A 57,552-nucleotide genomic window follows, 5' to 3' on the forward strand; every position below is an offset into this window, starting at 1 on the left:
GACGCGCTCCGCGCTCAGCTCCTCCGCACGCGCAGGGTCGCGCAGCGCGGCCTCCAGGAGGAGCGGGTCCACGCTCGTGAGCTCGGCCAGTGCTCGGGCGAGCCCTTCGGGAGAGATGGCGTGCGCAACGCCCTCGTCCGAGCGACCTGCGCTCTCCGTCACCCACCACGCGACGTGCTTTCCCTCGACGGTCAGCACGTCGTGGCGCCGCCAGGTCGACGGCGCATCGGGCGCGAGCGCTCGGACCCGCGGATCGAGCTCGACCGCCTCGCCCGGCTCGTCGGGGACGACGTCGGTATCGCCCTCGAACGGGAGGTCCAGCAGCTCGGCGAGCGCCTCGGCGACGTCGACCGGGGCGGGGACGACGGGGCCGAGCTGGGCCCAGCGCGCCGAGGCGGCGACCGCGAGGTCGTCAGCGCTCTCCACGGTGACGCCCGCCGGGCCGAGCGCAGGGAGCCGGGGCGGTGCGACCGGCCGCGGATCGTCCGCGCGGGCGAGCGCGGCCAGGCCGGCCCAGACGGCGCGCGCGACGTCGGCGGACACCGTCCGGCGTCCGCCCGCCTGCGAATCGGGTAACCGCTCCAGGACGGCCGGCCAGTCATGTCCGGGCAGGTCAGCCAGGTTGTGCAGCCCACCGAGCGCGGCCAGGACGTCGTCGTCGAGCCCGGTGGTCGCGGGCGGGGCGAGCGGCAGCAGGGGCGTGTCGCCGAGCGCGAACGGCGCACCGACCCGGCGGCGCAGGAACCACGCCGTGTACGACACAGCCTGCCGACCGGGGGCGTCCGGGGAACGCACGGGGGTCAGGAGCGCGCGGCGCAGGCCGGGATCGCCCGACACCCGGCCGAGCGCCGCGGCGAGCGGACCAGGTCCGGCGTCCGTCGGGTCACGCAGCGCGTCGAGGTCCGAGACCGCCTCGACGTCCCCGATCCACGCGCCCGGACCGAGCTCGTCCGCGAGGTGCTGGAGGTACTCGTCCCAGTCGGAGAGCCATCCGGCGGGGTCGTCCGGCCCGTAGTCGGTGTCGTCACCGTCGGCGGTCACGACGTCGGCGACCCGGTACACGACCAGCTCGGCGCGCGCGCCGGCGGCGGCGAGGGCGGCCCTCCCCCAGCGTTCGACGACGTCGTCCCGCACCAGCGCGAGGTCCATGTGCTCGGCCGCCCACGTACCGGGCAGAGCCGTCTCCCGCAGCGGCACCACGTCGCCGTCCGCCACGACCGGGAGCTCGCCCAGCCAGAACGGGAGGTCGGCCGAGCCTGTCTCGGCCGCCAGCCGGACCAGCTCGAGCACCGCCACGACCACCTCGGCGGACGTCGGGTCGTCGAGCGCGCTGGGGTCCCACCCGCCCGGATCCGAACCTGTGTCGGACGCACCCGCCGGGGAAGCCGCCGCCAGAACCGCCCCGAGGTGCTCGGCGTCGCCGTCGTCCAGCACGTCCTCCGCGGCCGCGAGCGCCGTCGACCGGACCGCCGGGTCCGCGAGGAGCCCCTGCGGGGTGGTGGAGGCGGCGCCGGCCCGTTCGAGCAGCGGATGCGCCACGTCCGGATGCACCACACGGACGCCGAGGGCACGGGCGATCCCGGCGAGGTGCGGCGCGTCGAGCAGCACGGTGCCACGGGCGCCGCGGGTCACGCGGCCGTCGGCGAGCGGGAGCGGCGCCCCGGCGACCGCTTCGAGCACCGGGGGCTCGCCGGCGTGCGGGGCGATGGCGTCAAGGGCCGCGCGGATCACACCGGGTTCGGGCGGCAGGGTCTCGACCAGGTCCGCGAGGCCGACGGACTCGGCACCCAGCGAGCGAGCGAGCGTCTGGTAGCGCACCGGCACCGTGACCAGGGCCGCGGAGGTACCGGCGGCGAGCGCGGAGGCAAGCGCGGGGTCCTCACCGAGCGGTCCGGCGAGGAAGGCCGCACCCCTCGGCGCGACGCGCAGCGGGGTATCGGGCGTGCCGTCGGCGCCCGCCGCCTCGGTGCGTCCCTGAGCGGGCGCGCTCAGCCGGAGGAGCGGGGTGTCGCGCAGGGCCACGTCGGCCGAGGCGCGGATCGCGGCGTCGACGTCGCCCGCGGGCAGCCCGGTCGGCACGAGGCCGAGGACCTCGCGCTCGGCGCCGAGCTCGCCCAGGAACGCGGCGTAGGCGCGGCCGGCCTCGGCGGCCACCCGGTCCGACGTCGGGCCCGGGAGCACACCTCGCCGTCCCGGGTCGACAGGGAACGACGCGATGAGCAGGGCCGGGAACGTGAGCCGGACGTCGGTGGGGGTCGGCGCGTGCAGCGCCGCGCTCTCTGCCGCGCGCCCGCCACCGGCGGGCAGCGCCCAGAGCACCGACCAGTCAGGGCGACGTGCCTCGGACGGCAGGCTGTCGTCGGGTCCGAGTGCACCGGACGCGCGGTGCACGCGCCACCGCGAACCGACGTCGCGCAGCACGCGCCGGCTTGGCAACGGTGTCGCACTGTGCGGTTCAGAACCCGGCTGACCTGCGAAGTCGTCCTCGATGACCACTTCGTCGAGCGCGGGAAGGGCGAGCAGGAGCGCGTCGTCGAGCGCCGCGAGCTGAGCGCGGACGGCGGCCACGGCGTCGGCGTCGCGCAGCACGAGCTCGACCACGGTGTCCGGCTCGTCCGGCGTCGTCCCGGGTGCGGGGAACGGGAGCCGCAGCGCGGGCAGCGCGGCGCCGCGGGACCGAGCCTCGTCCCGGATCGCGGCCATGCGGGCAACCTTGGGAGCGAGATCGGCACCTTGCTCGACGTCCGGCGCGAGGTCGGCAGTCTGTATCGAGATCGGTCCAGCGCTGGACCGATCTCGATGCGAACTGCCGACCTCGTCATGGGTGTCCAGCGATGGGCCGACCTCGAGCCCCAGCTCCGCGCGCGTACCCGCGAGCGAGAAGCGCACGCCTCCGGTGCGCGACCGGACGACCACTTCGTCCGACACGGACCGGACCGCGGCGAACCCGACGCCGAACCGCCCCACCGCGCGCATCGCCTGGCCGGAGCCCTCACCGGCGTCGGCCGGGACCTTGGCGGAGGCGCGGAGGGACGCGAGCGACGCGACGCCGGCGGCGTCGAGCGGGGTGCCGGTGTTGGCCGCGACGAGCCGCCAGCCAGCGCCGCCGTCACCCGGCCCACCTGCGCCGGACACGTCCGCCTCCAGCCGGAACGTCAGCCGGCCGGGGACCCCGGCGCGCGCGGCGGCGTCGGCGGCGTTCTGCGCGAGCTCGACCACCACCCGGTCGCGGTAGTAGCCGCGGGCGTGGTCCTCCTCCGAGTTCGCGTCCTCGCGGAAGCGCGTGGGCGACGCACGCCACGCCTCGGTCACCGCGCGCCGCAGCGCACCGGTGCCGAAGGGGTCGCGGGTCACGCGGAGGGTTGGTCCTCGGCGGGGGTGGTCTCGACAGGCTCGACCCGCGAGACGGCCTCGACCTCGTGCTCGTCGATCAACGGCGCGGGCGCGGGCCAGTCGGTCGGGTGCTCCTCGACGTCGGTCTCCGAGTGCGCGCCGCAGCCGTGGTCGAGGGAGACGACCTTGCCGTCGTCGGGCGACCACTCGTTGGCGCACACCCCGAAGAGCTGCCCCATCGAACCGGACAGGGGGATGAGGAACGCGCAGGTCATGCACTCGGCGGCGGCCGCGACGGCGCCCGCGGTGGTGGGGCCGCGCGTGCCGCGGTACCAGCGCTCGGCGGCCTCGGCCCGGCCCTGCGGGGACAGCACGCGGGTGCGGGCGAGCGCCAGCTCGTCGATCGCCACCTCGTCCACCTCGGGATCACCCGTCGGGGTGTACCCGGGCTCGAGCCGCGGGTCGTCGGCGCGGAACGGCAGCACGTCACCCGGGCCGACGTCGCCCGGGCGCAGCCGCTCGGACCACGGTAGCCAGGCCGGGGCGAGGATGGCCTCGTCGCCGGGCAGCAGCTCGACCTCGCTGATCGTGGCGGCCCGGCCGCGCGGCACGCGCGTCACGGTGACCGTCCAGTGCCAGCCGCGGTACCCCCGCATGGTCGCGTTGAAGCGGTGGGAGACCACCCGCTCGTCCTCGAAGAAGGTGCCGAGGTGCTCCCCGACGTCCTCCGGTCGCTCGGCGACCTCCTGTGCGGCGGCGCGTGCGAGCTCCGCGGCACCGTTCAGCACGGCGTCTCGGCTAGAGCGTGCGGCGATCCGCCTGGTGAATGTTCGTATGGCGGGCGCGATGGTCGTGACCATGTTCCTCGGGACCTCGTGTGGGTTCAGGCGTCGAAGTCGTCTGCGACCTTGCGCAGCATCTTGGCGAGCAGCTCCGGGTTCTTCGGATAACGCCCCTTGCGCAGATCATTCGCCACGCGGTCCAGCATCTGCGTGAGATCGCCGACGAGCACAGCCATGTCGTCGGCGGGCTTCCGCTTCGCCTTTGCGACCGACGGCGCGGAGTCCAGCACCTTGACTGCGAGCGCCTGGGGACCGCGGCGGCCGTCGGCCACCCCGAAGTCCACCCGTGCGCCCGGCTTGGGGACGACGCCGTCGGGCAGCGCGGAGGCGTGCAGAAATACCTCGCCTCCGTCCTCGTTGGCGATGAAACCGAAGCCTTTGTCGGTGTCGAACCACTTGACCTTGCCGGTGGGCACTGCGACCTTCTTCTGTGCTTGTCGGTACTGCTCGATGAAACTGCTCGGACCGGCCCTGGCTGCTGCGAGCTGAGCGCGCCACCTGGACCGGAAGTACCAGGTTACCGGGCGGAACCGTGCCGCGTCGCATGCATTGCGCACTCTTCGCCCGCGCGACCCGCCCGGGGCCCGGTCCAGGAAGGCCGTTTGCCGGGTTTCAGGCCTGGATGCCCAGGTCGGCGGCGAGGCGTAGCGCCACCTCGTCCAGCCAGGCCTCGGGGTCCGCGATCGAGCCCACCTGGTGCCCGAACAGCTCGAACGAGATCACCCCGAACAGCTCGGTCCATGCCATGACGGCGCGGCGGACGGTCTCCGGCAGCTCACCGTCCGCCGGGCCGGCACTCTCGACGAGACCGTGCCGCACGACGAAGGCGAGCGCCGGCGCGACGGTCCCCGGCTCCGCCGCGGCGCCCGGGCCGGTGGCGGGCACCACCGGCGGGCGCGCCCCGGCCGTGTAGGCGTCCCCCACTATGCGGATGAGCACGCGGACCACCCGTGTCGCCGGGTCGACGGTGTCCCGCGGTGCGGCGTAGCCGGGCACCGGTGTGCCGTAGAGCAGCCCGAACTCTCCCGGGTGCGTGACGCACCAGGTCCGGACGGCGCGGAAGGTGGCGAGCCAGCGCGCGGTGACGTCCGACCGGTCGGCGACGGAGGCGTCCGCGGCCTCGGCGGCGGTGCCGAGCTCGTCGTACGCCTCGATGAGAAGTGCGGTGAGCAGCGCGTCGCGGCTCGGGAAGTACCGGTAGACGGCCGAGGAGACCATCTCGACGTCGCGGGCGACGGCGCGCAACGACAACCCGGCGGCACCGTCGGTGGTCAGCCGTGTGCGGGCCGAGTCGAGGATCTCGCGGGTGATGGTCTCGCGGGCGAGGGCACGTGCGGTTCGGGCCGGGCTCATGCGCTCCAGGGTGCCACTGATGGATCACCGCACACAAACGCGAGCACTGCTCTTGCCAAGGCGCACCCGCTCGTGCCACGCTTACGGCACGGAACGAGAGCACCGCTCTCAGAATGGAGCAATGATCATGGTTGACCGCCACCTCATCGTCGGAGCAGGCCCCATCGGCACCCACGTCGCGGCCCTGCTGGCCGAGCGCGGCTCCCGCGTCGCCGTCGCGAGCCGTTCGGGCCGCAGCACCGGGATCGACGGCGTCGAGCACCTCGCCCTCGACGCCTCGGACGCCGACGCTCTCTCCCGCGCCGCCGACGGCACCGACTACCTCTACAACTGCGCCAACCCCGCCGACTACACCCAGTGGGAGCGCGTCTGGCCCCCGCTCGCCACCTCGCTCCTGTCGGCCGCCGAACGTTCCGGCGCCGTCTACGCGATCACGGGCACGCTCTACCCGTACGGCCCCGTCGACGTCCCGCTCTCCGAGGACCTGCCCGACGCCGCGACCGACCACAAGGGCCGCCTCCGCGCGCAGATGTGGGCGGACGCCAAGGCCGCGCACGACGCCGGGCGGCTGCGCGCCGTCGAGATCCGCGGCTCCGACTACATGGGGCGCGGCGTCAGCGGCAACGGCCACATCTCGCGCCTGGTCCCCACCGCGCTGCAGGGCAAGCGCGCCGTGATGATGGGCCGCACCGACCTGCCCCACACCTTCACCGACGTCGCGGACGCGGCCCGCACCCTGGTCGCCGCCGCCGAGGACCCGGGCGCCCACGGCAGGGTCTGGCACGTCCCGAGCAACGCGCCGCGGACCCAGGCACAGGCCCTCACCGACGTCCTGGCGAGCGTCGGCAAGCCGCCGGTGAAGATCTCCTCCCTGCGCGGTGCCGCTCTCGGCGCCGCCGCCCTGGTCTCCCCGTTCATGCGGGAGATGCGCGAGATCATCTACCAGTGGGAGCGCCCGTACGTCCTGGACGACACCGCCGCCCGCGCGCGCTTCGACCTCACTCCGACGCCGTGGGAGGAGGTCTGCCGCCGCACGGCGCAGGTCTGAAGCGGCCCCGGGCGTGGACCGGCCGAACTTCGGCCCCGGAAACCCGCGTAGCATCGTCAGGATGGCCTCCTCGCTCCCCGCAGCGCCGGCGGCGGCCACGCGGCACTTCGCCGACGACCTCCGGCAGCGCTCGGACACCGCGCTCGCCGCGCTCCTGCGCGCCCGTCCTGATCTAGCCGTGCCCTCTCCCTCCACGCTGCGTTCGCTCGCGGCCCGTGCCTCCAGCCGTAGCTCTCTCGAACGCGCTCTCGCCCGCTCCGACGCCCTGACCCTGCAGGTGCTGGAGGCGGTGCTCGCGCTCGAGCCCGTCTTCCGTCCGCCGTCCGGGCTCCCGGAGGAGAGCTCCGGCGGGTCGCCCCTGGCCGGGCCGCTCAGCGCCGAGGTCGTCACCTGGGCGCTCGGCGGGTCCGCGGAGGACGGACCCCGTGTCGACGACGCCGTCCGCCGCGCCGTCGAGCACGCACTGCTCTGGGACGCGGGCGGCGAGTACGGCACCACGCTCGACCTGCGCACGGTGCCGGGCCTCGACGAGCTGCTCGGCCCGAACCCCGCGGGGCTGGGGCCGCACCTCGACCCCGTCCCCGCCGGGCTGACCGAGGCGGTGGGCCACGCGCTCGGGTCGGCCACCGGCCGGACCGAGACCGCTGCGGCGCTGGGCGCGCTCCTCACCGAAGCACCGCCCGGCGCCCGCGCGATCCTCGACGCGCTCGCCTGGGGTCCCCCGGTCGGCGTCGTGCCACCCGCCGGCACCCGACCGCGGGACGCCGTGAACTGGCTGGTCACCGAGCATCTGCTGGTGCGGTCGGACGCCAGGCACGTCGTGCTGCCGCGCCTGGTCGGGCTGGCGCTCCGCGACGGGCACACCCATCGTGAGCCGCGCACCCTGCCGCCCGAGCCGCAGGGCCGGGCGGTACCGACCGCCACCGCCGACGCCGAGGCGGCGAGCGCGGCGCTCGAGCTCGTCCGGCGCGTGCGGCTGCTCAGGCAGTCGTGGGACGAGAGCCCGCCGTCGGTCCTCCGCGCAGGCGGCCTGGGCGTGCGCGACCTGCGCAGGGTCGCCGCCCAGCTGGAGACGGACGAGCGGGCGACGGCGTTCGTGGTCGAGGTCGCCGCGCTGGCCGGCCTCGTCCGGGACGACGGCGAGGCGCCGCCGTCGTACGTGCCGACCGTCACCGACTGGGACGACCTGGACGACGCCGCCCGCTGGGCGCGGCTCGTCGAGGCCTGGCTGGCCTCCCGGCGGGCGCCGTGGCTCGTGGGCTCCCGCGACGACAAGGGTGCGCTCCGGGCGCCGCTGTCGCCCGACCTGCAGCGGCCGTGGGTGCCCCGGCTGCGCAACGGAGTGCTGGGCGTGCTCGCGGCCGAGCCGGCCGGTGGCACCGTCCTCGCGCCCGCGCCCGCGGACGTGGTCGAGGTGCTGACCTGGCACACGCCGCGCTCCGTGCCGCCCGCGACCGCCGTCGAGGGTCTGCTGATCGAGGCCGAGTGGCTGGGCGTGACGGGGGCCGGCGCGCTCTCGACGCCGGGCCGGGCACTGCTCCCCAACGTGTCAGAAACACAGGTCACTCGGGTGACCCATACGTCTGACAGGTCGCCGGGTGATCTCGCTGCGGAGGCGCTGCGCGCCGTCCTGCCCGTTGAGGTGGACGAGATCCTGCTCCAGGGCGACCTGACGGGGATAGTCCCCGGCCGCCCGTCGCGCGGGCTCGCGCGGCTGCTGGAGCGCTCGACGGACATCGAGTCGCGGGGCGCCGCGACCACCGTGCGGTTCAGCCCGGCGTCCGTCACGCGGGCGCTCGACCAGGGCGAGACCGCTGACGGCATGCTCGACGAGCTCGCCCACCGCTCCCCCGTGCCGGTCCCGCAGCCCCTGGAGTACCTGGTCCGGGACACCGCGCGACGGCACGGGGCGGTGCGGGTGGGTACCGCGTCGTCCTACCTGCGGGCCGCGGACGCGACGGTGCTCGCCGGCCTCGAGCACGACCCGACGCTCGTGGGCCTCGGCCTGGTGCGGCTCGCGCCGACCGTGCTCGCGGCGTCCGTCCCCGCGGCGGCCCTGCACGAGGCGCTGCGCAAGCGCGGTCTGGTCTCGGCGCTCGAAGGACCGGACGGGCGCGTGCTCGTCGCCCGCCGGGGCGTGACGGGCCGGGCGATGCCCGCTCCCCGCTCGGCCGCCGCCATCCGGATGGGCGCAGGCGCCGCCTCCGAGGTCGTCGACCGCAGCCCAGACCCGGAGGCGCTGGTCGCCGACCTGCGCGCCGTGGAGGACGCGGCCCGCGCGGGCGCCCGGGCCCGGGCCGACGCCGCGGAGGTCGCGCGGTCGGTCTCGACGTCCGGCGGCGGGATCCCGCTGCGCGGCTACCGCGTCGTCAGCCCCGTGCCATCTCCGCCGGAGCCGGCGACGACGGCGGCGGACCGGCCGCGGCCGGGTGCCCTGGAGCCGCTCGCGGCTGCCGACGCACCCTCCCTCGACCGCCCCGTGACGCCCACCGCGGCCATCGGCGCGGGTGCGCTGGAGGACGACCCGGGAACACAGCACCCCGCTGACGGGTTGGCACTGCTGCGCGACGCGCTCCGCGACGGCACCACGGTGATCGTCGAGGTCGCCGGCCACACCGGCCGGCTGGAGCGCCGCGAGCTGAAGCCCCTGAACCTCGACGGCGGGCGGCTCCGTGCTCTCGACCCGGATCGAGAGGCCGAGCTGACGATCGCCGTCCACCGCATCGCGTCGGTCCTGCCGACGTCATCCACGCCGTAGGCGCAGTAGCAGGACCAGAGCAGAACTGAGGGAGACCCCCATGCCCGACGGCCCGTTGATCGTGCAGAGCGACAAGACGCTCCTGCTGGAGGTCGACCACCCGGACGCCGAGAGGGCGCGGCGCTCGATCGCGCCGTTCGCCGAGCTGGAGCGCGCGCCCGAGCACGTGCACACCTACCGTCTGACGGCGCTGGGCCTGTGGAACGCGCGCGCGGCCGGCCACGACGCGGAGCAGGTCGTGAGCACGCTCCTCGAGTTCAGCCGCTACCCGGTGCCGCACGCGCTGCTGGTCGACGTCGCCGAGACGATGGCCCGCTACGGGCGCCTCGTGCTGGCACAGGACCCGGCGCACGGCCTGGTGCTGCGCACCACCGACCGCGCGGTCCTCGCGGAGGTGCTGAAGTCACGGCGCACCGCTGGCCTGGTCGGCGAGCGGCTGGACGACTCGACGGTCCTCGTGCACCCCTCCGAGCGCGGCCACCTCAAGCAGGTGCTGCTCAAGCTGGGCTGGCCGGCCGAGGACCTCGCGGGCTACGTCGACGGCGAGAAGCACCCGATCCAGCTCAGCCCGGTCACCAAGCCGCGGACCGAGCACGAGAAGGCCGCCCCCTGGGAGATGCGCCCGTACCAGGCGCAGGCCGTGGACGGCTTCTGGCACGGCGGCTCGGGCGTGGTGGTGCTGCCCTGCGGTGCGGGCAAGACGATCGTCGGCGCCGGCGCGATGGCGAAGTCGGGCACGACGACGCTCATCCTGGTGACCAACACCGTGAGCGCGCGCCAGTGGCGCGACGAGCTGGTGCGGCGCACGAGCCTCACCGAGGACGAGATCGGCGAGTACTCGGGCGCCCGCAAGGAGATCAAGCCGGTCACCATCGCGACCTACCAGGTGCTGACCACCAAGCGGAAGGGCGTCTACACGCACCTCGAGCTGCTCGACGCCCGCGACTGGGGCCTGGTCCTGTACGACGAGGTCCACTTGCTGCCCGCCCCGGTCTTCCGCATGACGGCGGACCTCCAGGCCCGGCGTCGGCTCGGCCTCACCGCAACCCTGGTGCGCGAGGACGGCCGCGAGGACGAGGTGTTCAGCCTGATCGGGCCCAAGCGGTTCGACGCGCCGTGGAAGGACATCGAGGCGCAGGGCTACATCGCGCCCGCCGACTGCGTGGAGGTGCGGCTCACGCTCCCGGAGAGCGAGCGCATGACGTACGCGACCGCCGAGATGGAGGACAAGTACCGGCTCGCCGCGTCGGCGTCGGGCAAGAAGAAGGTGGTGGAGCAGATCGTGGCGCGCCACCCCGACGACCAGGTGCTCGTCATCGGGCAGTACATCGACCAGCTCGAGGAGCTGGCCGAGCACCTCGACGCGCCGATCATCACCGGGGCGACCACCAACAAGGAGCGGCAGCGGCTCTTCGGGGCGTTCCGCGAGGGTGAGATCTCACGCCTCGTGGTGAGCAAGGTCGCCAACTACTCGGTGGACCTGCCGGAGGCCTCGGTGGCGATCCAGGTGTCGGGTTCCTTCGGCTCGCGGCAGGAGGAGGCGCAGCGTCTCGGGCGCATCATGCGGCCCAAGGCGGACGGCCGCACGGCGCACTTCTACGCGGTGGTCGCGCGGGACACCGTCGACCAGGACTTCGCGGCGCACCGGCAGCGGTTCCTGGCCGAGCAGGGTTACGCCTACCGCATAGTCGACGCCGAGGACCTGGACGGGTCACCGGCGGACTCTGCAGCCTCCTGACCGTCGGGGCGTGGGCCCGAACCGCTGCTGAGCAGGGCCCCGACCGGGCTGTGAAAAAGCGCTTCACGCTGGGCCTTTACCTGGGGATTCGTTGCAGATCTGCAACGTCACGCTCTCCGATTGCGTGGTCTTGAACCCGGGGTGACTATCAGGACGTGATCGAGTCCCCAGCCAGGCACGAGCAGCAGCACGAACCCAGCTCCCGGGTGTCCGGGGGCTGGGCGGTCGTGGCCTTCGCCGGTCTTGTCGGTGTCGCGCTGGCGGCCACCGCCCAGGCAGCCAACGCCACGGTCACCATGCCGTCCGAGCCGGCACCCTCCGTGTCGCCACGGCTCTCCGCGGCGACCCAGGCGGAGCTGATGTCGGACGTACTCCCGGCGTCGCCGCCGATCACCCTCACCAACCAGGTGACGGACGACGCCGGCGTGCTCAGCGACGCCGAGCGCCAGGACGTCGACGCCGCCCTCGACCGGCTCGCCGACGAGTCGGACCTGCGCATGTTCGTCGTGTACATCGAGAGCTTCGACGGCACGGAGCCCGTGGACTGGGCCAACGCGAGCGCCAACCAGTCGGGCCTGGGCCCGGACGACCTGCTGCTGGCCGTCGCCACCGTCGACCACGAGTTCGGGCTGTCCGCCGACACGAACGTACCCCTCACCCCGACGCAGCTCCGGTCCATCGACAACGCGGTGGCATCAGCGGTCGAGGACGAGCGCTGGGCGCCCGCCGCGACGGACGCCGCCGACGTCGTCCGGCGGGCCGGCGCTGACGCGACCAGCCCGCTCCTCGTCGCCGGTGTCGCGGTGGGCGCGGCACTCGTGCTCGCCGTCCTCGGTTACGTCCTGTGGCGCTTCGCCCTCCCCCGGGCCCTGCCGCGCCTGGCCCGGCTCACGGACCGCTCCGTGGCGGCCGGCGGCCCGGCGCCGGACGAGCTCGCCGACCTGCCCGTCCCCGAGCTCGACGAACGTGCGTCAGGCTCCCTGGTCCGCATCGACGACGCGCTCAAGACCTGCGAGCAGGAGCTCGGCTTCGCTCGCGCGGAGCTGGGTGCCGACGCGACGAGGGACTTCGAGCTGATCCTGGCGCGCGCCGCCGCCGACGTCCGGCAGGCCTTCACGATCCGGCACGAGCTGGACGTCGCCGCGCAGGCGGAGGACGCGCAGGCCGAGGACGCGCAGGCCGACGGCGCCCCGCAGGCCGAGCACCGCCCGGTGCTCGGGGACGCCGAGCGGCGCGCGCGGCTGACCCAGGTCATCGCGCTGTGCGAGAGCGCCGCCGACACGCTCGACGCCCGCACCCGTGCGTTCGACGACCTGCGCCGCCTGCAGCACCGCACGCCCGAGCTGCTGGCCGACGTCGTCGCCAGGGAGCCGGAGGTCACCGACCGCGTGGCAGAGACGCGCACGACCCTCGAGCAGCTCGCCGGGCGGTATCCGGCGGACACGCTGGCGATGGTCTCGGGCAACCCGGAACAGGCCGAGCTGCTGCTGGTCAATGCCAAGGCGGCGGTCTCCGCCGGGCGCTCCGCCCTGGAGGCCGGGCAGAAGGCGGTAGCCGTCGCGCACGCGAGGGGCGCGCAGAACGCGCTGGGTCAGGCGGTCATGCTGCTCGACGCCGTCGACGCCACCGCCGCGCATCTCGACCGGGCGACAGGGCGGCTCGACAGGTCGATAGCGTCGCTGACCCAGGGCGTGGTCGCGGCCCGGTCCGTCGAGGGTGACTTCCGGGTGACCCTCGCGCGCACCGCCGCGCAGGCCTCGCTCAAGCACGTCGAGGTCACGCGAGAGGGCGGTGACCCGCTCGCCGGGCTGCAGCGCATCGCGGCCGCGGAGGCCGCGCTCGACGCCGCGCTCGCCGGGACCCGGGACTTCACGGAGGTCGCGGCCCGGGCGTCCGCACTGCTGCGGGACACCCTCGGCCGGGTCGACGAGCAGCTCCGGCAGACCTCCGACTTCGTCGCCACGCGCCGGGGCGCCGTCGGCTCGCCCGCGCGGACGCGGCTCGCAGAGGCGGCAAGGCTGGCCGACGCCGCCCGCTCGCTCCATCCGACCGACCCCGCCACGGCGCTCGGGGAGGCCCAGCGCGCGAGCAAGCTCGTGCAGGAGGCCGCGCGGCTCGCCCGCGCGGACGCGGACGCCGTGATGATCTCGGCCGCCGCCAAGGCAGAGCCCGAAGCGGACGGTTCGGACGAGAACGGCCCCATCACCGGCGGCATGATGCTCGGCGGCATCCTGCTCGACCCGAAGGTGGTGCGCTCCCGCAGGCACGCCGCCACGGCACGGATCGGTGGCGGTTTCGGCGGCGGCGGTTTCGGCGGCGGACGCCCCGGAACCCTCCGGAGGCTCGGCACGGTCCGCGCCTGGTGGCCGACGCCGGTGAGGTGAAGCGGCACACGTCACATTTCGGGTGGGCGTCCAGGCCGGGGTTCAGGAGTACTTTTTCACCTGCCGGTCTCCTGGCCCCCGGGTGATCGGACGATCCCCACGAGAGGTACTCCATGAAGAAGCTCGCCCTGCCCGCACTCCTGCTCCTCGCCCCGCTGCTCGCGTCCTGCGCGGCGGGCGGCTCGCCCGGTGAGGCCGCGTCGTCCGCCCCGCCGCCGGCCGAGCACGCCGCCGGTGAGGTGCACTGGTCGTACGACGGCGAGGAGGGCCCGGACGAGTGGGGCCACCTGGCCAAGGACTTCGCGGAGTGCGAGGCCGGCGACGCGCAGTCGCCCATCGACCTGCCGGACCACGCCGAGGCGAAGCTGACGGCGCACCCGAAGATCTCGTCGTCGCCCACCGTCGGGGAGTCGGTCGACACCGGCCACACGATCCAGCTCGTGCCCGACGGCGACGCGTCCGAGGTCGAGTGGAAGGACAACGAGTTCGACCTGGCACAGGTGCACTTCCACATGCCGTCGGAGCACACGGTCGAGGGCAAGGCGCTGGACGCCGAGTTCCACTTCGTCCACACGACCGAGGACGGGCAGGTGCTCGTCCTCGGTGTCCTCGCCCAGGAGGGCGACGCGGAGAACGACGCCTGGCAGCCGTTCATCGACGGCGCGGCCGAGCCGGGCTCCGACGAGCTGCCGATCGACGTCGCCGCGATGCTGCCGTCCGACCCGACGTTCGAGGAGTACGCGGGCAGCCTGACGACGCCGCCGTGCACCGAGGGCGTCGACTGGGTCGTCTACCACGAACCCATCGAGCTGTCGGCGGAGCAGATAGCGACCCTCAAGCAGGCCTACGACAACAACGCCCGCCCGATCCAGCCGCAGGGCGACCGCGAGGCATACGAGGGCACGATCACGCTAAGCCAGGACTGACACCGCTGAGTGCTGGGTATTTGCGCCTCCAACCGTCTGGAGAGCGCAAATACCCAGCACTCAACGAGCAACCTGCTACAGGTAGCGGAGCGGGTCGAACTCCTCGATCGGGATGATCCGGACGCGCGGCAGCATCGTCGTGAAGGCGTCGGCGTCGGCCTCGAGGTCGTACATGACCAGGCCGCGCTGCTCCAGCTCCGTGAAGCGGGCGTTCACGAACTCCCGGAAGCCGAGCAGGCCCACCCGGCGGTCGTCGTCGTCGAGCAGCGCCTCGATCTGCGGCAGGAAGTCGCCGTCGTGGCTCGCGAGGAGCACATCGCCGGGACGGTCCATCAGCGCGTCGAGCGTGCGCTGGATACCGACGTCGACCACCTTCTCCGAACCCTGCGCCGCAAGCGGGATGGGCTTGTAGCCCATCGCGAGCAGCGCCTGCACGAACGGCATGGGCATCTGGCCGGACGTCGCGTTCAGGAAGAAGAGCGGCACGACCTCCTGCGACCACACCTTCTCCGCGAAGGCGGAGATGCGGTCCCAGCGGGGACGCTCCTCGGGTGCGGGACGGCGGTTCAGCACGTTCATGCCGAGCGTGGCGTCGATGTTCTCACCGTCGACGATGAGATACGTGCGCCGGGGCGTCTGCCCTGGAACCTGCGGGAACGGTGCTGACATGCCCCCCAGCCTAGCGGCGTGCCGGGTGGCGGACCCTACATGTCGCCCCTCCGGGGCCCGGGCGATTTCCCGGGCGAATCTCAGGCATCGTCCAGGAACCAGCCGCACACTGGAAGCATGGCTACTCCTGAGGCGCGTCTCGTCGTGGTCGACGACGAACCGAACATTCGCGAGCTCCTGTCCACCTCCCTGCGCTTCGCGGGCTTCGAGGTGCATGCGGCAGCGGACGGCAACGGCGCACTTCAGCTCGTCCGCGACGTCGAGCCCGACCTCGTGGTGCTCGACGTGATGCTCCCCGACATGGACGGCTTCACCGTGACCCGCCGGATGCGGGCGACCGGCAGGCACACCCCCGTCGTCTTCCTGACCGCGAAGGACGACACGCAGGACAAGGTGCAGGGCCTGACCGTCGGCGGCGACGACTACGTGACCAAGCCCTTCAGCCTCGAGGAGGTGGTAGCCCGGATCCGCGCGGTGCTGCGCCGCACCGGCGTGCCCGCCCCGGAGGAGGAGGCGGTGCTGCACGTCGGCGACCTCGAGATGGACGAGGACTCGCACGAGGTGCGCCGCGCCGGCGTAGAGGTGGACCTGTCCCCCACCGAGTTCAAGCTGCTGCGCTACCTCATGCTCAACTCCGGCCGTGTCCTGTCCAAGGCGCAGATCCTGGACCACGTGTGGCAGTACGACTGGGGCGGCGACGCGAACATCGTCGAGTCCTACATCTCCTACCTGCGGCGCAAGATCGACACCCTGGAGATCGACGGCGAGACGCTGCCGCCCCTGATCCACACGAAGCGCGGAGTGGGGTACCTGCTCCGCGCTCCGCAGCCCGCCCGTGCTTGAGCGGGCCAAGGAGCGCCTGTCCGGCATCCCGCTGCGCGCCCGGCTGGTCGCGATCATCTCCCTGCTGCTCGCGGCGGGGCTGGGCATAGCTGGGATCGCGACGACGGCGGTGGCGTCGAGCTTCCTGGTCGGGCAGGTCGATGAGGAGCTGGACACGGCTTCGCCCGCCCTGCGCTCGACGCTGACCTACCTACAGAACGACGCCACACAGTGGCTACCCAGCGACTACTACGTCGTGATCGACGGCGAGGACAGCGCGCCCACTGCACGCGGCGCCTCGGTGGAGGAGCGGTTCGGCAGGCCAGACCTGCCCGAGGTGACGTACGACGAGGCAGTGGAGAGCAAGGGCGAGCAGTTCACCGTTCCCGCGACGAGCAACGCCGCGGGAAGCGAGAGCTGGCGCGTCATCACCCTGGGCGCGACGTACCCGTCCGGCGAGCGAGCGGTCGTCTACGTGGCGCTACCGCTGGTCGGCATGGACAAGACGATCTCGATCCTGACCCGCACCCTGATCCTGTCCGGCCTGGGCATCGTGCTGCTCGGCGGGCTCACGGCATGGGTGCTGGTCGAGCGCTCGCTCCGGTCGCTCCGGTCGGTGGAGCACACCGCAGCCCAGATCGCGGCGGGCGACCTCTCCCAACGCGTCCCCGAGGCCCCCGCCGGCACGGAGATGGGCTCCCTCGCGGCGTCGCTCAACGCGATGCTGACACAGATCGAGCGAGCCTTCGCCGCCCAGGAGGCCTCCGAGGTACGGATGCGCCAGTTCGTCTCGGACGCGTCCCACGAGCTGCGCACTCCGGTCGCGACGATCCGCGGCTACGGCGAGCTGTACCGGATGGGCGCCCTGGACAGCACGGAGAAGGTCGACGACACGATGCTCCGCATCGAGGACGCCGCCCGCCGCATGGGCACGCTGGTGAACGACCTGCTGGTGCTCGCCCGGCTCGACGAGGGTCGCCCGATCGCCCGGGCCGACGTCGACCTGGTCGCTCTCGCCCGCGACTCCGTCCAGGACCTGCACGCCCTCGACCCGACGCGAGAGGTGGCCCTGGTACCGCTCGACGCGGCCGCCGCCCCGGACGACCCGGCAGGTCAGGTACCCGACACACTGGTCGTGGAGGGCGACGGCGACCGCCTGCGACAGGTGGTCACCAACCTCATCGGCAACGTCGCGCGGCACACCCCGGCGGGCACGCCCGCGGAGATCGCGCTCGGCGTACGAAAGGACGACGGCGTGGCGGTGCTCGAGGTGCGCGACCACGGCCCCGGCGTCAGCGAGGAGCAGGGCCGCAGGATCTTCGAGCGGTTCTACCGAGCGGACTCGTCCCGCACCCGCGAGTCCGGCGGCTCGGGGCTCGGCATGGCGATCGTCGCGGCGATCGTGGGCACGCACGGTGGGCATGTAGTGGTCATCCCGACCGACGGCGGAGGCCTCACCGTCCAGGTCACCCTGCCGCTCTGAGTCACGACACAACGTGTCGGAGTCGTGACCAGCATCCAAGACGGTAGTAGTCGCCGCTGACCCATTCGGTAATAGGCTGGCGGTGCAGTGACCGACATCGACCGTTAGGCAGAATTCACATGGGCGTGCTCACGTCTGACGCGCCGCAGTGGTTGCTCACGTCCTTCGTCCGCAGTGCGCTGGGCGCGGGAGCCACGGCGGGGACCGAGGCGATCGAGGAGGTCGGTCAGGCCCTTCTGGGCCGCTGGGCCGACGAGCACCGGGCTTTTCACAACCTGCGCCACCTCGCCGCCGTCCTGCACCGGGTGGACCAGCTGGCCGAGGAGACGCACGAACCTGACCTGGTGCGCCTCGCCGCCTGGTACCACGGTGCGGTGTTCAGCTCCGAGAAGAAGGTGGCGGAGGCCTCGCAGGGTGGCGAGCAGTCGACCGCCTCCGCGCTCCTCGCCCACGACGAGCTGACCGGGCTCGGGGTGCCCGCACGCGCCGCCGACCGGGTGGCCGCCCTGGTCAACGCCATAGTCCGGCACGCGCCGAGCCCCACCGACTTCGACGCCGCGGTGCTGAACGACGCCGACCTCGCGATGCTCGCCGCCGAGCCCCAGCGCTACAAGGAGTACAAGGCGGCGGTGCGCGCGGAGTACGCGCACATCCCGATCGAGGACTACCTCAGGGCACGGATCCGGGTCATCGAGCGGCTGCTCGCCCGCAAGTCGCTGTTCCTGAGCCCGATGGGCGCCGCGTGGGAGGAGCCCGCGCGGCAGAACCTCGACATGGAGCTGCACCGGCTGCGCAAGGAGCAGTCGAAGCTCGACGCCGTCTGAGCGCGCCCCTCCCCACGGCCGGGCAGCGGTCCGAGTACGACCACACCTCCGGCTGGAGCACGCCTGTGCACAGCCGCCCCCGGACCCGCCCCGCCGTCGGGCCGCACGTACCTACCGTCGGACGGACGACGCCGGACAGGCCGGCGCGCGGGAGGGATGACCATGCGGTTCGAGGTCGACAGCGATCAGGTGGAGCAGGCGGGCGCGGCAGTGGCGGGCTCGGTGGCGACGGTGCGGACGGAGGTGGGGGCGCTGATGCGCAATCTCGACGCTCTCCAGGCGACCTGGCAGGGTCCGGCGGCCGCCGCGTTCGGCGGCACCGTCGCGCAGTGGCGTGGCGCGCAGGCGCAGGTGGAGGGCGCCCTGGACGCGATCCAGGCGGCTCTGGCGGCCGCTGCCCGCACCTATGCGGACGCGGAGGCGGCAGCCGTCCGCATGTTCTCCTGACGCCTTCTGCCACAAACGGCCGACGCCGGCCGGTCGCCCTCCGTGGGGAGGGTGACCGACCGGCGTCGGACCGGGTTGCCCGGGCCGGGGCCCGGGCGGGGTCAGGCAGGACTCAGAAGTCCATGCCGCCCATGCCACCGGTCGGGTCGCCACCGCCCTGAGCCCCAGCGGGCTCCGGCTTGTCGGCGACGACTGCCTCGGTGGTGAGGAACAGCGCGGCGATCGAGGCCGCGTTCTGCAGAGCAGAACGGGTGACCTTGACCGGGTCGTTCACGCCCGCGGCGAGCAGGTCCTCGTACACACCGGTCGCGGCGTTCAGGCCCTGGCCGGCGGGGAGGTTGCGCACCTTCTCCGCGACGACGCCACCCTCGAGGCCGGCGTTGATGGCGATCTGCTTGAGCGGCGCGTCGATGGCGGCACGCACGATCGAGGCACCGATCGCCTCGTCGCCCTCGAGCTCCAGCTTGGCGAACGCGACGGCACCGGCCTGGATGAGGGCCACGCCACCACCGGCGACGATGCCCTCCTCGACGGCAGCCTTCGCGTTGCGAACGGCGTCCTCGATGCGGTGCTTGCGCTCCTTGAGCTCGACCTCGGTGGCCGCGCCGGCCTTGATGACGGCGACGCCGCCGGCCAGCTTGGCGAGGCGCTCCTGCAGCTTCTCGCGGTCGTAGTCCGAGTCGGACTTGTCGATCTCGCTGCGGATCTGGTTCACGCGACCGGCGATGAGGTCGGCCTCGCCGGCACCCTCGACGATCGTGGTCTCGTCCTTGGTGACGACGACCTTGCGCGCCTGGCCGAGCTCCTCGAGCGTCGCGTTCTCCAGCTTGAGGCCCACCGTCTCGGTGATGACCTGGCCGCCGGTGAGGATCGAGATGTCCTGCAGCATGGCCTTGCGGCGGTCGCCGAAGCCCGGAGCCTTGACGGCGACGGACTTGAAGGTGCCACGGATCTTGTTCAGCACCAGGGTCGCCAGGGCCTCGCCCTCGACGTCCTCGGCGATGATGAGGAGCGACTTGCCCGACTTCATGACCTGGTCGAGCAGCGGCAGCATGTCCTTGACGTTCGAGATCTTCGACTCGACGATCAGGACGTACGGGTCCTCGAGCACGGCCTCCTGGCGCTCGGGGTCCGTCTCGAAGTAGCGGGCGAGGAAGCCCTTGTCGAAGCGCATACCCTCGGTGAGCTCGAGCTCGAGGCCGAAGGTGTTCGACTCCTCGACGGTGATGACGCCTTCCTTGCCCACCTTGTCGAGGGCCTCGGCGATGAGCTCGCCGATCGCCGGGTCACCGGCCGAGATCGCGGCCGTGGCGGCGATCTCTTCCTTGGTCTCGATGTCCTTGGCGGCGTTCAGCAGCTGCTCGGTGACGGCCTCGACGGCCTTCTCGATGCCACGCTTGATGGCGATCGGGTTGGCACCGGCGGCAACGACGCGCAGGCCCTCCTTCACGAGCGCCTGGGCGAGCACGGTGGCGGTGGTGGTGCCGTCACCCGCGACGTCGTCAGTCTTCTTGGCGACCTCCTTGACGAGCTCGGCGCCGATCCGCTCGAACGGCTCCTCGAGCTCGATCTCCTTGGCGATGGAGACACCGTCGTTCGTGATCGTGGGGGCGCCCCACTTCTTGTCGAGAACGACGTTGCGGCCCTTCGGGCCGAGCGTGACCTTCACCGTGTCGGCGAGCTGGTTGAGCCCGCGCTCCATGCTTCGACGAGCGACCTCGTCGAAAGCGATGATCTTGGCCATGGGGATGAATCCTCCGCTGGTGGCTTGTCCAGGCCGGCCGGTGCCCGCGACGGACGGCCTGCCGTCCCGACGATCATGTCTCGCCGTGACCGGAGGCCTCACCATTCGACCCTTGCTGTCACTCTCGAACGGAGAGTGCTAAGACATTATTGGCACTCGGACCATGAGAGTGCAAGGCGCGTCCGGGTCAGGTGGGTCACGGGCGGAGGTCCGGCAGCGAGCGGACGTCGAACTCCCGCAGCAGCGCCCGGCGGGCGGCGTGCCAGCCGCCCATCCCGTGCACACCCGGCCCGGGCGGGGTCGAGGCGGAGCACAGGTACAGCCCCTCGGCGACCTGGTAGGGATCGGGTGCGAGCGTGGGGCGCGCGACCATCTGCCACATCGTGGCCGCCCCCGCGGAGATGTCACCACCGGGATAGTTCTGGTTGTGGTGCTCCATCTCCGCGGCGGGTATGCACCGCGAGCCGACGACGACGTCGCGGAAGCCGGGCGCGAACCGCTCGATCTGCCTGGTCACCGCCTCCGTGACGTCCTGCGTCGACCCCGCGGGCACGTGCGCGTACGTCCACAGCGGCCGCAGGGGACCGCGCGGCCGGCTCGGATCGGCGACGCTCGGGTCACTGACCAGCACCACGGGATGGTCGGCATGCAGCCCGAGCGCCACGCTGTCCTCCGCGGCCACCAGCTCGGCCCGCGTCCCGCCGACGTGCACGGTGGAGGCACGCCCGACGTCGGGCACACGCCAGGGGACCGGACCGTCGAGGACGAAGTCGACCTTGGCCGCCGCGTTCCCGTACCGGAACCGCCGCAGGGCCGCACGGCGCCCCGGCCGGACCCGGTCCCCGGCGATCCGCAGCAGGGTACTGGGCGTGGTGTCGAAGAGGACGGCGCGCGCGGGCGGCAGATCGGACCAGCTCTCGACCCGGTGGTCGGCCTCGACGGTTCCTCCGTGTGCCTCCAGGTCACGGACCATCGCGTTCACTATCGCCTGGGAGCCGCCGACCGGGATCGCCCAGCCGCCGTCGGCGTGCGCGAGCGCCGCGAGGAGCAGTGCCGTCCCCGCGCCCGCGAGCGACGGGAGCGGCGTGATGTTGTGCGCCGCGACGCCGGTGAGCAGGGCCTTGGCCTCGTCCGTGAGGAACCTGCGGTCCCAGCGGGGCCCGCCCTGCTCGAGGAGCGCGGTGCCGAAGCGCAGGCCGGGCCGGACCATCGAGGCGAGGGCACGCACCGGCAGCGTGTGCCCGCCGGAACCGGGCACGCCCTCCGCCGTGCCGTGCACCGTCCGCTTGTCGCCCAGGGCGAGCGCCGTGACCTGCCGCCAGTGGGCGGTGAGCGGGCCCAGGAGGTCGCTCCAGGCATCGCCGTCGGGCCCGAGCCGGTCGGCAGTTCGAGCCAGGTCGCGGAAGGCGATGCCCGCACGGCCGCCGTCGAGCGGATGGGCGTAGGCGATCTCGGGCGCGACGAGCTCGACACCACGTGCGGAGAGATCGAACGACCGGAAGAACGGCGACGCCCAGGCCATGGGGTGCACGGCGGAGCAGAGGTCGAACAGCATGCCGTCCGCGAGCTCGGGGATCGCGACGGTGCGGGCGCCGCCGCCGATCGTCGGCTGGGCCTCGAGGACCCTGACTCCTAGCCCGGCGCGGGCGAGCGTCACCGCGGCCGCCAGGCCGTTGGGTCCTGAACCCACTACAACCGCGTCGAGCAGGGTCACTCCCCCATCGAATCACGGTATCGGGCCGGACGGCCGATGGCGGGGCAGTCCTACCGGTCGAGGCTCGCCTGGCGGGGGACCAGGTGCCAGAACGAGCAGCCGCGGTACGGGCGGCTGCTCGGAGGCGTCGGGCATCATCGTCCGGCTACGCAGCAACGACGGTCGTCGTCGACCGTCCAGATCGGACGCCGGGGTCTGGGTCCCGGCGGTCCTGGGGGTGCGGCGGGCGACGGGCGGGCCCTTCCCGCCCGTCGTCCCATCGAATCAGAGTGGACGAACCTGCTCTGCCTGCGGGCCCTTCTGTCCCTGCCCCACCTCGAATTCCACTTCCTGCCCCTCGTCGAGGGACCGGTAGCCATCGGACTGGATCGCGCTGTAGTGAACAAAAAGGTCCTGGCCGCCGGCAGTCGGGGTAATAAAGCCATACCCCTTCTCGGCGTTGAACCACTTGACGGTGCCCTGGGCCATGCGTAGTTCTCCTTGTACCTCTGCACGGGACACTCGGTCGACCCGTGGTGGTTCGAGCCTAGTGGTCCGGCTCACACCAGGGAACCCTCTATGTCCCGTATGAGGTATTAAGCGGATGGCGAACGGGCAGGTCAGAGGCCTGAGGCACGATCCGCGCAGGCGGATATCAATCTGGTGGTACCAGCCGGACGGAGAATCGGCCACACTCCGGCCCAGTCCGGGAGTCGACCAGTGGTTGACCGAAAGCCGACGACAACGCTGCCATCGGCACGCTCACCTGACCGGCGCCGTCAGCCCGTCGGTGCCGTCAGCCCGTCGGTGCCGTCAGCCCGTCGGTGCCGTGAACAAGAAGACCCAGACGGCCTGGGGAGAGCTCGTCACGGCGGCGTTCTCGACGACGTTGGCCTCCGGAATGCCCAGGATCGCGGCGGCCGCCTTGGCCTCCTTGTCCCGCCCCTGGCCGTACCAGACGACGTTGGCCCCGGCCGCGGTGACGGCCGAGAGGTCGGCCTCCGGGGGCGTCGCGGTGAACTCCGACCCACCGAGGCCGCCGGAGACGAGACTCTCGCTGGAATCACCCGCGAGGCCCTGGACGGTCCCCAGGTTGTACACCATGTACTTCGCAGCTGGGTCGGCCGCCGCGACCAGATCTGCCACGCTCTGCTCAGGCGTCTCCGCCGACGGCGACGCGCTCGGCGAGGGGCTCGTCTCCGAGGCGGAGCCGGATGCCGAGGACGAGGCCGACGCCGAAGGCGACGAGCTGGGCTGCGCCTCTGCAGGGTCGTCGCCACCTCCCGACAGCAGCGTGATGCCGCCCCACGCCACGGCGGCGCAGACTACGGCGACCAGCAGGAACGGCCAGGCCGAGCTCCAACCGCTGCGCGGCGCACGGTGCACACCCACCGGTGCGCCCCCGGGGACAGCGACGTCGAACTCGTCGGGCGGGTAGGGGTAGCCACTCTTCGTCACGGCAGAGAGAGTAGCGGGTCGTTGTGACGGATCGGTGCCCGCTCAGTGGTTCTCATCGGCCAACCGTCGTGCAGAGCGTCCCCGCTGGCGGGTCGATCGGACCCTGCGCAGGCGCTTGACCAGCATCGGGTCGTGCTCGAGGGCGGCAGGAGTGTCGATCAGCGCGTTCAAAACCTGGTAATAGCGCGTGGCCGTCAGATCGAAGAGTTCCCGTGCCGCTTCCTCTTTCGCGCCCGCGTACTTCCACCAGCGACGCTCGAACGCGAGAATCTCCCGGTCTCGGTCCGAGAGCTTGTTCCCGGCACCGTTGACCCGCTCGACATCGGGACTGTCGACCCCGGGAGCCAGCACCTCGCTCACGGACTCACCGCGTACCCGAAGGACGTGACTGTTCTTCACCCTTCCCCTTTCACAGTGTCAACACGCCGACCCGCCCCTCGACGCCGATACCGGACCTCCGTGGCCGCCCCTACGGGAGGCGCCAGTCGACCGGCTGCGCCCCCTGCTGCTCGAGCAGCGCGTTGGCCCGCGAGAACGGCTTCGAGCCGAAGAACCCGTTGCGCGCCGACAGCGGCGAGGGGTGCGCGCTCTCGACGATCGGCACGTCCCCGAGCCACGGCTTCAGGTTGCGCGCCTTCGCGCCCCACAGGATCGCCACGAGCGGGCCGCCCCGCGCCACGAGCGCACGGATCGCGGCCTCCGTGATCTCCTCCCAGCCCTTGCCCGCATGGGAGTCGGAGGCGCCGGGCCTGCAGGTGAGGGTCCTGTTCAGCAGCATGACCCCCTGGTCGGCCCACGGCCGCAGGTCGCCGTTCGACGGGAGCGGGCTGCCGAGGTCGTCCTGCATCTCCTTGTAGATGTTCACCAGCGACCGCGGCACGGGCCGCACCTCCGGCTGCACCGAGAACGACAGCCCCATGGCGTGGCCCGGCGTCGGATACGGGTCCTGGCCCACGATGAGGACACGCACGTCCGCGAACGGCCGCTTGAATGCCGCGAGGACGTTCTCTCCCGCGGGTACGTAGGTGCGCCCCTGGGCGACCTCGGCACGCAGGAAGTCACCCATCGCGTGGATCCGCGGTTCGACGTCTGCCAGTGCCTCCGCCCAGTCCGGTGCGACCACCTGCGACAACGGGGGCGGGCCCGAGGCAGCGGCGGTGTCGACAGGGGGCGTCGGGTTCACGATGGTCTCCACGTCCAGGAGGTTACCGGCACCCTCTGACACTGCCAGTTTGTGCTGCCCGTCACACCCCCGACCCAGCAAGCTCCCCGCGCCAAGCGGGAGAATGGGCACCGTGAGCGCCACGACGATCCCAGAACCGGAAGGCCAGTCCCCCGACCTCCCCACCGCCGCCCCCGTCCGCTGGGCACGGTACGTCGCCATGGGCGACTCCTTCTCGGAGGGCCTGTGGGACCCGTACCCCGACGCCCCGGACATCCAGCGCGGCTGGGCCGACGACCTCGCCGCCGTCCTCTCGACACGCCGGATCGCCGCGGGCGAGGCACCGCTCGAGTACGCGAACCTCGCGATCCGTGGCCGCAAGCTGCGCCCGGTCATCGCCGAACAGCTCGACGTCACCCTCGACGCCAAGCCGGACCTCGTCTCGCTCGTCGCGGGCGGCAACGACATCCTCCGCGCCTCCGCGGACATCGAGGCGCTCTCGGCAGCGCTGGAGGACGCCGTCGTCGCCCTCCGGGAGACCGGGGCCGACGTCCTGATGGGAACCGGGTTCAAGGCGGGCGCCGCTCTCAGCTGGACCAACGGCCGCACGGCGATCTTCAACTCGAACGTCTGGTCCATCGCCCGCCGGACCGGCGCGCACGTCCTTGACCTGTGGGGCATGCGGGCGCTGGGCGACCTGCGCCTCTGGTCCGACGACCGCATCCACCTCACCCCGGAGGGACACCAGCGGGTGGCGAACGCGGCGCTGGTCGCGCTCGGTCTCGAGCCGGACGACGCCGCCTACGACACCCCGCTCGACGCCGCCCCGCCGGCAGCCTTCCGCGAGACGGCGAGCGCCAACGCGGCGTGGATGCGTCAGCACGTGGGTCCGTGGGTCAGGCGCCGCCTGACGGGCACCTCCAGCGGCGACGGCCGCACCGCGAAATGGCCGACGCCGCAGCAGTGGCCGCGGGCGTGATCGCGCGTCCGGCCGTAGGATCGGCGGGTGAATCTCTGGGGCTCTCCGGTGTTCGCGCCGGGGAGCCTCCGCCGTTCCGGACAGCCCCGGTTCACCGAGTAACTTAACCTTCTAGATGGTATAGTTACTGTCATGACGATGAGCCCTCCGGTCGATGCTCCCGTGTCGCTGCTCGGCCCCCGACGGCGCTGGACGCTCCTGGTGACGGTAGGCGCAGGCCTGCTCCTGATCACCCTGGACAACTCGATCCTGTACACGGCGCTGCCGACCCTCACCCGGGAGCTCGACGCCAGCTGGACCGAGAGCCTCTGGATCATCAACGCGTACCCGCTGGTGATGACCGGCCTGCTGCTGGGCACGGGAACCCTCGGCGACCGGTTCGGCCACCGGCTCATGTTCCTGGCCGGTCTCGTCGTGTTCGGGTTCGCATCCTTCCTGGCGGCCACGGCACCCACCCCGGAGGTCCTGATCGCCGCACGCGGCCTGCTGGCCGTCGGCGCGGCGGCGATGATGCCGGCCACGCTCGCCCTGATCCGGGTGGCCTTCGTCAACGAGCGCGAGCGCAACATCGCGATCAGCGTGTGGGGCAGCCTCTCGGTGGTGGGCGGCGCGCTCGGACCGATCGTCGGCGGCGCGCTGCTCGAGCACTTCGCCTGGGGCTCGATCTTCCTGATCAACGTGCCGGTCGTCCTTGTCGCCCTGGTCCTCGGGGTCGCCGTCGCCCCGCAGAACGAACCCCACCCCGGCACGAAGTGGGACTTCATCTCCTCCCTGCAGGCCCTGGTCACGCTGATCGGCCTCGTGGTGCTGATCAAGGAGGTGGTCAAGATCGACCGCTCGGACACGGTGCTGCTCAGCGCGGCGCTGGCGACGGTCGTCGGATGGTGGCTCTTCGTCCGCCGGCAGCGGCGCCTGCCGTTCCCGCTGCTGGACCTGTCGATCTTCCGCAACGCCGCCTTCGCCTCCGGCGTGCTGGCCGCTGCGTTCGCCATGTTCGCGATGGGCGGCCTGCAGCTGGCCACCACCCAGCGGTTCCAGCTCGTGGCGGGCTTCTCGCCCCTGGAGTCGGGACTGCTGGTGGCCGCCGTCGCGATCGGCTCCCTGCCGTCGTCGATCCTCGGTGGTGCCTTCCTGCACGTCGTCGGCCTGCGGTTCCTGATCGGCGGCGGCCTCGGTGTCGGCGCGGTCGGTGTGGGCTGGACCCTGGTCGCCGTCCCGCACGGCATGGGGTGGCTGCTCGGTGGCCTGCTCGTCACCGGCGTCGGGCTGGGCGCGGCGATGTCCGTGGCCTCGACGGCGATCATCGGCAACGTGCCCGCCCGGCGGGCAGGCATGGCCTCCTCCGTGGAGGAGGTCTCCTACGAGTTCGGCAGCCTCGCCGCGGTGGCGCTGCTCGGCTCGCTGCTGACCACCATCTACACCCTGACCGTTCGCCTGCCCGTCGGCGCTCCGACCGAGGCCCGCCGGTCCTTGACCGACGCCCTGGCCGCGCCCGGCAGCGGCCCCGAGGTCCTTGACGCCGCGTTCCGCGCGTTCGGCAACAGCTACTCGACGGTCATGGTGGTCTGCGCGGGAGTCCTCACGGTCGGCGCGATCATCACGACCGCGCTGCTCCGCGCCTACGGGCCCGGATCGGCGTCCTCCGCCTACGGCTCCGGCCACTGACGCCCCGAGCACCCCGGAGACCCCCGTGCGACCGAGCAACCGCGACCGCATCCTCGAAGCCGCCGTCCGCGTCATCCAGCGTGAGGGCGTCACCGCCGTCACCTTCGACTCCGTGGCGGCCGAGGCCGAGCTGACCCGCGGCGGGATCATGTACCACTTCCCGTCCCGCGAGGACCTGCTCGTCGCCATCCACCAGCACCTCGCCGACCGCTGGGAGGATTCTCTGCTGGTCGAAGCGGGCCGGCCCCTCGACGAGCTCACCGCCGACGAGCGCCTGTCCGCCTACATCCGCGTGAACGCCCGGTCCGCGACCCGCGCCGAGCTGCAGCTCATGCTGGAGTCCGCCACGCACCCCGAGTGGGCAGCGCCGTGGAACGGCGTCCTGGAGCGCTGGGCGCCCGTTCCAAGCGACGTCGGGACCGACGCCGCCTCTATGGCCCGGCTTGTCACCAGGCTCGCCGCGGACGGGCTGTGGATGTTCGAGGCACTCGCCTACCGCGATCTGCCGGAGGCACAGCGCCGTGCGGTGGCGGAGCACCTGGTGCGGGCGGTCGCCACTCCGGAGCGCTGAGCCAAGGCTCGTGCGATTGGTTCAGTAGAGGTCATGCGATCGGTCCAGTAGAGCCCGCCCGCGCTGGTCAGCGCACCGACCCCTCGCGCGCGGCGCGGCAGAGCACCAACCAGATGTCGGATTCCGCTCCCGACTGCAGACCTGATAGCGGCCCGCACCCGCCAGTGCAGAGTTCGTCGCGGATACAGCCCTTCAAACGGCGACAAAGTCTGCACTTGCAGCGATGGGCGTGTCGAAGATCCAGGGACGACAGCAGGCCAGCACCGGAACGGCACTGGCCTGCTGGAACGTCTGGAGCCGCCTGTCGGGTTCGAACGGACGACCTTCAGCTTAGAAGGCGTCCACGGCTCGCCCTACGGGCTCTGCTCGAAGCTGGAATCAGCGAGAAACGTCGTCGGACCTCGACGCCTGTCGCTCCTGGTCGCTGGCTATTGTCAGGCAGATTGTCAGGCAGACGCGCTTCGGTCCCCTGCGGGCTTGTGGCTCAGTTCCTGCTAGGTGGGCTTCGTGGGGTCCTTGTCCCTCTGGTGTGCGGTTGGTGCCCGCCGGAGGCATCAGGCGTCAGGCAAGCGCTCCAGCGATCTGGGCCCCTCCCATCACGATGCCGAGCAGGACGAAGAGCCAACCGATGCCGCGTGTGAATGGGTACACCCACTGCGGATGCGGCGCGTCTGGGTTCTGGCGCTGCCACTTGAGCGCGGACCGGACCGTCGACTTGGTGAACACGATCAAGGACGTGCCCATTACGACCGCCAGTACGGCCCAGATGAGCGTGAACGTCCTGTCCGTCATGCGCTGACCGTAGCGGCGGTGCCCATGTCAGGGGAACCGGGGTCGCCCCTGGGTCTCCAGCAACGAGAGACGGTCCTGACCATTTGCGTCGGGACCGTCTCTTGTCATGTGTCGGGCCGGTAGGCCGTCGGGGTGCGGTGGGGTACGCGCAGGGCGCGAAGCGCCCGGAGCGTGGGGCCCTGGGCGACATGGAACCGCTGTTCAGCGGCGCAGAAGCGCGAGGCAGCCGGGATGCGTGACCAGGCGGTTTGTCAGGCAGGTTGTCAGGCCAAGCCCGGTTCGCTGATCCGGGAACGACAGCAGGCCAGCACCGGAATGGCACTGACCTGCTGGAACGTCTGGAGCCGCCTGTCGGGTTCGAACCGACGACCTTCCGCTTACAAGGCGGGAGCTCTACCAGCTGAGCTAAGGCGGCGGGCGGGGACCAGCCTAACGGGTCCGGCCACCAGAATCCGAGTCGAGGACACAGACCGGCCGCAAACAGGCGGCGGGGCCCCGGGCCGCAGCCCGGGACCCCGCCACCCACAGCCTGTGGATTACTCGGACGGCTCCGCAGAAGGCTCCGCGGACGGCTCCGCAGAAGGCTCCTCCGAGGCAGGTGCCTCACCGGTGATGGCCTGGGTCAGCCCACCGGGGACCTGCCAGTTCTCGAACCGCTCGCCGTCGATCACCACGGTCGGCGTGCCGAAGCCGCCCTCGGCGTTCAGGAGGGACTCGGTGCTGCCCGCGACCTCCGACGAAGCGGTGACCCACTCCGCGTAGGTGTCGTGCGCCTCACCGCTGGCGATCCCGGCAGCGACATCGGCAGGGACGTCGACCTGCTCCGCGACCTGGGCGAGCTGCTCGTCGGACAGGCCGGGGCTGTTCTCCTCCGGCTGGCTCGCGAACAGCGCCTCGTGGAACGCGTTGAACTGCTCCGGCGCCTGGTCTGCGACCCACCCGGCGGCCGATGCCGCACGCGTCGAGTACTCGGTGCCCTGCGACACGCGGTTCAGGATCGAGACCGGGTGCACGACCAGCGTGAGGTCACCGGCCTCGCGCATCTCGGTGATGCTCGCGTTGTTCAGCGACTCGAACTGACCGCAGATCGGGCACATGTAGTCCACGTACACGTCGAGCGTCTTGGCGCCCTCGTTCTCGGTGCCCGCAACGCCGTCGGCCCCGACCGGGATACCGGTCTGCTCGACCACGCCGGCCGGGAAGCTGTCGACCTTCTCCATGGGCGTCTTCTGGCCCTCGAGGAAGATCAGCACCACGGCCACGACCAGGACGGCGAGTCCGAGTCCGAGCGCGCTCAGCACGATCAGGCGGCTGCGCTTCTCGCGTGCCTGCTGCTTCTTCTGGAGTGCAAGGGCCTCGGCACGGGCGGCGTCTCGACGCTGTGCCTTGGTCTGATTCGTCGACATCGGGGTCCTTCGAGATGCGGGCCAATGGGGCGAGGCGCCGCAGGCGCCCAGCGCAAGACTACAAGTCCTCGCTGGGAGACGGCTGGACGTTTCGTTACGATCCCGACACCCAACCTGTGGATCACCAGACGACGTCGGGCCGGTCCGCCAAGGGCCACCACAGCACGTCCACCGAGCCGTCGAACAACGGCTGCGCGGCGAGCACCGCGAGCGCCAGCACAACCAGGACGAGGATGAGCTTGGGTCCCTGGCTGGGTGCGATCCGGCGCAGCATCGGCCCGGCCCCGACGCGCGTCCCGTACGACGCCGGTCCGAACCACGCGACGACCACGGTCACCAGCATCGCGACGCCGAGCACGAGGCTGTCGACGACGGGCTCGTTCATGCCGCCCACCGAACGCGCCTCGACGGTAGGGATGGGGGCGATGATCACGTTGCCGGGCGCGAACACGATGAGCCCGAGCAGCACGACGCTGACGCCGGCACAGAGGGCGACCGCGGCGGCGGGCAGCACGCCGAGCACCGCGCGTACGAGGTGCCAGGGCGACAGGAGGGTCGCCACCAGGGCGTCGGCGCGGCTCGGGCCGCGGCGCGCACGGCGGTTGCGGAACTCGTCGACGGCGATCCCGGCGAGGCGGGAGCTGATCATCAGCGCGACGAGCAGGACGACGGCGATCCCGGGCCGGGTGGTGGCGAGCGCAACCAGCGCGAGCCCCACGACGGCGAACAGTCCTCGGTAGCCGGTGACGTGCGTGGGATTCGTCTGCTTCGGGGCGAGGGCGGGCTCGACGGACGGCGGAGCAGGGCGCGGGGCGCCGGCCGCCCGTCCCGTGACCGACCGTCCTCTGGCAGCGCCCGCGACGGCGGCCGCACCCGCCGCGGCGCCGACCCCCACGCCCCCGGCCGCCTCGGACACCGGGTGCGACAGGAGGCCCTGCGGCATGACCCGCGTCGAGCCGAGGTCGGCGGGCGTCGAGGCGGTGCGAGGGTCGTCGGAGCCGAGCACCACCGTCGGTTCGGCCGAACCGTCGGAGCCCGTCGTCGCGGCGACGAACGCCTCCGACTCGGCCTTGAGCGCCCTGGCCACCTCGTCGGGCCCCCAGCGCTCGACGGGCACGGCCCGGAGCGCCGCACCCAGTGCCCGGGTCGTGCGCGGGGGCAGACCGTCGAGGTCTGCCTGGCCCTGCCGCGAGCGCCGCAGCACGAGCTCGGTGGGCCGCACGCCGAACGGTGCGCGGCCGGTGCCGGAGAACGCGAGCACGGCGGCCCAGGACCACCAGTCGGTGTCGGGGCCGGGCTCCGACCCGTCGAGCAGCTCCGGGGCGAGGTAGCCGGGGGTGCCCATGACGAACCCGGTCCGGGTGGCCCGGACGTCGCCGGGTCCCTGGGCGAGCCCGAAGTCGATGAGGACCGGCCCGCTGCGCGCGATGAGCACGTTCGACGGCGTGAGGTCCCGGTGCACGACGCCGGTGCCGTGCACGGCCTCGAGCGCGTCGGCGAGCTGGTCGGCGAGCTCGAAGAGGTCGCGGGGGTCCAGCGGACCGCGCTCGTCGATCTCCTCCTCGAGCGTGGGCCCCTCGACGAGCTCGGTGACGATGAAGGCCTCTGGCCCCTCGAGCTCGGCGTCCAGCACGCGCGCGACGGCGGGGTGCCGCAGGCCCTGGAGCGCGGCGGCCTCCCGGCGCAGGCGTTCGCGAGCGGCGGGGTCGTCGAGGTGGCGGTGCAGCACCTTGAGCGCGACGGGGTGGCCGCCGTCGTCCTCGGCGCGATAGACGGCGCCCATGGCGCCCGACCCGATCTCGCGCACGACCGTGTAACCACCGAGCTTGGAGCCGGCCGCAGGGCCGGCACCGTTCGGGATCGAGATCGAGGCCTCCACCTCCTTCATGAGGCACACCGTAGTCGTCACGGGCAACAGACGCCCGGCATTCCCGCGGACGCGAGCGGCGAGTGAACAGGCCGCTCGTTACCCTGAGCAGGCAAGAGGCGCCGCTACTCTTGGCACTGGACAGCGAGACTCTTCTACAACTAAGGAGCAGTACATTGCCGGGTAAAGACGGGTACGATCTGGTCGTCGTCGCGAACCGACTTCCAGTTGACTTCTCGGTCGGCCCAGATGGCGATCTGACCTGGCAGAGGTCTCCTGGTGGCCTCGTCACCGCGCTGGAACCCGTGATGCAGGACGCGGACGGCGCCTGGGTCGGCTGGTCGGGCGCTCCTGACCTCGCCCACGAGCCGTTCGAGGCGGACGGCATGCTGCTGGTCCCGGTGACGCTGACCGCCGTCGAGATCGAGCGCTACTACGAGGGCTTCTCCAACGGCACCCTCTGGCCGCTGTACCACGACGTCATCGAGCGCCCCGACTACCACCGCCAGTGGTGGGACGCGTACCGCCGGGTCAACCAGCGCTTCGCCGACGCCGCAGCCGAGCAGGCGGCCGAGGGCGGCGTCGTCTGGGTGCACGACTACCAGCTCCAGCTCGTCCCCCGCATGCTGCGCGACCTGCGCCCCGACCTCCGCATCGGGTTCTTCGACCACATCCCGTTCCCGCCGGTCGAGCTGTTCGCGCAGCTCCCCTGGCGCAGGCAGATCATCGACGGCCTGCTGGGAGCCGACCTGGTCGGGTTCCAGCGCACCGGGGACGCCGCGAACTTCGTGCGGTCCGCACGCCGCCTCACCGGTTACACCACGCGCGGCCCGGTCATCACGATCCCGGACGCCGACGGACGCCCCGGCCGGCACGTGCGAGCGTCGTCGTTCCCCATCTCGATCGACTCCCACCGGTTCGACACCCTGGCCCGCACGCCCGAGGTCCAGGCGCGCGCCAAGGAGATCAAGGCCGACCTCGGCAACCCCGAGACGCTCATGCTCGGCGTCGACCGCCTCGACTACACCAAGGGCATCCGGCACCGCATCAAGGCGTACGGCGAGCTGCTCGACGACGGCCGCCTCGACGTCGAGCACGCGACCCTCGTGCAGGTGGCGAGCCCGAGCCGCGAGAACGTGGGTGCCTACCAGGAGCTCCGCGAGCACGTCGAGATCCTCGTGGGCCGGATCAACGGCGAGTACGGCGAGCTGGGGCACTCCGCCATCCACTACCTGCACCACTCCTACCCGCCGGAAGAGATGGCGGCGCTCTACCTGGCCGCCGACGTGCTCCTGGTGACCTCGCTGCGCGACGGCATGAACCTGGTCGCCAAGGAGTACATCGCCGCCCGCTCCGACGAGCGCGGAGCCCTCGTGCTGAGCGAGTTCACCGGCGCGGCCGACGAGCTCTCGCCCGGCCCGCTGCTGGTCAACCCGCACGACATCGACGGTATGAAGGACATCATCGTGGCCGCCGCGACCATGGACCCGAAGGAGCAGCGACGGCGCATGCGCCGCCTGCGCCGCAAGGTCCTGTCCGACGACGTCGCGAAGTGGTCGGAGACCTTCCTCGGCGTGCTCACCGCTGTGCCGCCCCGGCCGCTCACGGTGGACCCGCGCTCCGCGGAGCCGCGCCACCACAACCTCCGCGACGCGCTGACGGCGTTCACCGCCGTGCCCGACGGCGTCCCCACGCGCGGCAGGCTCGCCCGCATGGGCAACGGGAACGGACGGCGCAGGAAGCCGACCACCGGCTGGCTGCTCGCGTGCGACTTCGACGGGACCCTCGCGCCGCTGGTCGACGACCCCAAGGCGTCCACCATGACGCACGCCGCACGCGCCGCCATCGAGCAGCTGCACGCGCTCGCCCAGGACGCCCCGGTGCGCCTGGCGTTCATCTCCGGCCGGGACCTGTCCGACCTCGCGGAGCGCACGGTCGCCCCCGACGGCACGTTCCTGGTCGGCAGCCACGGCGCGGAGGCCGGCCGGGCCACCGCCACCGGCGTCGAGCAGGTGCCGTTCCACCTGACCACCGTCCAGTCCGGGCAGCTCGACGCGCTGGTCGCCGGGTTCGAGTCGGCGGTCTCGGGCCGGGAGGGGGCGTGGGTGCAGGTCAAGCCGGCCGCCGCCGTCGTGCACACGCGCCTGGCGAGCGTGGACGACGCCGCAGCCATCACCGTGGCCGCCGACGAGGTGGCCGCCAACCTGGGCCTGCCCCCGATCCACGGCAAGGACGTGGTGGAGGTGTCGGTCGTGCCGACGAGCAAGGGCGAGGCCCTGCGCCGGCTGCGGGGCACCGTGGCGGCCGAGCTGGGTGTCGAGAAGGTGCGCGTCCTGTACGCGGGCGACGACACCACCGACGAGCACGCCTTCGGTGCGCTCGAGTCCGGCGACCTGTCGATCAAGGTCGGTACCGGCGACACGCTCGCCTCGCACCGCGTCCCGGACCCCGATGCCCTGGCCGCCGTCCTCGCCGACCTCTCGCGCACGCTGCGCACCGAGGGGTGACCCGGAGATCTGACCCGATCGTGACCCGGTCGATACCGCGGCCTTGACGAACCGGGGTACGATCGCGCTGCAAGTGTCACAGCCGACACGTGAGTGGAAGCAACGACACCCGACCACAACGGATCGTCCGGCACGTACCTGCCGGTGGAGGGATGTACTAGTCATGGCTACGGTCACTTTCGATCACGCGACTCGCGTCTACCCGGGCACTGAGCGCCCGGCTGTGGACCAGCTGAACCTGGAGATCGAGGACGGCGAGTTCCTCGTCCTCGTCGGCCCGTCCGGCTGCGGTAAGTCCACCTCGCTGCGCATGCTCGCAGGCCTCGAGGACGTCAACGGCGGGCACATCTTCATCGGTGACCGCGACGTCACCGACGTGCAGCCCAAGGACCGCGACATCGCGATGGTCTTCCAGAACTACGCGCTGTACCCCCACATGTCGGTGGCGGACAACATGGGCTTCGCCCTGAAGATCGCGGGCACCCCCAAGGCGGAGATCCGCCAGCGTGTCGAGGAAGCCGCGAAGATCCTCGACCTCACCGAGTACCTGGACCGCAAGCCGAAGGCCCTCTCGGGTGGTCAGCGTCAGCGTGTCGCCATGGGCCGCGCCATCGTGCGTCAGCCGCAGGTGTTCCTCATGGACGAGCCGCTGTCGAACCTCGACGCCAAGCTCCGTGTCCAGACCCGTACGCAGATCGCGTCGCTGCAGCGTCGCCTGGGCGTCACCACGGTCTACGTGACCCACGACCAGACCGAGGCGCTCACCATGGGTGACCGCATCGCCGTCCTGAACCACGGTGTCCTCCAGCAGGTCGGTACGCCGCGCGAGATGTACGACCGCCCGAACAACGTGTTCGTCGCCGGCTTCATCGGCTCGCCCGCCATGAACATCGGCACGTTCGACGTCAAGGACGGCGTCGTCAAGGTCGGCTCCGCCGACGTCCCGCTCGAGCGTTCCATCGCGAGCGCCATGACCGACGCCGACGGCGGCAAGGTGACCCTGGGCTTCCGCCCCGAGGCGCTCGACGTCGTCCCGGTCGGCACCCCCGGCTCCTTCGACGTCGAGGTCAACCTCGTCGAGGAGCTCGGCTCGGACGCGTTCGTCTACGGCACCCTCAAGGGCGACACGGAGCTGAACCTCACCGCCGGTGAGTCCAACCAGCTCATCGTGCGCATCGACCCGCGCAGCGTCCCGGACAAGGGCGACGTCATCGCCGTCGCGATCGAGGCCGGCCACTCGCACATCTTCTCCGCGAACACGGGTGAGCGTCTCGGCTGATCGTCCGACTGATCCCTCGGCTCGCTGAGGGAACGGTTACCTCCTCGGGGTGTGTTGCTGTGCGTGGACATCGTCCACGCACAGCAACACACCCCGCAGGCCTTTCATCACTCCGCCCCGCGGAGATCCACGGCTCAGAATGGTGTCCATGCCCCAGCAGAACCTCCAGATCACCGCGGTCGCACCCGACCCCGCTCTGCTGGATCTCCCGTGGGACGTGCCCCTGGTCGACTGGCCGGAGGACGTCCTCGCCGCCCTGCCCCAGGGCATCTCGCGGCACATCGTCCGCTTCGTCAACCACGAGGGCCGGGTGCTCGCGATCAAGGAGATCGGCGAGACCGTCGCCTACCGCGAGTACGAGCTGCTACGCCAGCTGCACCGCATAGAGGTGCCGTCGGTGGTCCCGGTCGGTGTCATCACCGGCCGCAGGGCGCCCGACGGCGAGCGGCTCGAGGCGGTGCTCGTCACCGAGCACCTGCAGTTCTCCCTGCCGTACCGCGCGCTGTTCAGCCAGGACCTGCGCCCCGACACCGCCACGCGCCTCATCGACGCCCTCGCGGTGCTCCTGGTGCGGCTCCACCTCGTGGGCTTCTACTGGGGCGACGTCTCGCTGTCGAACACCCTGTTCCGGCGTGACGCCGAGACGTTCGCGGCCTACCTCGTCGACGCCGAGACGGGCGACATCCACCGCACGCTGACCAACGGCCAGCGCAACTACGACGTCGACCTGGCGCGCACCAACATCATCGGCGAGCTCATGGACCTCTCGGCGGGCGAGCTGCTCGACGAGGACGTCGACGAGGTAGCCATCGGCGACGCCCTCGTGGAGCGCTACAACGAGCTGTGGGACGCCCTCACCGGCTCCGAGGCGTTCGACTCCGGCGACCGCTGGCGCGTCGCCGCGCGCATCGAGCGCCTCAACGACCTCGGCTTCGACGTCGGCGAGCTTGAGATCACGACCGACATCGACGGCACCAAGGTCCGCATCCAGCCCAAGGTGGTCGACGCAGGGCACCACTCCCGCCGTCTGCTCCGCCTCACCGGGCTGGACGTGCAGGAGAACCAGGCCCGGCGCATGCTCAACGACCTCGACAGCTACCGCGCGGCGACGGACCGGCAGAACGACCAGGAGCAGATCGTGGCGCACGCCTGGGTCCGCCAGGTCTTCCGCCCGACCATCGACGCCATCCCGCGCGAGCTGCGCCGCAAGCTGGAGCCGGCGCAGCTCTTCCACGAGATCCTCGACCACCGCTGGTTCATCTCGCAGCAGGCGCAGCGGGACATCCCACTGCCTGAGGCCGCGGAGTCGTACGTGGAGAACGTGCTCCGGCACCGCCCGGACGAGGACGCCCTGCTCGGCCTCCCGCCGGGCGAGGCCGAGCCGGAGTGACCGAGCCGGAGTTGACCGAGCCGGAAACTAGCCGGCGGGCGTCGAACGCTGCTTCGCGACCTCGTACAGGGTGATCCCCGCCGCGACCGCCGCGTTCAGCGACTCGGTGGTGGTGGCGATCGGGATGGACACGATCGCGTCGCACGCCTCGCGCACCAGGCGGGACAGGCCCTTGCCCTCCGAGCCGATGACCAGCACCAGCGGGTCGGTGGCGTAGGCGAGCTCGCCCACCTGCATCTCGCCCCCGGCGTCGAGCCCGACCACGAAGCAGCCGGACTTCTTCAGCTCGGCGAGCTCGCGGGCGAGGTTCGTCGCACGTGCGACAGGGACACGGGCCGCTGCGCCCGCCGAGACCTTCCAGGCCGACGCCGTCACGCCTGCCGCGCGCCGCTCCGGCACCAGCACGCCGTGCGCGCCGAACGCGCCGGCGGACCGGAGCACCGCACCGAGGTTGCGCGGGTCCGTGATGTTGTCCAGCGCCACGATCAGCGGCGGCTCACCGGCCTCCGCCGCGGCGTCGAGCAGGTCCTCGGCGTCCTTGTAGTCGTACGGCGGAACCTTCATGGCCACGCCCTGGTGCACCGCGCCCTCGGTGATCTTGTCGAGGTCGAGCCGCGAGGCCTCGAACATCGGGAGGCTGCGCGCGTGCGCGATCTCCAGGATCTCCTGGGTACGGTCGTCGGCGTCCAGGTGGGTGGCCAGGTAGATGCCCTCGACGGGCATCTCGGCGCGCAGCGCCTCCAGCACCGCGTTGCGCCCGGTGACGACCTCGGTCGCCCCCGCGGCCTTGCGACCCGACCCGCGGCCGCCCGGGCGCCGGCCGGCCGCTGCCGCGCGCCTCTCCGCCGCCAGCTTGCGCTCGTGCGCCGGGTGGTAGGTACGGTCCTCCGCCTTCGGCGTCGGCCCCTTGCCCTGCAGTGCCTTGCGGCTGTGTCCGCCGGTGCCTACCTGGGCGCCCTTCTTGGAGCCTGCCTTGCGTACCGCACCGGCGCGCTTCGAGTTTCCTGCCATGGTGTGTCTCGTCTCTCAGCCGGTGGTCGAGCTTGTCGCGACCACCGCGGGTTCGGTCGAGGCGGTCGCGACAAGCTCGACCACCAGGGAAAAGATCAGGACAGCGTCCAGCGGGCGCCGTCGGCGGAGTCCTGGACCTCGATGCCGGCGGCCGCGAGGCGGTCCCGGATCGCGTCGGAAGTGGCCCAGTCCTTGGCCGCGCGCGCCTCGGCGCGGGCCTTGAGCTCCGCCGTGACGAGCTCGTCGAGCGCCGTGGCGTACCGGTCGTCGGTGGACGTCGCCGCCCACTGCGGGTCCGCCGGGTCGAGCCCCAGTACATCGAGCATCGCACGCAATGTCACCAGCTCGGTACGCACCGCCGCATCGGCGCCGGACGCGAGAGCCGTGTTCCCGGCCCGCAGGTGCTCGTGCACGACGGCGAGCGCCTGTGGCACGTTCAGGTCGTCGTCCATCGCGGTGGCGAACGCCTCGGGGACCTCGGCCTTGGCGACCTCCTCCGCCGGGACGTCGCCCACCCGCTCCGAGGCGCGCGCCACGAAGCCCGACAGACGCTCCCACGTGGTGCGGGCCTCGTCGAGGGTGTCGGGCGCCCACTCGAGCATCGAGCGGTACTGCACGGCGGCCAGCGCATAGCGCACGACGGGCGCGGGTGCCTCGTTCAGCAGCTCGCTGACGAGGAGGCCGTTGCCCAGGGACTTGGACATCTTCACGCCGGACTGCGTGACCCACGCGACGTGCATCCAGCGGTTCGCGAAGCCGTAGCCCGCCGCCCGGGACTGCGCCTGCTCGTTCTCGTGGTGGGGGAACCGCAGGTCGAGGCCGCCGCCGTGGATGTCGAACGTGTCGCCCAGATAGCGGCGGGCCATCGCCGAGCACTCCAGGTGCCAGCCGGGGCGACCGCGCCCGTACGGGGTGTCCCACGACGCCGACTCGGGCTCGTCCGGCTTGGGAGCCTTCCACAGCGCGAAGTCGTGCGGGTTCTTCTTGGCGTCGCTCACCGTGCCCGTCGTGGGCTCGCCGCCCTCCTCGGGGCTGAGGTCCTCGACCTTCTGGCGGGTGAGCTCCCCGTAGGCGGGCCAGGAGTGGACGTCGAACCAGACGTTGCCCTCGCCGGTGCCGTAGGCGTGGCCCTTCTCGACGAGGCGTTCCATGAGCGCGACCATCTCCGGCACGCTGCCGGTGGCACGCGGCTCGTAGGTGGGCGGCAGGACGCCGAGCGCGTCGTAGGCCTGCGTGAACACCCGCTCGTACAGCGCGGCGTGCGCCCACCACTCGCGGCCGGCGGCGGCCGACTTGGCCAGCACCTTGTCGTCGATGTCGGTGACGTTCCGGATCAGGGTGACCGTCAGGCCCCGCCGCGTGAGCCAGCGCCGGAGCACGTCGAACGCGACGGCCGGGCGCAGGTGGCCGACGTGCGGGGGTGCCTGCACCGTGGCGCCACACAGGTAGATGCCGACCTCGCCCGGGGTGATGGGGTTGAAGTCGCGCACCTCGCGCGTGGCGGTGTCAAACAGGCGAATGGTCACCTGTCAAGGGTACCGGCGCTTCCGCTCCCCGCCTCGACAACCGCCCTGGCCCGTTCCAGGGTCTGGCGCATCCCGCGCACGTTGACCCGACGGCGGTGCCAGCCGGCCAGCGCCCAGTACACGCGGGCCACGCCGCGCTGCTCCAGGGCGAACGACTCGGTGACGTCGGTGCCGCCGTCCGCGGGCACGAGCTGGTAGCGCCAGTTGTTCAGGCGCTTGCCGCCCATGTACACGGTGAAGCCGAAGTCGCGGCCCGGTTCGCAGTGCGTCACCTTGCACTGCGACCAGTACACCGGCCCCACCCCGTTGCGCCGTACGTGGCCGCGGAAGAACGCGCCCACGGCGGGACCGGTCGCACCGTCGGTCCACTCGGCCTCGAACGTCTCGGGGCTCAGCTCACCCACCCGGGTGACATCGCTGAGCAGGTTCCAGACCGTGGTCGGGTCCGCCTTCATGTGCACCGTCACTGCAGCTCGCATACCCGCAGGCTACTGCCCCGGCGTCAGTAGCTCGTCTCCCGGCCCGGGCTGGCTCTCGAGCAGACGGGCGACGTGCCGGTGCCCGCGTGTCTCGTAGCCGACCACCGACACCACCGGTGCGAGCATCACCAGGAGGAGCGCCCAGGACATGGGCGCCCCGGCCGCCGCCGCGGCGACGGCAGCGGCGAGCACCGCCACCGTGCCGATGATGATGAACAGGTGCAGCCGGTCGAACGACCGGGTCAGGAACCCGAACAGCGTGTAGTCGGCAAGGACGAACACGAGGACCGGCACGGCCACGGCCAGCACCGTCCCGACGGCGCCGACGTGGGAGTGCCCTTCCAGGTAGTACGCCGCCACGTGCAGGCCGGCGCCCACCCCGGCGAGGGCCGCGAAGACCACTATGTTCCCGTAGCCCCACACGAACGACCGCTCGCGGTGCCTGTGCAGCATCTCGGCGTCGGGCGTGAGGTAGTACGTCCACCAGAGGCCGAACGTGAGGGCGGTGCCCGCGAACGCCACGAGGGCGGCATCGAGCGTCCAGCCCGAGTCATGGACGACGGCGGACAGCGTCGCGACGGTACCGATCACGCCCTCACCGAGCGTGATGATGGCCAGCAGCCCATAACGCTCGGCCATGTGGTGGGCGTGCCAGGGCGTGCTCCGCCGGCCAGGGCCCTCGGTGCGGAGCCGCTCGGCCAGCCAGGGGCCGGCCATCTCGGCGGTGCCCAGCAGCGCACCCGCGACGAAGAAGACCGGCACGCTCACCGGTGCGACCGCGAGGACGACCCAGCCGACCTGGGTGATGACGAGCGTCCGCACGTACGCCATGCAGGTCGCGCGGTACTCGGGCGCCTGCCTGGCTGCCCGGAGCCACTGCACGAGCATGGCCAGGCGCATCACGATGTACCCGGCGACCATCACCTCGTTGTGGACCCGGTCGCCCTCCACCAGGGACTCGAACATCTCGGGCAGGCCGAGCGCGAGCACCACCACGCCGATCATCTGGACCATGGTGGTGACGCGGTAGAACCAGTCGTCGGTGTCGAACGCCGACGCGAACCAGGAGAAGTTGATCCACGCCCAGCAGATCGCGAACATCGAGAACGCGAAGCCGATCACGCCGGCGGCCGCGTGCCCCTCGGCCAACAGGTGGGCGCCCTGCTCCCCCGCCACGCCGAACCCGACGACGAACGCGAGGTCGAACAGCAGCTCCAGCGGAGTCGCGCTGCGCGTCGGCTCGTGCGGGTCGCGGCCTGTCATCGGGCGGTTGCGGTGATGTGTCACGGGCATGGCCCTGTTCTACCCGATTTCTCCCCGGCAGGCTGCCGCACGCCCTACCCGAAGTTCTTCTGCTCGCCCCGGTAGGTCGGCACCGTCTCCACGATCTTGTCGCCCCGGACGAGGTGCACCTGGTCGAACCGCTCCATCATCTCGCCCGCCTTGGCGTGCCGGAGCCAGACGCGGTCGCCGATGCGCAGCCCTGCGCCGGACGCCCCACGGGTCACCCGCAGCGGCGTCTGCACCTCGCCGACGCCCTCCGGACCGTTCAGGGCGTAGCCGGGCGTGAACAGGCGGGGCACCCGCGCCGCTCCCGCCTTGCCGGACGCCACGTACCCGCCCCCGAACGCGGTCACCCAGCCGGGCGCGGGCTCACGTACGACGTCGAGCCCGAAGAACGCCGCCGGACGAGGCCGGAACGAGCGGTAGCCGTCGAACAGGCCCGGCATGTACAGGCCGGAGCCCGCGGTGACCTCGGTGACGCCGGGCGCGCCACCGCTCACCTCTATCGACCCGGTCCCGCCCGCGTTGACGAGCTCGACCTCCTGCCCGACGGCGTCGCGCACCGCCGCGAGGATCCGCACCCGGCGATCGTTCACCTCGCGCATCGACAGCCGCTTGACCAGCCGGACGGCGGGGCTCGTGTCGGGCAGTCCGGCCACCTGGGCCTCGTAGAACATGAGGCCGCGCACGGACAGCCCTCTCGCCTGGGCCACCGTCGCGAGGGCGGCGACGTCGCCGGGCTCGCGCAGCGGAGACCGCCGCACGCCGAGATGGGCGGTCAGCGCACCGACGCCGACCCGGAGCGAGCAGTCGACGTCCAGGCACACCTGGACGGGGTGGGCGCTCGCGCCGGCGGCCTGGTCGGCGTCCGCGATCAGGCCGAGGTGGACGACGTCGTCGACCATCAGGGTGATCTCCGCGCGGGCCGTGGCATCTGCCGCGAGGGCGGCCAGAGCTTCCTCGTCCACCGTCGGGTAGCCGACCAGCACATCGCGCACACCCTCGCTGACCAGCCACAACGCCTCACGTACCGAGTACGCCATGACGCCCGCGAAACTGTGCCCGGCGGCACGCGCTACCAGCGAGCGCACGCGCACGGACTTCGACGCGACGCGGACCGGCACCCCGTCGGCACGCTTGAGGAGGTCGAGCGCGTTGGCGTCGAACGCGTCCAGGTCGACGACGGCGAGGGGGGCGGGCAGGCCGGACGTGGCGGCGGTCAGCCGTGCGACGGTGTCTGCTGCGGAGCTCATGTCCGAACGCTACTCCCCGGCACCAGCCCGGAACAGAGGTCTAGTTAACGGGCACGGGGCCGTGGGATAGTGCATCCGTGATCTGGACGAACTGGGCGCGCAACGTCAGCGTGACGCCCGTGCGGCAAGAACAGCCGGCCTCGGCGGACGAGCTGTCCGACGCGGTACGTCGTGCGGTCAAGGACGGCCACACCGTCCGTGTGGTCGGCGGTGGGCACTCCTTCACCCCGGCCGCGGCCACCGAGGGCGTGCAGCTCAGCCTGGATCGTCTCAACGCCCTGCACCGCGTGGAGCGTGACCCGGACACCGGGCACGCCCTCGTGACGGTGGGCGCGGGCATGCGCCTGCACCAGCTCAACCAGGTCTTGGCCGAGCGTGGCCTCGCGATGCAGAACCTCGGCGACATCGACAGGCAGTCGATCGCCGGCGCGATCTCCACGGGTACGCACGGCACCGGCGCCAGGTTCGGCGGCCTCGCCACGCGCGTCCGCGCCCTGACGGTGGTGGGACCCGACGGCGAGGTCACGCACACCTCGCCCACCGAGCAGCACGACCTGTTCGAGGCCTCGCGGCTCGGCCTCGGCGCCACGGGGGTGCTGAGCACCGTGACGATCGAGGCGGTCCCCGCCTTCGACCTGCACGCCGTCGAGGAGCCCTGGCACCTGGACCGCGTCCTGGAGAGCGTGCACGACCTGGTCGCCGACCACGACCACTTCGAGTTCTACTGGTTCCCCACCACGCGCCGGGCGCTCACCCTGCGCAACACCCGCGTCGACGCGGGGACGAGCGCCGGCTCGGGCGTCGCCCACCGCGCACGCAAGGCCGCGGGGGCGGCCCGCTCCTTCCTCGACGAGGAGGTGCTGTCCAACGGGCTCTTCGAGGCGGTGAACCGGGTCGCGACGGCGTTGCCCGCGTCGACGCCCACCCTGAACGCCGTCGCGGCCCGCGCGCTGAGCGCCCGCCGGTACACGGCGCCGTCGCACGAGGTCTTCTGCACCAACCGCCGGGTACGGTTCCGCGAGATGGAGTACGCCGTCCCGCGCGACGCCGTCGTCGGGGTACTGGGCGAGATCGACGCCTGGCAGCGGTCCACCGGGGAGAACGTCCCGTTCCCGATCGAGGTGCGTTTCGCACCCGCCGACGACGTGTGGCTCTCCACCGCGTACGGCCGCGAGACCGCGTACGTGGCCGTCCACCAGTACTGGCGCCTGCCGTACGCGCGGTACTTCGACGCCGCCGAGCAGATCCTCACCGCCGTTGGCGGGCGGCCCCACTGGGGCAAGCTGCACACCCGCGACGCCGAGTACCTCGAGGGTCAGTACCGGCGGCTCCCGGACTTCCGCCGGGTCCGCGATGCCGCGGACCCCGAGGGCGTGTTCGCGAACCCGTACACCCAGCGGGTCTTCGGCTAGGAGTCACAGCTCCTGTGCGAGCTCCAGCTCGTCCGCGGGCTCCATGTCGCCGAAGACGGCGGCCGCGAGGTCCGCGAACCCCGCGCGTGCCGCCTCGTCGTCCTGGTCCACCATCCACGCGAGCTCGATGCCGTCGATGCGGAGCGCCGTCATCCGCGCCAGCGCGCCGATATCGGTGCGGAACCTGACGTGCGCGACGTCGGCGAGCCGCTGCAGGTACTCCCGCGTCATCGCGATGCTCTGCTTGAGGTGGGCCTGCGCCACCTCGCGCAGCACCGGGGTGCGCGCGCCCGAAACCGCGAACTCGAAGGTCAGCAGCCGCATGTCCTGGTGCTGCTTGAGGCCGCCCAGCATCGCGTCGACAGTGGCCTCGGCCAGGTCCGTCCGGTCGGGCCCGGCGTCGAGCGCCGCCAGCACCTGCTCCGACGCACGCATCGCGATGGCGCGGCCCATGGCGCGCAGCATCGCGTCCTTGTCGTCGAAGCAGTAGTGCACGGTGCCCAGCGAGATCCCGGCCTCCTGCGCCACGCGGCGCACGGTCACCGACTCGACGCCCTCGCGCATCGCCACGCTCAGGCCCGCCTCGACGATCTCGGCGCGCCGCTCGTCGAGCGGCTTCCGCTTGTTCATGCCGCGCTCCCGGCCTCGGGCACGACGAGCGCCGTCGCGATCGCCGCGACGCCCTCACCGCGGCCGGTCAGGCCGAGCGCATCGGTGGTGGTCGCGGTGAGGGATACGGGCGCGCCGGCGGCGGCGGACAGCGCCGCCTGTGCCTCGTCGCGCCGGGTACCGACCCGCGGATGGTTTCCGATCACCTGAACTGCCACGTTACCGATCATGTACCCAGCAGCCCGAACGCGCCTCGCGGCTTCCGCGAGCAGCGTCGTCCCGGACGCGCCCGCCCACTCGGGACGGCCGGTCCCGAAGTGCGAGCCGAGGTCTCCCAGGGCCGCCGCGGAGAACAGCGCGTCCGCTGCCGCGTGCGCTGCGACGTCGGCATCGGAGTGGCCCGCCAGGCCGCGCTCACCCGGCCAGTGCAGGCCCCCGAGCCACATCTCACGGTCCGAGCCGTCCGGCGCGAACGCGTGCACGTCGACCCCGATGCCCGTGCGCGGCAGGGGGTACGGGACCGGAGCCGGTCGTGCGGGCTCCGGCGTGCTGGACGGGTCGGTCATGCGGTGGTCTCCTGCAGCACGAGGGACGCGAGCCACAAGTCGCGTTCGGTGGTGATCTTGAAGGCTGCCGCATCACCGGGGACGATGTGGACCGGCTCGCCGAGAGCCTCGACGAGGCCCGCGTCGTCGGTGGCAGCGAGGTGTTCGGCGGCGGCACGCTCCGCACCCGTGTCGTGCGCGCGCACGAGCAGGTCGCGGGCGAACCCCTGGGGGGTCTGCACGGCCCGCAGCATCGAGCGGTCGGGCGTGCCCGTGACCAGCTCGGCGTCGCCGTCGGGCCGCACCTGCTTCACCGTGTCGGTGACCGGCAGGCCGGGGACGACGGCGCCGTGACCGCTGCGTACAGCGCTCACGACCCGCTGGACGAGCTCTGGCGGGACGAGCGGCCGCGCGGCGTCGTGCACCAGCACCACGTCGTCCTCAGGACGCGCGAGAGCGAGGCCTGCGGCGACGGAAGCCTGCCGGGTGGGTCCGCCGTCGGTCACCCGGACGGGGATCCCCACGTGCGGGTCGCCTGCCATGAGATCGGCCATGACGCCGACCAGGCCGTCAGGCGCGGTCACCACTATCGAGTCCACGACGCCCGACGCCGCGAGGCGTCGCGCGGCGTGCAGCACCAGCGGAAAGCCGTCCAGCTCCACCAGAGCCTTCGGCAGGTCGCGCCCTAGACGGGATCCCGAACCAGCGGCCGTCAGGATTGCAAGGGTCGTCATCTGGTCGGGGTCCCCACAGGATCATGATTGAAGCGAAGGATCCCGTGGGGCGCGAGCACCGGGCCCTGACAGTGACGTCAGACGGATCCTGTGGGTAAGTCAGGAAGCGAGAACCTCGTCGAGGATCGCTTCCGCCTTCTCCTCTTCGGTGTGCTCGGCCAGAGCGAGCTCGGACACGAGGATCTGGCGAGCCTTGGCGAGCATTCGCTTCTCGCCTGCGGAAAGACCGCGGTCGGCGTCACGGCGGGACAGGTCACGAACGACCTCGGCCACCTTGATGACATCGCCGGACGCGAGCTTCTCGAGGTTCGCCTTGTACCGGCGCGACCAGTTGGTGGGCTCTTCGGTGTACGGCGCACGCAGCACCTCGAACACGCGGTCGAGGCCCTCCTGGCCGACGACGTCGCGCACGCCAACCAGGTCGACGTTCTCCGCCGGAACCTCGATGGTGAGGTCGCCCTGAGCGACCTTGAGCTTGAGGTACATCTTCTCTTCGCCGCGAATCTTGCGGACCTTGATCTCTTCGATCAGCGCCGCGCCATGGTGCGGGTAGACAACCGTCTCGCCTACTGTGAACGTCATCTGCAGATGTCCCCTTTCCCTGAAACCAGGTTACCACGGCGTAATCAGGAGAACTTGCGCCCTTGGGGTTGTCCTTGAGTCATTCCAAAAGGCGTTTCCGCAGGTCAGAGCGCCGTTGCGGGTGAATGTTCGGACGGTTACCACCCGGTCCGGCACCATCGGATCGTTCCGGGGACGTGACCGTCGCCACGCCCTGACCGGGCATTTCGCCTCTGGTCGCGATGCGCGGGCATGCCCCGAGGCCCACTAGGATATGGCGGGGATCCGCCCCCGCCCGAACCAGACGAACATCAGGGAGTTCACCGTGTCCCGTCGCGCCACCGCCGCTCGAGGCGCCCGCACCATCGCCCTCGCAGCGGTCTCCGCAACGGGAGCCCTGCTCCTCGCGGCCTGCGCCCCGACCACCACGGACCTGAACTACGACCCGTCCGACGGCGCCGGCGTCTCCGTGCTCGGCGAGGAGAACAGGGACCTGCGCGGCATCAACCTCATGGTCGTGTCGGCCGCCGAGGGCGAGGCAGGCAACGTCCTCGGCGCGCTCGCCAACGAGACGGCGGACGACGCGTCGTTCACGCTCGGGGCTCCTGGCGCCTCCCCCGTCACCGTTGACGTGCCGGCCGGTGGCACCGTCTACCTGGGCACGGAGACCGGCGAGGCGGTCCAGCTCGACACCGTGGGCGCGGCGCCCGGCGACTACCTCGACGCCACGCTCACCGTCGGCGGCGACTCCAAGGGGTTCCAGCTCCCGGTGTTCGACGGCACGCTGCCGGAGTACGCCGACTACCTGCCGGTCGCGGTCCTGCCGTCGCCGTCGGGTTCGCCGGTCGTGTCGCCGTCGCCGTCCGCCACGGACTGACCCGATCGGCCAGGTAGAGCCTGGCCACGAAAACGACCCCAACACTCTGCACGCGACACGCCGAAGGCGCCGTGCAGGGTGTTGGGGTCGTCTTGCGGCCCGGGTCTAGCTCACCCGAAGCGGCCCGAGACGTAGTCCTCGGTGGCCTTCTCTGCGGGCGACGAGAAGATCGTCGCGGTGTCGTTCATCTCGATGAGCTTGCCCGGCTTGCCGGTACCCGCGATGTTGAAGAACGCCGTCCGGTCGCTCACGCGCGCGGCCTGCTGCATGTTGTGCGTGACGATGACGATCGTGTAGTCCTTCTTGAGCTCCTGGATGAGGTCCTCGATCGCCAGGGTGGAGATCGGGTCCAGGGCCGAGCACGGCTCGTCCATCAGCACCACCTGCGGCTTCACCGCGATGGCCCGGGCGATGCAGAGGCGCTGCTGCTGACCGCCGGACAGGCCGGAGCCCGGCCGGTCGAGGCGGTCCTTGACCTCGTTCCAGAGGTTGGCGCCGCGCAGCGACGACTCCACCAGCTCCTCGGCGTCGGACTTGGAGATCTTGCGGTTGTTCAGCTTCACGCCCGCCAGCACGTTGTCCTTGATGGACATCGTGGGGAACGGGTTGGGCCGCTGGAACACCATGCCGACAGTACGGCGCACGGCCACCGGGTCGACGTCTTCGCCGTAGAGGTCGACGCCCTCCAGCTCCACGGAACCCTCGACGTAGGCTCCCGGGATCACTTCGTGCATACGGTTGAGGGTGCGCAGGAAGGTCGACTTACCGCAGCCCGACGGGCCGATGAAGGCCGTCACGGACTTGGGGTCGATCGTCATGGACACGCCCTCGACGGCACGGAAGTCGCCGTAGTAGATGTTGACGTCCTTGACGTCGATGCGCTGGGCCATCGTTGAGTTCCTTCGGGGCTGTATGGCTTCGGGTGAGCTGAGGTGCGGTTCAGCGGGTCTTCGGTGCGAACCAGCGGTTCACGAGGCGGCCGGCGATGTTGAGCAGCATCACTATCGCGATCAGCGTCAGGGCGGCGCCCCACGCGTTCTGCGTGGCGATGTCGGCCACGCAGTCCGCCTGGCCCTCACGGCACGTCGCGAGGCCCTGGCTGTACTGCCGGTAGATGAACACCGGCAGTGTCATCATGCGCCCCTCGAACGCGTTGAAGTTGATCGAGTCGGTCACGCCCACGGCGACCAGCAGAGGCGCGGTCTCGCCGATCACGCGCGCCACGGAGAGCAGGACACCGGTGGTCAGGCCGGCCACGGAGGTACGCAGCACCACCCGGACGATGGTGAGCCACTTGGGCACGCCGAGCGCGTACGACGCCTCACGCAGCTCGTTGGGCACGAGCTTGAGCATCTCCTCGCAGGACCGCACCACCACGGGAATCATGAGCACGGACAGTGCCACCGCGCCCATGAGCCCGAACCGGGCACCCGGTCCGAAGAAGATGGTGAACAGCGAGACGGCGAACAGGCCGGCCACGATCGACGGGATACCCGTCATGACGTCGACGAAGAAGGTCACCGACCGGGCCAAGGCTCCCCGGCCGTACTCGACCAGGTAGATGGCGACCAGGATGCCGATGGGCACCGAGATGAGCGCTGCCCAGCCGGTGATGATCAGCGTGCCCATCATGGCGTGGTAGATGCCGCCGCTGGGGTCGCCACCGAAGATGCCGCGCATCGAGTAGGTGAGGAACTCGATGCTGATCCGGCCCGCGCCGTTGAACAGCACGGTCCAGAGCAGCGAGACCAGCGGCAGCATGGCCAGCGCGAAGGCGCCCCAGATGAGCACGGCCATGATGCGGTCGGTGCGCCTGCGGCGCGGCTCGGCGGTGGTCAGGAGCGCGCGGGTGCGCGCGGTGGAGTCCATGGTGGAGGTGTCGGCGCTCATCAGTTGGCCCCCGAGAATTCCTTGCGGCGGGCGACGATGGCCCGGGCAGCCATGTTCACCGCCAGCGTGATGACGAACAGGGCGAGGCCGGTGGCGATCAGCGCGTTGACCGCCAGGCCGCTCGCCTCCGGGAAGTCCAGGGCGATGTAGGCAGCGATGGTCTGCTGCTGCGACGCCGAGAGGATGTGGAACGAGTACAGGAAGCCGGGCGAGAGGATCATCAGCACGGCCATGGTCTCGCCGAGCGCGCGGCCGAGCCCCAGCATCGCGGCGGAGATGACACCGGACTGCCCGAAGGGCAGCACCGCGGTGCGGATCATCTCCCAGCGCGTGGCCCCGAGGGCGAGAGCCGCCTCCTCGTGCAGCGTCGGCGTCTGCAGGAAGACCTCGCGGGAGACCGCAGTGATGATCGGCAGGATCATCACGGCCAGCACGACGGAGACGGTGGCCAGCACTCGCCCGGTCGTCGACGCCTCGCCGGCGAACAGCGGGAACCAGCCGACGTATTCGCCCAGCCAGGTCCACACGGGCACGAGTGCCGGTGTGAGGACGAGGAATCCCCAGAGGCCGTAGACCACCGACGGGATCGCCGCGAGCAGGTCCACGAGGTAACCCATGAGCTGGGCGAGCCGGCGCGGCGCGTAGTGCGAGATGAAGAGTGCGATACCCATGGCAACGGGCGTGGCCATCAGCAAGGCCAGCAGGGCGGCGAGCAGCGTGCCGAACACGAGCGGGCCCACGTAGGCGATGAAGGACGTGTCGTCGGGGTAACGCGGCACGGTGTCGGCGAGCTCAGCCGGGCTGGCCGTCATGGCGGGCCATGCCCGCACGATGAGGAACAGGGCGACCGCAGCCAGAGTCGTGAGGATCAGCGCGCCGGACCCGGTAGCGATCCAGCGGAATGTCCGGCTGAAGCCTCGCTCGGTGTCGCCGCTCGACCCGCGGCGCCGCGCGGGCGTCACGGAAGCGGGCGGGCTGTCGGTGGTCGTCACAGATTTTCCTCGCCTTGTCAGGTCTGTGTGAGTCTGTTCAATGCTTACGTCAAGCCTGGCACAGCCGACCGGTGTCCCCGGGCCGGACGAACGTCTGCGGTGCTCGTCCGGCCCGGCCACCGGCCGGCTGTCATGCGCTCAGGTACTGCTTCAGCTGGATCAGCCGGCCGTGATCGCCTCGACCGACGGCAGGAACTGGTCGCGCAGCGTCGCCGAGAGCGGGGCGGAGCCCGCCGAGTCGGCGGCCAGCTTCTGCCCTTCCTCGCTCAGGATGTAGGTGAAGAAGCCCTTGACCAGGTCGGCCTGAGCGGCGTCCTCGTACGTGGCGCACGCCAGGTGGTAGGAGACCAGGACGATCGGGTAGGTGCCCGCGATGTCGCGCTTGAGGTCGTAGGTGAAGACGTGCTCGGAGGTGCCCTCGACGCGCGGCGAGCCCTCGACGACGGCAGCGGCAGCCTCAGGGCTGTACGGCACGAAATCGTCGCCCACACCGACGGCAGCCGTGCTCAGGCTGGCGATCTGCGAGGCGTCGGCGTAGGTGATGGTGCCCTCGCCGGCCTCCGCGGCGCCGACGACGCCGGAGGTGCCCTGCGCGGACTCCTGGCCCTCGATGGGCCAGATGCCCTCGGGCTCGTAGGTCCACACGTCCGGGACGACCGTGTGCAGGTACTCCTGGAAGTTCTCGGTGGTGCCAGAGTCGTCCGAGCGGTGCACGACGGTGATGTCGGTGCTGGGCAGCTCGGCGTCCGGGTTGTCGTCGGCGATCGCCGCGTCGTCCCAGGTGGTGATCTCGCCCGCGAAGATGTTCGCGATCGTCTCGGGGGACAGGTTCAGCGTGTCGACGCCCTCGAGCTTGAAGGCGACGGCGACCGGCGAGATGTAGGCCGGGTACTCGATGACGCCGCCCGCACCGCACTGCGCCTCGGCGTCGGCCAGCTCGTCCTCGTCCAGCGCGGCGTCCGAGCCGGCGAACGCGAAGGCGCCGGAGATGAAGTTCTCACGGCCGCCGCCGGAGCCGGTCGGGTCGTAGTTGACGGTGACGTCGGGGTTCGCGCTCTGGAAGCCGGAGCGCCAGGCCTCCATGGCGGACTCCTGGGCGCTCGAACCGCCGCCGTTGAGCTCACCGGAGAGGCCCGTACCGGCCTCCGAACCTTCGCCGCTCGGGTCGGCTGCGCCCGGGTCGGATCCGCAGGCTGCGAGGCTCAGCGCGAGCGCGCCCACCATGACAGCGGAGCCAACGCGGGGGAATCGGCTGATCTTCACGTGTCGTTCCATCCTGTTCAAGTCGTACGCGCGGCGATCGCCGGCGCGTCAGTTGGGACGCTAGGCAGGTGGAGTGACCTGCTCACCAGGTATAGGTAAACGGAGGGTGAACAAGGTCGCGTGGAGCGGGTGATCCGCAACACGCCCACCATGGCACGGCCGGGCATTCCTCACCCGTCGGTCCGCTGCTGGGTCAGATAGATGGCGTCCGCCGCCTCGGCGATCCACACCTGGAGGTCGCTCGAGATGACCGCGCTGCCCGCCGCCGCGGCGGCCCGTTCCTGCCCCTCGGCGGACGCCACGTACTCGACGAACTCCTTGACGAAGGTCCCCTTGGCCCGGTCCTCGTACCGCGAGCAGACGACGAGGTACGACACGAGCACCATCGGGTAGGCGAAGGGCTTGTCGATCTTCCGGTCGAGCGCGAACGAGAGGTCGTGCTCGTAGCGGTTCTCGATCCGCGGCGAGACGTCGACGACGGCAGCCGCGGCGTCCGCGCTGTAGGGCACGTACTCCTTGCCCACCTTGATGGCGACGCGCCCGAGGTCGGTGGTCGCCGAGGCGTCCGCGTAGGTGATGCCGCCCGGCGTGGACCGGACGGTCTCGGTGACGCCGCTCGTCCCCTCCGCAGCGAATCCTCCGGGCAGCGGCCACAGGCCGTCCGGCTCGTGCGGCCACGCCCGCGGCGCGGTCTCGTGGAGGTAGTCGGTGAAGTTCTCGGTGGTGCCCGAGTCGTCGGACCGGTGCACGGGCGTTATCCCCAGCGCGGGCAGCTCTGCCTCGGGGTTGGCCTCCGCGATCGCCGGGTCGTCCCAGCGCGTGATCTGGCCCGTGAAGATCCGTCCGATCACGTCGGACGACAGGTTCAGCCGGTCGATACCGTCCAGGTTGAAGGCCACGGCGATGGGGCTGATGTAGACCGGCAGGTCGATGGCGTTCCCGCCGTCGCAGGCCGGGCCGGAGGCCGCCATCTCCTCGTCGCTGAGCGCGACGTCGGAGGCACCGAACGACGTGTCACCCGTGAGGAAGGCCGCGCGGCCGTCACCGGAGCCGGCCGGGTCGTAGGTGACCGCCGCGTCGGGGTGCTGCTCCCGGAAACCGGCGATCCAGGCCTCCATCGCCGATTCCTGGGACGAGGCACCCACCCCGTGGAACTCGCCGACGACCACCGGCCCGGGCTCGGTGCTCGGCTCGCCCTCCGCCCCGGCGCCCGGCAGCCCGACGGCGGCGCAGCCCGCCAGCGGCACGAGAAGTGCGCCTGCGGTGGCGGCAGCGACGAGTCGGGTGTATCGGGAGGTGCTCACGGACCGCGAAACTACTCACGGACGCGGTCTCGCGAGGAAACGCCGGGTGAACGGAAGGTGACCAGACCTGCGATCACCTGGTGACGTGCGACACCGACGGCCGCACGCCCGCGCGGCTCACCCCTCGTCGTCGGCCAGCTTGTAGCCCAGGCCACGCACCGTGAGGAGGTGCTTGGGCGTACCCGGGTCGGGCTCGATCTTCGACCGGATCCGCTTCACGTGGACGTCGAGCGTCTTGGTGTCGCCCACGTAGTCGGCGCCCCAGACCCGGTCGATGAGCTGGCCACGGGTCAGCACCCGGCCCGCGTTCCGCATCAGGAGCTCGAGCAGGTCGAACTCCTTGAGCGGCAGGGCCACCGGCTCCCCGGACACGGTGACGGTGTGCCGCTCCACGTCCATCCGGACCGGCCCGACCTCGAGGACGCCGTCCTCGTCGTGGTCCGCCGAGTCGTTGGGCTGCCGACGGCGCAGGACCGCCCGCACCCGGGCCAGGAGCTCGCGGTAGGAGTACGGCTTGGTCACGTAGTCGTCGGCGCCGAGCTCCAGGCCGACCACCTTGTCGATCTCCGAGTCCTTGGCCGTCAGCATGATCACCGGCACGTCACCGCGGGCCCGCAGCTCCCGGCACACCTCGGTGCCGGACAACCCGGGCAGCATCAGGTCGAGCAGCACCAGGTCCGCCCCCTCCGCGTCGTACGCGGCGAGCGCCGAGTTGCCGTCGGCGGCTTCGATCACCTCGAAGCCTTCGCGGGTCAGCTGGTACGTCAGCGGATCCCGGTACGACTCCTCGTCCTCGACCACCAGGATGCGCGTCACGCGCCTACCTCCTCGTTCTTGGCGGCCACGTCGTCCGTGGCCTGGTGCTGACCCTGCCGGCTGTGCTGGTCCTGCTGTTCCGCGTCATCGCGCGGGGCGCCGCGGTTCCCGGCGTCGGGCCGGTCCGCGGACGGGATGCGCAGGGTGAAGGTGGAGCCCCGACCGGGCTCGGACCACATCGTGACGTCGCCCCCGTGGTCGGCGGCGACGTGCTTCACGATACTCAGTCCGAGCCCAGTGCCACCGGTGTCGCGTGAGCGCGCTGGATCCACGCGGTAGAAGCGCTCGAAGACACGGTCCTGCGCGTCCTCGGCGATGCCGACGCCCTGGTCCACCACGGCGATCTCGACCAGGCCGGCCCGCTCGTTGACCCCCACGCCCACGCGGCTGGCGGGCCCGGAGTAGGCGACGGCGTTGTCCACCAGGTTGCGGACCGCGGTGACCAGGAGGTTGTGGTCGCCGTAGACCTCGGTGTCCAGGTCGCCGCCCATGGTGATGGCGATGTTCTTGGAGTGCGCGGTGGTGCGGGCGCGGTCGACCGCCTCCTCCACCACCTCACGGATCGGTACGGGGGTCAGCTTCGGCATCGCGCCGGCGCCCTGCAGGCGCGACAGCTCGATGATCTCCTGCACCAGGGCGGACAGCCGGACCGCCTCGCGCTGCATGCGTTCGGTGAACCGGCGGACGGCGACGGGGTCGTCCGCGGCGTCGGCCACGGTCTCGGCCAGGAGGGCGAGCGCGCCCACCGGCGTCTTAAGCTCGTGGGACACGTTGACGACGAAGTCGCGGCGGATCGCCTCCACGCGGCGCGCCTCCGTGCGGTCCTCGGCGAGCACCAGCACGCGTTCGAGGCCCAGCGGAGCCACGCGCACCTGCAGGAGCACCGTGCCCTGGCCCACCGGGCCGCGGGGCAGCTCCAGCTCCTGCTCGCGGATCACGCCGTCGCGCCGCACCAGGGCCACGAGATCGGTGATCGCCGGGTGCACGAGGGCGTCGTTGCGCACCACGCCCAGCGCGTAGGCGGGCGGCGACGCCCGGATGACCTCGTCCTCACCGTCGAGCACGACGGCGGCGGAGCGCAGCACGGAGAGCACACGGACGAGACCCGCGTCGAGCTCGTCGGGTTCGGTCTGGGCAAGGGCATGCTGCTGCCGCTCGGAGACGCGGAACGCCACTGTGGCAACCACGCCGACGATCACGCCGATGATTCCGGCGGCCAGCACCGGTACCCCGGAGATGATTCCGTCCACGCCTCCAGGGTAGGTCGACGTTTCAACCGCAGGACGACGTCGGTGGGTGCTCGGACGATCGTGTCGCCTAGTGTTCATGTCAGGGGGGAAGAGCGTTAACCTCCCGGTACATCGCGGCGCCGAACCTTGGCGGGTGCGGGCGGTAGCTGTGCCGTGCGCCGTTCCCGGGACTTGTCCGGGGCGGTCGGCCCGGCCGTGCGTCGGCCCTGCCCGCCTCCTGGCGGCGCGACAGCGGACGCGAACCGTCCGCGCGCCCCGAGTGCGAGAGGAAACCGATGCGACAGATCTTCGAAGCTGAGCTCCAGCAGGTCGGAGACGACCTGACCGAGATGAGCAGGCTCGTGGAGGCCGCCATCACCCGTGCCGGCACGGCGCTGCTGGAGGCCGACCTACAGCTGGCACAGGAGGTGATCGCCTCCGACAAGACCATCGACGCCATCGAGGACTCCCTCGACGAGCGGTGCATCCACCTGCTGGCGCAGCAGGCGCCGGTGGCCACCGACCTGCGGATCGTGGTGAGCGCCCTGCGGATGAGCGCCTCCCTGGAGCGGATGGGCGACCTCGCCCGGCACGTGGCCCAGGTGGCGCGTGGGCGCTACCCGGCACAGGCGATCGTGCCGGAGGCGCGGGACACCTTCGAGAAGATGCACGAGGCCGCCGTCCGCGTGGCCCAGCGCACCACCAAGCTGCTCGCGACCCGCGATCTCACGGTGGCCGAGGCACTCGAGCGGGACGACGACATCATCGACGCGCTGCACCAGGAGACGTTCAACCTGCTCCTGGCGCCCGAGTGGCCTGGCACCGTCCAGGAGTCCGTCGACGTGACCCTGGTCGGCCGCTACTACGAGCGGTTCGGCGACCACGGTGTGTCGGTCGCCCGCCGCGTGACGTTCCTCGTCACGGGCGACTTCCCGGAGTCGTAGGGCTCGCGCCCGCTCCGCCGTCGGACAGGTCGTTGCCGCTTCCAAGGCTTGGAGGCGGCAACGACTGTCTCCGCGCCGATGGCAGGATGGGAGCCATGACCTACACCCTCGTGCTGCTCCGCCACGGCGAGAGCGAGTGGAACGCCAAGAACCTGTTCACCGGCTGGGTGGACGTCGCCCTCTCCGAGAAGGGCGTGGAGGAGGCGAAGCGCGGCGGCGCGCTCCTCAAGGAGGCCGGCGTGCACCCGGACATCCTGCACACCTCCCTGCTGCGCCGCGCGATCATGACCGCGAACCTGGCGCTCGACGTCGCCGACCGGCACTGGATCCCGGTCAAGCGCAGCTGGCGCCTCAACGAGCGCCACTACGGCGCCCTGCAGGGCAAGGACAAGAAGCAGACGCTCGCCGAGTTCGGCGAGGAGCAGTTCATGCTGTGGCGCCGCTCGTACGACGTGCCGCCGCCGGAGATCGAGCTGGGCTCCGAGTTCAGCCAGGACGCGGACCCGCGCTACGCCGACGCCCCCGTCATCCGCACGGAGGCGCTCAACCTCGTGCTCGAGCGCGCCCTGCCGTACTGGGAGAGCGAGATCGTGCCCGACCTGAAGGCCGGCAAGACGGTGCTCGTCGCCGCGCACGGCAACTCGCTGCGGGCGCTGGTGAAGCACCTCGACGGCGTCTCGGACGAGGCGATCGCCGGGCTGAACATCCCGACGGGTATCCCGCTGGTGTACGAGCTGGACGAGGAGACCCTCGCCCCGGTGAAGCCAGGCGGCACCTACCTGGACCCGGAGGCCGCGAAGGACGCGATCGCCGCGGTGGCCAACCAGGGCCGCTGACCCTCGGCACGCGATAGGGCGACCCCCTGAGGGGGTCGCCCTATCTTGTCGCGTGGTGCTTACGTGCCTGCTCGTAGACGTCCAGGATCTCGTCGGCGGCGCGGTCCCAGCCGAACCTGGTCGAGGAGGCGCGAGCGCCCACGGCCAGGCGCGCGCGCAGCACGTCGTCGTCCAGGAGGCTCTTGAGGACCAGTGCCCAGCTCTCGGGCTCGTGGTCGGGCACGAGCACCCCCGAGACGCCGTCCTCGACCACCGTGCGCAGCCCGCCCACCGCGGCCGCGACGACCGGGGTGCCCGTCGCCTGCGCCTCCGCCGCGACGAGGCCGAACGACTCGCTGTGCGACGGCACGGCCACCAGGTCGGCGGCCCGGAAGTAGTCGGCGAGCACCTGCTGCGGCACCGGGGGCCGCACGAGCACGTGGGCGGCCACCCCTTCCTGGTAGGCGAGCGCCTCGAGCTCGCGGACGGCTGTGGGCCGGCCCGACGCCCCGCCCAGCACCACAAGCAGGGGCGGCTGCCCGGCGCCCTCCTCCCATACCCGCTCCCCCAGCGCCCGGACCAGCACGTCAGGGCCCTTGAGCAGCTGCACACGCCCCGCGAACAGCACGATCTTCCGGTCCACCGGCAGCGCGAGGCGTTCCCGCAGCCCGGCCCGTTGCGCGGCCCGACGGCGGTCCCGCTCCGCCGGGCCTCCGCCCGCGACGTCGGGCAGCGGGGAGAACACGTCGAGGTCCACGCCGGGCTGCACCACGCGCACCCGATCGGGGACGGCACGGTAGTCGCGCACCAGGTCGGTCGCCTCCTGCTCGGTGTTCGCGACGAGGACGTCGGACTCCGCGACCACCTG

At 71.8% G+C, this 57,552-nt stretch carries 50 protein-coding genes and 1 tRNA gene (2 of these 51 only partly in view); 19 read left to right on the forward strand and 32 right to left on the reverse strand.

The features are described from left to right. The 4 genes from ACQEVI_RS09005 to ACQEVI_RS09020 form a co-directional block, all read right to left on the reverse strand. On the reverse strand, nt 1-3,354 hold the 5' portion of the coding sequence (locus tag ACQEVI_RS09005) for a sacsin N-terminal ATP-binding-like domain-containing protein (RefSeq protein ID WP_432897137.1). The gene continues 9 nt to the left of window position 1, outside the view; 3,354 of the gene's 3,363 nt are visible here — the first part of the coding sequence; it begins with the start codon at nt 3,352-3,354; the stop codon falls past the left edge of the window. Continuing rightward, entirely contained in the window at nt 3,351-4,121 is a 771-nt protein-coding gene (locus tag ACQEVI_RS09010) for a DUF3027 domain-containing protein (RefSeq protein ID WP_432897140.1), read from the reverse strand. Before ACQEVI_RS09010 ends, ACQEVI_RS09005 begins: the two co-directional genes overlap by 4 nt. A gap of 95 nt (nt 4,122-4,216) precedes the next feature. Next, the gene (locus ACQEVI_RS09015) at nt 4,217-4,591 is read right to left on the reverse strand and encodes a cold-shock protein (RefSeq protein WP_432897143.1); all 375 of its coding nucleotides are present in this window, start codon (nt 4,589-4,591) and stop codon (nt 4,217-4,219) included. Between the two features lie 196 nt (nt 4,592-4,787). Beyond that, a complete protein-coding gene (locus ACQEVI_RS09020) occupies nt 4,788-5,528 on the reverse strand; it encodes a TetR/AcrR family transcriptional regulator (RefSeq protein WP_432897146.1) in 741 nt (246 codons plus the stop codon). A 127-nt stretch (nt 5,529-5,655) separates the two neighbouring features. Between ACQEVI_RS09020 and ACQEVI_RS09025 the strand changes: the two genes are divergently transcribed. The 5 genes from ACQEVI_RS09025 (at nt 5,656) to ACQEVI_RS09045 (ending at nt 14,382) form a co-directional block, all read left to right on the forward strand. Then, a complete protein-coding gene (locus ACQEVI_RS09025) occupies nt 5,656-6,576 on the forward strand; it encodes an NAD-dependent epimerase/dehydratase family protein (protein WP_432897149.1) in 921 nt (306 codons plus the stop codon). A 61-nt stretch (nt 6,577-6,637) separates the two neighbouring features. Continuing rightward, nucleotides 6,638-9,334 carry a helicase-associated domain-containing protein gene (locus ACQEVI_RS09030; protein ID WP_432897152.1) on the forward strand — a complete coding sequence of 899 codons (2,697 nt, stop codon included), beginning with the start codon at nt 6,638-6,640 and terminating at the stop codon, nt 9,332-9,334. A gap of 40 nt (nt 9,335-9,374) precedes the next feature. After that, a complete protein-coding gene (locus tag ACQEVI_RS09035; RefSeq protein WP_432897155.1) occupies nt 9,375-11,072 on the forward strand; it encodes a DNA repair helicase XPB in 1,698 nt (565 codons plus the stop codon). A 155-nt stretch (nt 11,073-11,227) separates the two neighbouring features. After that, a complete protein-coding gene (locus ACQEVI_RS09040) occupies nt 11,228-13,456 on the forward strand; it encodes a TPM domain-containing protein (protein WP_432897158.1) in 2,229 nt (742 codons plus the stop codon). A gap of 113 nt (nt 13,457-13,569) precedes the next feature. Further along, nucleotides 13,570-14,382 (forward strand): carbonic anhydrase, encoded by an 813-nt coding sequence (locus ACQEVI_RS09045; RefSeq protein ID WP_432897161.1) that lies wholly within the window; start codon nt 13,570-13,572, stop codon nt 14,380-14,382. Between the two features lie 75 nt (nt 14,383-14,457). Here the strand turns inward: ACQEVI_RS09045 and ACQEVI_RS09050 are convergent, their stop codons facing one another. Further along, nucleotides 14,458-15,051 carry an NYN domain-containing protein gene (locus ACQEVI_RS09050; RefSeq protein WP_357452441.1) on the reverse strand — a complete coding sequence of 198 codons (594 nt, stop codon included), beginning with the start codon at nt 15,049-15,051 and terminating at the stop codon, nt 14,458-14,460. Between the two features lie 117 nt (nt 15,052-15,168). Between ACQEVI_RS09050 and ACQEVI_RS09055 the strand changes: the two genes are divergently transcribed. The 4 genes from ACQEVI_RS09055 to ACQEVI_RS09070 all read left to right on the forward strand — a co-directional run bounded on the left by ACQEVI_RS09055 (nt 15,169) and on the right by ACQEVI_RS09070 (nt 18,627). Continuing rightward, the gene (locus tag ACQEVI_RS09055) at nt 15,169-15,894 is read left to right on the forward strand and encodes a response regulator transcription factor (protein ID WP_116676991.1); all 726 of its coding nucleotides are present in this window, start codon (nt 15,169-15,171) and stop codon (nt 15,892-15,894) included. Continuing rightward, nucleotides 15,887-17,356 carry an ATP-binding protein gene (locus tag ACQEVI_RS09060; protein WP_432897166.1) on the forward strand — a complete coding sequence of 490 codons (1,470 nt, stop codon included), beginning with the start codon at nt 15,887-15,889 and terminating at the stop codon, nt 17,354-17,356. The genes ACQEVI_RS09055 and ACQEVI_RS09060 overlap by 8 nt, the downstream gene beginning before the upstream one ends. 119 nt (nt 17,357-17,475) lie before the next feature. Next, a complete protein-coding gene (locus ACQEVI_RS09065) occupies nt 17,476-18,180 on the forward strand; it encodes an HD domain-containing protein (RefSeq protein WP_432897169.1) in 705 nt (234 codons plus the stop codon). A gap of 162 nt (nt 18,181-18,342) precedes the next feature. Then, on the forward strand, nt 18,343-18,627 hold the full coding sequence (locus ACQEVI_RS09070; protein WP_432897172.1) for a WXG100 family type VII secretion target: 285 nt from the start codon (nt 18,343-18,345) through the stop codon (nt 18,625-18,627). A 112-nt stretch (nt 18,628-18,739) separates the two neighbouring features. Here ACQEVI_RS09070 and groL read toward each other — a convergent pair whose 3' ends face one another. The 6 genes from groL to ACQEVI_RS09100 all read right to left on the reverse strand — a co-directional run bounded on the left by groL (nt 18,740) and on the right by ACQEVI_RS09100 (nt 24,654). Next, nucleotides 18,740-20,371 (reverse strand): chaperonin GroEL, encoded by a 1,632-nt coding sequence (gene groL, locus ACQEVI_RS09075; protein WP_432897175.1) that lies wholly within the window; start codon nt 20,369-20,371, stop codon nt 18,740-18,742. Nucleotides 20,372-20,567: 196 nt separating this feature from the next. Continuing rightward, on the reverse strand, nt 20,568-22,085 hold the full coding sequence (locus ACQEVI_RS09080) for a phytoene desaturase family protein (RefSeq protein ID WP_432897178.1): 1,518 nt from the start codon (nt 22,083-22,085) through the stop codon (nt 20,568-20,570). Between the two features lie 264 nt (nt 22,086-22,349). Beyond that, nucleotides 22,350-22,553, reverse strand: coding sequence for a cold-shock protein (locus ACQEVI_RS09085; RefSeq protein WP_108493306.1), 204 nt, complete (start codon nt 22,551-22,553; stop codon nt 22,350-22,352). 324 nt (nt 22,554-22,877) lie between these two features. Next, on the reverse strand, nt 22,878-23,522 hold the full coding sequence (locus tag ACQEVI_RS09090) for a hypothetical protein (RefSeq protein ID WP_432897182.1): 645 nt from the start codon (nt 23,520-23,522) through the stop codon (nt 22,878-22,880). Between the two features lie 42 nt (nt 23,523-23,564). Beyond that, nucleotides 23,565-23,873, reverse strand: coding sequence for a DUF3263 domain-containing protein (locus ACQEVI_RS09095; RefSeq protein WP_432905872.1), 309 nt, complete (start codon nt 23,871-23,873; stop codon nt 23,565-23,567). 118 nt (nt 23,874-23,991) lie between these two features. After that, on the reverse strand, nt 23,992-24,654 hold the full coding sequence (locus ACQEVI_RS09100) for a uracil-DNA glycosylase (RefSeq protein WP_432905875.1): 663 nt from the start codon (nt 24,652-24,654) through the stop codon (nt 23,992-23,994). Between the two features lie 250 nt (nt 24,655-24,904). On the opposite strand from ACQEVI_RS09100, the gene ACQEVI_RS09105 reads away from it, so the two are divergent. The 3 genes from ACQEVI_RS09105 to ACQEVI_RS09115 all read left to right on the forward strand — a co-directional run bounded on the left by ACQEVI_RS09105 (nt 24,905) and on the right by ACQEVI_RS09115 (nt 27,899). Continuing rightward, the gene (locus ACQEVI_RS09105; protein WP_432905878.1) at nt 24,905-25,663 is read left to right on the forward strand and encodes an SGNH/GDSL hydrolase family protein; all 759 of its coding nucleotides are present in this window, start codon (nt 24,905-24,907) and stop codon (nt 25,661-25,663) included. A 132-nt stretch (nt 25,664-25,795) separates the two neighbouring features. After that, complete coding sequence (locus ACQEVI_RS09110) at nt 25,796-27,328, forward strand: MFS transporter (RefSeq protein WP_432897184.1); 1,533 nt, start codon at nt 25,796-25,798, stop codon at nt 27,326-27,328. A gap of 25 nt (nt 27,329-27,353) precedes the next feature. Further along, nucleotides 27,354-27,899 carry a TetR/AcrR family transcriptional regulator gene (locus ACQEVI_RS09115; protein ID WP_432897188.1) on the forward strand — a complete coding sequence of 182 codons (546 nt, stop codon included), beginning with the start codon at nt 27,354-27,356 and terminating at the stop codon, nt 27,897-27,899. A gap of 561 nt (nt 27,900-28,460) precedes the next feature. On the opposite strand, the gene ACQEVI_RS09120 is transcribed toward ACQEVI_RS09115, so the two are convergent. The 4 genes from ACQEVI_RS09120 to ACQEVI_RS09135 all read right to left on the reverse strand — a co-directional run bounded on the left by ACQEVI_RS09120 (nt 28,461) and on the right by ACQEVI_RS09135 (nt 31,985). Next, complete coding sequence (locus ACQEVI_RS09120; protein ID WP_432897191.1) at nt 28,461-28,691, reverse strand: hypothetical protein; 231 nt, start codon at nt 28,689-28,691, stop codon at nt 28,461-28,463. A gap of 339 nt (nt 28,692-29,030) precedes the next feature. Further along, nucleotides 29,031-29,106 (reverse strand) — tRNA-Thr (locus tag ACQEVI_RS09125). A gap of 121 nt (nt 29,107-29,227) precedes the next feature. Next, complete coding sequence (locus tag ACQEVI_RS09130) at nt 29,228-30,097, reverse strand: DsbA family protein (RefSeq protein WP_432897194.1); 870 nt, start codon at nt 30,095-30,097, stop codon at nt 29,228-29,230. Between the two features lie 121 nt (nt 30,098-30,218). Further along, on the reverse strand, nt 30,219-31,985 hold the full coding sequence (locus tag ACQEVI_RS09135; protein WP_432897197.1) for a serine/threonine-protein kinase: 1,767 nt from the start codon (nt 31,983-31,985) through the stop codon (nt 30,219-30,221). 155 nt (nt 31,986-32,140) lie between these two features. On the opposite strand from ACQEVI_RS09135, the gene otsB reads away from it, so the two are divergent. The 3 genes from otsB to ACQEVI_RS09150 all read left to right on the forward strand — a co-directional run bounded on the left by otsB (nt 32,141) and on the right by ACQEVI_RS09150 (nt 37,140). Beyond that, entirely contained in the window at nt 32,141-34,471 is a 2,331-nt protein-coding gene (gene otsB, locus ACQEVI_RS09140) for a trehalose-phosphatase (protein ID WP_432897200.1), read from the forward strand. Between the two features lie 163 nt (nt 34,472-34,634). Then, nucleotides 34,635-35,750 carry an ABC transporter ATP-binding protein gene (locus ACQEVI_RS09145; protein WP_432897203.1) on the forward strand — a complete coding sequence of 372 codons (1,116 nt, stop codon included), beginning with the start codon at nt 34,635-34,637 and terminating at the stop codon, nt 35,748-35,750. 148 nt (nt 35,751-35,898) lie between these two features. After that, nucleotides 35,899-37,140 (forward strand): DUF4032 domain-containing protein, encoded by a 1,242-nt coding sequence (locus tag ACQEVI_RS09150; protein ID WP_432897206.1) that lies wholly within the window; start codon nt 35,899-35,901, stop codon nt 37,138-37,140. 27 nt (nt 37,141-37,167) lie between these two features. On the opposite strand, the gene rlmB is transcribed toward ACQEVI_RS09150, so the two are convergent. The 5 genes from rlmB to ACQEVI_RS09175 form a co-directional block, all read right to left on the reverse strand. Continuing rightward, nucleotides 37,168-38,151 carry a 23S rRNA (guanosine(2251)-2'-O)-methyltransferase RlmB gene (gene rlmB, locus ACQEVI_RS09155; protein ID WP_432897209.1) on the reverse strand — a complete coding sequence of 328 codons (984 nt, stop codon included), beginning with the start codon at nt 38,149-38,151 and terminating at the stop codon, nt 37,168-37,170. Between the two features lie 95 nt (nt 38,152-38,246). After that, nucleotides 38,247-39,677: a cysteine--tRNA ligase gene (cysS, locus tag ACQEVI_RS09160; protein WP_432897211.1), complete on the reverse strand. Its 1,431-nt coding sequence runs from the start codon at nt 39,675-39,677 to the stop codon at nt 38,247-38,249. After that, nucleotides 39,674-40,156 carry an SRPBCC family protein gene (locus tag ACQEVI_RS09165; RefSeq protein ID WP_432897214.1) on the reverse strand — a complete coding sequence of 161 codons (483 nt, stop codon included), beginning with the start codon at nt 40,154-40,156 and terminating at the stop codon, nt 39,674-39,676. Before ACQEVI_RS09165 ends, cysS begins: the two co-directional genes overlap by 4 nt. Before the next feature lie 9 nt (nt 40,157-40,165). Further along, entirely contained in the window at nt 40,166-41,449 is a 1,284-nt protein-coding gene (locus tag ACQEVI_RS09170; RefSeq protein ID WP_432897217.1) for a low temperature requirement protein A, read from the reverse strand. Between the two features lie 44 nt (nt 41,450-41,493). Beyond that, nucleotides 41,494-42,693 carry an amino acid deaminase/aldolase gene (locus ACQEVI_RS09175; RefSeq protein ID WP_432897220.1) on the reverse strand — a complete coding sequence of 400 codons (1,200 nt, stop codon included), beginning with the start codon at nt 42,691-42,693 and terminating at the stop codon, nt 41,494-41,496. Nucleotides 42,694-42,770: 77 nt separating this feature from the next. Here ACQEVI_RS09175 and ACQEVI_RS09180 point away from each other — a divergent pair, with 77 nt between their 5' ends. Further along, nucleotides 42,771-44,105 (forward strand): D-arabinono-1,4-lactone oxidase, encoded by a 1,335-nt coding sequence (locus ACQEVI_RS09180; RefSeq protein WP_432897223.1) that lies wholly within the window; start codon nt 42,771-42,773, stop codon nt 44,103-44,105. Nucleotides 44,106-44,108: 3 nt separating this feature from the next. Here ACQEVI_RS09180 and ACQEVI_RS09185 read toward each other — a convergent pair whose 3' ends face one another. From ACQEVI_RS09185 to ACQEVI_RS09200, 4 genes are all read right to left on the reverse strand, one after another. Further along, nucleotides 44,109-44,735 (reverse strand): TetR/AcrR family transcriptional regulator, encoded by a 627-nt coding sequence (locus ACQEVI_RS09185; protein ID WP_432897226.1) that lies wholly within the window; start codon nt 44,733-44,735, stop codon nt 44,109-44,111. Next, entirely contained in the window at nt 44,732-45,280 is a 549-nt protein-coding gene (gene ispF, locus ACQEVI_RS09190; RefSeq protein ID WP_432897229.1) for a 2-C-methyl-D-erythritol 2,4-cyclodiphosphate synthase, read from the reverse strand. The genes ACQEVI_RS09185 and ispF overlap by 4 nt, the downstream gene beginning before the upstream one ends. Beyond that, entirely contained in the window at nt 45,277-45,993 is a 717-nt protein-coding gene (ispD, locus tag ACQEVI_RS09195) for a 2-C-methyl-D-erythritol 4-phosphate cytidylyltransferase (protein WP_432897231.1), read from the reverse strand. The genes ispF and ispD overlap by 4 nt, the downstream gene beginning before the upstream one ends. A gap of 99 nt (nt 45,994-46,092) precedes the next feature. Further along, on the reverse strand, nt 46,093-46,575 hold the full coding sequence (locus tag ACQEVI_RS09200; protein WP_116677014.1) for a CarD family transcriptional regulator: 483 nt from the start codon (nt 46,573-46,575) through the stop codon (nt 46,093-46,095). Nucleotides 46,576-46,879: 304 nt separating this feature from the next. Between ACQEVI_RS09200 and ACQEVI_RS09205 the strand changes: the two genes are divergently transcribed. Beyond that, entirely contained in the window at nt 46,880-47,431 is a 552-nt protein-coding gene (locus ACQEVI_RS09205; protein ID WP_432897235.1) for a hypothetical protein, read from the forward strand. Nucleotides 47,432-47,541: 110 nt separating this feature from the next. On the opposite strand, the gene pstB is transcribed toward ACQEVI_RS09205, so the two are convergent. From pstB to ACQEVI_RS09240, 7 genes are all read right to left on the reverse strand, one after another. Next, complete coding sequence (pstB, locus tag ACQEVI_RS09210; protein WP_377140292.1) at nt 47,542-48,321, reverse strand: phosphate ABC transporter ATP-binding protein PstB; 780 nt, start codon at nt 48,319-48,321, stop codon at nt 47,542-47,544. A gap of 49 nt (nt 48,322-48,370) precedes the next feature. Next, a complete protein-coding gene (gene pstA, locus ACQEVI_RS09215) occupies nt 48,371-49,321 on the reverse strand; it encodes a phosphate ABC transporter permease PstA (protein ID WP_432897238.1) in 951 nt (316 codons plus the stop codon). Then, a complete protein-coding gene (pstC, locus tag ACQEVI_RS09220) occupies nt 49,321-50,313 on the reverse strand; it encodes a phosphate ABC transporter permease subunit PstC (protein ID WP_432897241.1) in 993 nt (330 codons plus the stop codon). The genes pstA and pstC overlap by 1 nt, the downstream gene beginning before the upstream one ends. Before the next feature lie 159 nt (nt 50,314-50,472). After that, nucleotides 50,473-51,576 carry a phosphate ABC transporter substrate-binding protein PstS gene (locus ACQEVI_RS09225; protein ID WP_432897244.1) on the reverse strand — a complete coding sequence of 368 codons (1,104 nt, stop codon included), beginning with the start codon at nt 51,574-51,576 and terminating at the stop codon, nt 50,473-50,475. A 170-nt stretch (nt 51,577-51,746) separates the two neighbouring features. Next, nucleotides 51,747-52,880 (reverse strand): phosphate ABC transporter substrate-binding protein PstS, encoded by a 1,134-nt coding sequence (locus tag ACQEVI_RS09230; RefSeq protein ID WP_432897247.1) that lies wholly within the window; start codon nt 52,878-52,880, stop codon nt 51,747-51,749. A gap of 117 nt (nt 52,881-52,997) precedes the next feature. Beyond that, entirely contained in the window at nt 52,998-53,696 is a 699-nt protein-coding gene (locus ACQEVI_RS09235; protein ID WP_432897250.1) for a response regulator transcription factor, read from the reverse strand. Further along, a complete protein-coding gene (locus tag ACQEVI_RS09240; RefSeq protein WP_432897253.1) occupies nt 53,693-54,946 on the reverse strand; it encodes a sensor histidine kinase in 1,254 nt (417 codons plus the stop codon). The genes ACQEVI_RS09235 and ACQEVI_RS09240 overlap by 4 nt, the downstream gene beginning before the upstream one ends. A gap of 275 nt (nt 54,947-55,221) precedes the next feature. On the opposite strand from ACQEVI_RS09240, the gene phoU reads away from it, so the two are divergent. Together phoU and ACQEVI_RS09250 are read left to right on the forward strand one after the other, a co-directional pair. Further along, a complete protein-coding gene (gene phoU / locus ACQEVI_RS09245) occupies nt 55,222-55,869 on the forward strand; it encodes a phosphate signaling complex protein PhoU (protein ID WP_432897256.1) in 648 nt (215 codons plus the stop codon). Between the two features lie 95 nt (nt 55,870-55,964). Continuing rightward, the gene (locus tag ACQEVI_RS09250; RefSeq protein ID WP_432897259.1) at nt 55,965-56,705 is read left to right on the forward strand and encodes a phosphoglyceromutase; all 741 of its coding nucleotides are present in this window, start codon (nt 55,965-55,967) and stop codon (nt 56,703-56,705) included. A gap of 40 nt (nt 56,706-56,745) precedes the next feature. Here the strand turns inward: ACQEVI_RS09250 and mshA are convergent, their stop codons facing one another. Then, on the reverse strand, nt 56,746-57,552 hold the 3' portion of the coding sequence (mshA, locus tag ACQEVI_RS09255) for a D-inositol-3-phosphate glycosyltransferase (RefSeq protein ID WP_432897261.1). 531 nt of this gene lie beyond the right edge of the window; 807 of the gene's 1,338 nt are visible here — the last part of the coding sequence; its start codon lies beyond the right edge, outside the window — the gene reads right to left on this strand; it ends in the stop codon at nt 56,746-56,748.

It is taken from the genome of Promicromonospora sp. CA-289599, assembly GCF_050936155.1.
Taxonomy (GTDB): domain Bacteria; phylum Actinomycetota; class Actinomycetes; order Actinomycetales; family Cellulomonadaceae; genus Promicromonospora.

Coding starts and splice junctions, on each gene's coding strand:
- ACQEVI_RS09020 (WP_432897146.1), bottom strand. CDS start 5,528: ATGAGCCCGGCCCGAACCGCACGTGCCCTCGCCCGCGAGACCATCACC.
- ACQEVI_RS09025 (WP_432897149.1), top strand. CDS start 5,656: ATGGTTGACCGCCACCTCATCGTCGGAGCAGGCCCCATCGGCACCCAC.
- ACQEVI_RS09030 (WP_432897152.1), top strand. CDS start 6,638: ATGGCCTCCTCGCTCCCCGCAGCGCCGGCGGCGGCCACGCGGCACTTC.
- ACQEVI_RS09035 (WP_432897155.1), top strand. CDS start 9,375: ATGCCCGACGGCCCGTTGATCGTGCAGAGCGACAAGACGCTCCTGCTG.
- ACQEVI_RS09045 (WP_432897161.1), top strand. CDS start 13,570: ATGAAGAAGCTCGCCCTGCCCGCACTCCTGCTCCTCGCCCCGCTGCTC.
- ACQEVI_RS09050 (WP_357452441.1), bottom strand. CDS start 15,051: ATGTCAGCACCGTTCCCGCAGGTTCCAGGGCAGACGCCCCGGCGCACG.
- ACQEVI_RS09055 (WP_116676991.1), top strand. CDS start 15,169: ATGGCTACTCCTGAGGCGCGTCTCGTCGTGGTCGACGACGAACCGAAC.
- ACQEVI_RS09065 (WP_432897169.1), top strand. CDS start 17,476: ATGGGCGTGCTCACGTCTGACGCGCCGCAGTGGTTGCTCACGTCCTTC.
- ACQEVI_RS09070 (WP_432897172.1), top strand. CDS start 18,343: ATGCGGTTCGAGGTCGACAGCGATCAGGTGGAGCAGGCGGGCGCGGCA.
- groL (WP_432897175.1), bottom strand. CDS start 20,371: ATGGCCAAGATCATCGCTTTCGACGAGGTCGCTCGTCGAAGCATGGAG.
- ACQEVI_RS09085 (WP_108493306.1), bottom strand. CDS start 22,553: ATGGCCCAGGGCACCGTCAAGTGGTTCAACGCCGAGAAGGGGTATGGC.
- ACQEVI_RS09105 (WP_432905878.1), top strand. CDS start 24,905: ATGGGCGACTCCTTCTCGGAGGGCCTGTGGGACCCGTACCCCGACGCC.
- ACQEVI_RS09110 (WP_432897184.1), top strand. CDS start 25,796: ATGACGATGAGCCCTCCGGTCGATGCTCCCGTGTCGCTGCTCGGCCCC.
- ACQEVI_RS09120 (WP_432897191.1), bottom strand. CDS start 28,691: ATGACGGACAGGACGTTCACGCTCATCTGGGCCGTACTGGCGGTCGTA.
- ACQEVI_RS09130 (WP_432897194.1), bottom strand. CDS start 30,097: ATGTCGACGAATCAGACCAAGGCACAGCGTCGAGACGCCGCCCGTGCC.
- ACQEVI_RS09135 (WP_432897197.1), bottom strand. CDS start 31,985: ATGAAGGAGGTGGAGGCCTCGATCTCGATCCCGAACGGTGCCGGCCCT.
- ACQEVI_RS09145 (WP_432897203.1), top strand. CDS start 34,635: ATGGCTACGGTCACTTTCGATCACGCGACTCGCGTCTACCCGGGCACT.
- ACQEVI_RS09150 (WP_432897206.1), top strand. CDS start 35,899: ATGCCCCAGCAGAACCTCCAGATCACCGCGGTCGCACCCGACCCCGCT.
- rlmB (WP_432897209.1), bottom strand. CDS start 38,151: ATGGCAGGAAACTCGAAGCGCGCCGGTGCGGTACGCAAGGCAGGCTCC.
- ACQEVI_RS09165 (WP_432897214.1), bottom strand. CDS start 40,156: ATGCGAGCTGCAGTGACGGTGCACATGAAGGCGGACCCGACCACGGTC.
- ACQEVI_RS09170 (WP_432897217.1), bottom strand. CDS start 41,449: ATGCCCGTGACACATCACCGCAACCGCCCGATGACAGGCCGCGACCCG.
- ACQEVI_RS09175 (WP_432897220.1), bottom strand. CDS start 42,693: ATGAGCTCCGCAGCAGACACCGTCGCACGGCTGACCGCCGCCACGTCC.
- ACQEVI_RS09185 (WP_432897226.1), bottom strand. CDS start 44,735: ATGAACAAGCGGAAGCCGCTCGACGAGCGGCGCGCCGAGATCGTCGAG.
- ispF (WP_432897229.1), bottom strand. CDS start 45,280: ATGACCGACCCGTCCAGCACGCCGGAGCCCGCACGACCGGCTCCGGTC.
- ispD (WP_432897231.1), bottom strand. CDS start 45,993: ATGACGACCCTTGCAATCCTGACGGCCGCTGGTTCGGGATCCCGTCTA.
- ACQEVI_RS09200 (WP_116677014.1), bottom strand. CDS start 46,575: ATGACGTTCACAGTAGGCGAGACGGTTGTCTACCCGCACCATGGCGCG.
- pstB (WP_377140292.1), bottom strand. CDS start 48,321: ATGGCCCAGCGCATCGACGTCAAGGACGTCAACATCTACTACGGCGAC.
- pstA (WP_432897238.1), bottom strand. CDS start 49,321: ATGAGCGCCGACACCTCCACCATGGACTCCACCGCGCGCACCCGCGCG.
- phoU (WP_432897256.1), top strand. CDS start 55,222: ATGCGACAGATCTTCGAAGCTGAGCTCCAGCAGGTCGGAGACGACCTG.
- ACQEVI_RS09250 (WP_432897259.1), top strand. CDS start 55,965: ATGACCTACACCCTCGTGCTGCTCCGCCACGGCGAGAGCGAGTGGAAC.